Here is a 56378-nt window from a genome sequence, read left to right as displayed (position 1 = left end):
CAGCCGGAACAGCGCCACCTCGAAGGCGAACAGCCCGGCCTGCGTGAAGTCCGTACGGTCGAGGAGGGCGGCCTCCGGTGCACCAGGGCCGGCGGACAGCACCGTGTCCAGCGGTCGTTCGAGACGGCCGTCCAGGGCCCGGCACACCTCGGTGAAGGCCCCGTCGAACACCGGGAACGCGGCCCGCAACTCCGTGCCCATACCGGCACGTTGAGCGCCCTGACCGGTGAAGAGGAACGCCGTGCGGGCACCGGGCTCGGCGACGGTCCCCGTCCCGCCCCGGCCGTCGGCGAGCGACTCCAGCGCGGCCAGCATCCGGGTGCGGTCCCCGGAGGGCACCCTCACCCGGTGGGTGAGCGCCGACCTCGACACGGCGAGCGAGAAGCCGACGTCGGCCGCCGACAGGCCGGGCCGGGCCGACACATGGGCCGCCAGCCGACCGGCCTGCGCCCGCAGGGCGGCCTCGTCGGCACCGGACAGCAGCCAGGGCACGGGCAGTTCGGCGCCCACCGCCACCGTCTCGCCGGCCACCCCCTTCCCGTCGGCGGCCGTGAGTTCTCGGGTCCCGGATCCGGGCATGAGCCCCTCCGTACCGGTCCCGGGCAGCCGTGGCGGCTCCTCAAGGATCACGTGCGCGTTGGTCCCGCCGATCCCGAAGGCCGACACCCCGGCCCGGCGTGGCCGAGGCCCGTCCGAGGCCGGCCACGGGCGCGCCTCGGCCAGCAGCTCCACCCGGCCCGCGGACCAGTCGACGTGCGGACTGGGCGCCTCGGCGTACAACGTGCGCGGAAGTTCCCCGTGCCGCATGGCCTGCACCATCTTGATGACCCCGGCGACCCCGGCCGCGGCCTGGGCGTGCCCGAGGTTGGACTTGACCGAGCCCAGCCACAGCGGCGGCCGGTCCTCGGCGCGTCCCCGGCCGTAGGTCGCCAGCAGGGCCCCCGCCTCGACGGGGTCGCCGAGCGTGGTGCCCGTGCCGTGCGCCTCCACCACGTCCACGTCGTCCGCGCCCAGCCCGGCATCGGCCAACGCCCGGACGATCAGGCGCTGCTGGGCCTGGCCGTTGGGGGCCGTCAGACCGTTGGACGCGCCGTCGGAGTTGACGGCGGAGCCGCGCAGCACGGCCAGCACCGGATGGCCGTTGCGCCGGGCGTCGGACAGCCGCTCCAGCAGCACCAGGCCGGCGCCCTCGCCCCACGAGGTGCCGTCCGCCGAGGCGGAGAAGGACTTGCAGCGGCCGTCGGGCGAGAGGCCCCGCTGGCGGCTGAACGAGGTGAACGGCTTCGGCGACGCCATCACCGTGACCCCGCCCGCCAGGGCCAGGGAGCACTCGCCGGAGCGCAGCGCCTTCGCCGCCCAGTGCAGGGCCACCAGGGAGGAGGAGCACGCGGTGTCGATCGTGATCGACGGCCCGCGCAGGCCGTACACGTAGGAGAGGCGGCCGGAGGCCACGCTGCCCGCCGAGCCCAGGCCCAGGTGGGCCTCCAGTTCGTGCCGGTCGAAGCGGGCGGCGTAGTCGGCGTGCATCACGCCGACGAACACCCCCGTCTCGCTCTCGCGCAGCCCCGCCGGATCGATGCCCGCCCGCTCCCAGACCTCCCACGACGTCTCCAGGAGCAGCCGCTGCTGCGGATCCATCGACAGCGCCTCGCGCGGTGAGATCCCGAACATCCCGGCGTCGAACTCCGCCGCCCGGTGCAGGAATCCGCCCCTGCGGGTGTACGAGGTGCCGATCCGGTCCGGATCGGGGTCGTACAGGGCGGCCAGGTCCCAGCCCCGGTCGGTCGGGAAGTCCGAGACCACGTCCCGGCCGTCCGACACCAGGTGCCACAGGTCCTCGGGGGAGTGGACGTCACCGGGGTAGCGGCAGCCCATGGCGACGATCACCACCGGATCGTCCGGCGCCGGTTCCGTGCCGGAGTGCGGCGGCGCGGTGGTGTCCGGCGTGAGCCGGGTCGTGAACAGGGTGGAGTGCAGGTGCCGGGCCAGGGCGGCCGGGGTCGGATGGTCGAAGACCAGCGTCGAGGGGAGCGTCAGCCCGGTCGCCTCGCCGAGCCGGTCGATCAGTGTGACGGCGCCCACCGACGTCAGCCCGAGGTCGGTGAAGGGCCTGTCGGCGTCACCGGCCGGCCGTTCGCCCGGCCCGTCACCGCACACCGCGGCCGTCTCCGCGAGCACCACCTCCCGCAGCGCACGCTCCCGCGCCTCCGGCGGCAGACCCGACAGCCCCGCCGGATCGGGCGGCCCCGCCGCGTCCGGCAGTCGTCGGGGCACGGCGCCGTCGGCGGGCGGGGCGGAGGCGAGGGCCGGCCGGGCCAGGTCCGGCAGGACCGCGTGGCGGGCGATCTTGCCGGACGCCGTACGGGGGACGGCGGCGATCTCCAGGAGGTCGACGGGCACCTTGTACGCGGCCAGCCGGGCACGGCACACGGCCAGCACCCGGCGCGGGTCGAATCCTTCCGGTTCCGGGACGACGTAGGCCACCGGGACCTCGCCGAGGACGTCGTGCGGCCTGCCCACCACCACCGCGTCCCGCACGCCCGGACCGTACAGCAGGGCCTCCTCGATCTCCGTGGGGTGGATGTTCTCCCCTCCCCGGATGATCAGCTCGCTGACCCGGCCGGTGAGGGTGAGATGACCGTGCCCGACGCGCCGTCCGAGGTCACCGGTGCGGTACCAGCCGTCCCGCAGCGCGGCCCCGGTCGCCTCGGGCCGGTCGTGGTATCCGGTCATCAGGCTCGGGCCGCGCGCCCAGATCTCGCCCTCCTCACCGTCGTTGACATCGTTGCCGGATCCCGGGTCGACGAGCCGTACGTCCATCCCGGGGACCGGCGGCCCGCAGGAACCGTCCACCCAGGGTCCCTCCGGCCGGTTCACGGCGATCATTCCGCAGGTCTCGGTGCTGCCGTACGCGTCGAGCAGCGGCGCCCCGAGCAGCGCCTCCACCGCCCGGCGCAGCGGCGGCGCGCTCGGGGCGCCCGCGACGACACAGGTCCGCAGACCGGGCACGGGTGAGTCGTCCTCGGCGGACGCGACCAGTTGGTGGTAGACGGCGGGCACGCCGGCCAGGACGGTGTAGGGCCCGCCGAGGTCGCGGTGCGGGGTGCGCAACTCCCGCAACAGGCCTCCGGGCGGCAGGAGTTCGCCGGTGATGCGGGCGCTCGCTCCCACCGCGGTCACCCCCAGGATCGCCAGCGAGTGGCCGAAGCTGTGGAACAGCGGGAGGGGCCACAGCAGCCGGTCCCGCGGCGAGAGCCCGAAGATCGGGGCGTAACAGGCCGCCACCGACCACAGGGCGGCGCGCTGCGTGGACAGCACGCCCTTGGGGCGGTGGGTGGTGCCGGAGGTGTAGAGCATCCAGGCCGGCTCGTCGAGCCCGAGGTCGTCGCGGGGCGGCCCCGAGCCCTCGGTCTCGGCCGCCTCCGAGAAGAGGGCCGTCCCCTCCGGGGCGTCCGCCGGGACCGGCCCCGGGCCGGTGAGCAGGACACGGGCACGGCCACGGCCGTCCAGGAGGCCCGCGCGGTGCAGCCGGGTGAGGTGCGCGGGGTCGGTGACGACGACCGAGGCGCCGCTGTCCCGGAGGAAGTGGGTGAGTTCGGCTTCGGAGGAGCGGGGGTTGAGCGGCACGCCGACCGCCCCGGCGCGCACGGCCGCAAGGACGCTCTCCACCATCTCCACGCAGTTGCCCAGGCAGACGGCGACCCGGTCCCCGCGCCGCACCCCGGACCGGGCGAGATACGCGGCCAGCCGGCCGGTGCGCCGCTCCAACTCGACGTAGGTGACGGCCCGTACGTCGTCGGCGTAGGCCACCCGGGACGGTGACCGCTCGGCGTGTGCCTTCAGCAGCTCCGGCAGCGGCCGGACCAGTTCCTCGTGCGTCATGGACCCGCCCCTCCGGCGCGTGCCGGGGCACGGCCGTCGTCAATCTCCTCGCAGAGCAACGGTATTGAGCGTACGGGCCGGTCCGCCGGATGATCGAACGTTTCGACGGCCGGCGTTGCGCAGTGAGCGGACCCGCGCCGCCGGATGGTAGAAGCGGTTCATGACCAACTCGTACTCCGCCTCCCCCGCCCGCACGGCCGGCCCTCGATGACCGCCGGCGTCGACACCCCCGACCGCCGGGGCCGCACCGGGCTCGACCGCACCGGCCTGGACCTCACCGGCAACCCGCGGGTCAAGGTGCGGGACGTGACCCTCCTGTCCAGCCACTGGTACGTCGAGCGCACCACCGTCTTCGACCTCCAGCTCGCCGACGGCACCTGGAGCACCCAGGAGCGCGAGACCCACGACCGCGGCAACGGGGCCACCATGCTGCTGTACGACGCGGAGCGCGAAACCGTGCTGCTCACCCGCCAGTTCCGCTTCCCGGTGTACGTCAACGGCCACCCCGACGGCCTGCTGGTGGAGACCCCGGGCGGACTGCTCGACGACGAGGACGAGCACCCGGAGATCGCCGTACGCCGCGAGGTCGTCGAGGAGACCGGGCACACCATCGGCGAGGTCCAGCACGTCTTCGACGTCTACATGAGCCCCGGCTCGGTCACCGAACGCGTCAGTTTCTACGCCGCCGCCTACGGTCCCTCGACCCGCACCCACGAAGGGGGCGGCCTGGACGAGGAGGGCGAGGACATCGAGATCCTCGAACTGCCCTTCCGGCGGGCCCTGGAGATGATCCGCACCGGCGGGATCGCCGACGCGAAGACCATCATGCTGCTCCAGTGGGCGGCGCTGGAGGGCCCGTTCGCCCGCCGGGAACCGTAAGTCCGCTCCGGCGCCCTTGACTTGAAGTGCGCTCGAAGACGAAGACTCCCGTTCGTGCCCCGAAGGCGGGCGCGCGAACGGGAGGACCACCATGAAGTACCGCACCATCGGCACCACCCCGGACCACCGCCGCGAGGTGAGCGTCCTCGCCCTCGGGGCCATGCTGTTCGGTTCCCGCACCGACGAGGCGACGTCCTTCGCCGTGCTCGACCGCTATGTCGAGGCCGGCGGCAACTTCATCGACACGTCCGACAACTACGCGTTCTGGATCGACGGCGGTCAGGGCGGGCAGAGCGAGGAACTGCTCGGCCGCTGGCGGCGCAGCCGGGGTGTCGGCGACGAGATCGTCATCGCCACCAAGCTCGGCGCCCGTCCCCTCGCCCCCGGCACGAGCTATGTCGACAACGCCGAGGGACTGTCCGCCAAGGTGATCCGTGAGGCGGCCGAACGCAGCCGGGAGCGCCTCGGCGTCGAGAAGCTGGACCTGCTCTACGCGCACATCGAGGACCACGGGGTTCCGCTCCAGGAGACCGTCGAGGGGTTCGCCGAACTGGTCGCCGAGGGCACGGTCGGCCTGCTCGGTGTCAGCAACCACGCCGTGTGGCGGGTGGAGCGGGCCCGCGCCCTCGCGGCGGCGGCCGGCCTGCCCGGCTACGAGGTGCTCCAGTACGAGCACAGCTACCTCCGCTCCCGCACCGACCTGCCCGGCGACCTCTTCCCCGACGGCTCCCTGGGCGCCGTGGGACCGGAACTGCTCGGTTACCTGCGGGCCGACCCCACCCTGACCCTGGTCGCCTACTCACCCCTGCTGAAGGGCACGTACGCGCATCCCGAACGGCCCCTGCCGCCCGGCTACGACCACCCGGGCACCCCGGCCCGGCTCGCGGCCCTGCGTGCCGTCGCCCGGGAGACCGGCGCGACCGTCAACCAGGTCGTCCTGTCCTGGCAGATCGGCGGCGCGCTCCCGGTCGTGCCGCTCGCGGGAGCGTCGTCCCTCGCCCAGGTGGAGGAGAACCTGGCGGCGGTCGACCTGGAGCTGACGGCGGAACAGCGGGCCCGCCTGGACGAGGTCCACTGAGCGGGGCCGGGGATCAGGGTCTGACCAGCAGCTGGAAGTCGAACGCGTACCGGGAGGCGCGGTAGATGTGGGTCCCGAACTCGACCGGCCGGCCGGTGTCGTCGTACGCGGTGCGCTGCATGGTCAGTACGGCGGCGCCCTCCGGTTCGTCGAGGAGGGCGGCCTCCTGGGCGGTGGCGGAGCGGGCGCCGATGGTCTGGCGGGCGCTGTGCAGGGTGAGACCGGCGGAGCGCAGCATCCGGTAGAGGCCGGTCGACTCCAGGCGCGCGGTGTCGAGGTCGACGAGGCCGGTGGGCAGGTGGTTGCAGAGGAAGGCCACGGGCTGGCCGTGGGTGGAGCGCAGCCGCTCCAGGACCGTGACCTGGCTGCCCTCCGCGACCCCGAGGGCGGCCGCGACGTCCGCGGTCGCCGGGACGGCCTCGTTGCGCACGACCCGGGTGGCCGGTCCCTGCCCGGCCGTCTCCAGGTCGTCGTAGAGGCTGCTGAGTTCGAGCGGGCGCTTGACCTGGCTGTGCACCACCTGCGTGCCGACGCCTCGCCGCCGCACCAAAAGTCCCTTGTCGACGAGGGACTGGATGGCCTGGCGGACGGTGGGCCGGGACAGGCCGAGGCGGATGGACAGGTCGATCTCGTTGCCCAGCAGGTTGCCGGGGGCGAGCACGCCGTGCTCGATCGCGGCCTCCAGCTGCTGGGCGAGCTGGTAGTACAGCGGCACCGGACTGCCCCGGTCCAGGGCGAAGTCCAGGGAGCTGAGCGCGGGGGTGGTCGCGGCACGTGAGGGGCCGCCGGTCTTCGCCATGGAACGTGTACCTCCCTCGGAGGGTCGGAAGCGGGGGTCAGAGGTGGTGGCGGCGGGCGGCGACCTGACGGTCGTACTCCTCCCGTGCCCGTACGGCCGCCTCACGGGAGGCGACCTCCGCCACCGGTACGTCCCACCAGGCCTCGGCCGGGGGAGCGGTCGGCGTCGGGTCGGTCTCGACGTACACACAGGTGGGCCGGTCCGAGGCGCGGGCCGTGGCCAGTGCCTCCCGCAGCTCGCCCATGGTCCTGGCGCGCAGCACGTCCATGCCGAGGCTGGCCGCGTTGGCGGCGAGGTCGACGGGGAGCGGGGCGCCGGTGAAGGTGCCGTCGTCGGCCCGGAAGCGGTAAGGGGTGCCGAAGCGCTCCCCGCCGACCGACTCCGACAGACCGCCGATGGAGGCGTAGCCGTGGTTCTGCACCAGGACCAGGTTGACCGGCAGGCCCTCCTGGACGGCCGTGACGATCTCCGTCGGCATCATCAGATAGGTGCCGTCGCCGACCAGCGCCCACACGGGCGTGTCCGGGGTGGCGTGCTGGACGCCGATCGCGGCGGGGATCTCGTAGCCCATGCAGGAGTAGCCGTACTCCAGGTGGTACTGACGGGGGCTGCGGGCCCGCCACAGCTTGTGCAGGTCGCCGGGGAGCGAGCCGGCCGCGTTGATCACCACGTCCTCGTCGCCCACCACCGCGTCCAGCGCGCCGAGCAGCTGGGTCTGGGTCGGTACGGCGTTCTCGTCGTCGCAGCGGTAGGCGGCCTCGACGACCCGGTCCCAGCGGTCCCGGCCGGTGCGGTACTCGGTGACGTACGCCGGGTCCACGCGGTGCCCTTCGAGGGCGGCGGTGAGCGCCTCAAGCCCGGTCCTGGCGTCGCAGACCAGCGTCCGCGCGGCCAGCTTGTGGGCGTCGAACGCGGTGATGTTCAGGTTGAGGAACCGGGCGTCCGGGTTCTGGAAGAGGGTGCCGGAGGCGGTGGTGAAGTCGGAGTAGCGGGTGCCCACCCCGATGACCAGGTCCGCGGTGCGGGCGAGGTCGTCGCAGACCGCCGTGCCGGTGTGGCCGATGCCGCCGAGGTCGGCGGGGTGGTCGTGGCGCAGGGAGCCCTTGCCGGCCTGGGTCGAGGCGACCGGGATGCCGGTGGCGTCCACCAGCGCCCTGAGGGCCTCCTCGGCCTCGCTGTGGTGCACGCCGCCGCCGGCGACGATCAAGGGCCGGGAGGCGGCTCTGAGGGCGCGGACGGCCTCGGTCAGCTCGGCCGGGTCCGGCGCGGGACGCCGTACGGGCCACACCCGCTCGGCGAAGAACCCGGCCGGCCAGTCGTACGCCTCGGCCTGGACGTCCTGGGGCAGGGCGAGGGTGACGGCGCCGGTCTCGGCGGGGTCGGCCAGGACGCGCATGGCGTTCAGCGCGGCGGGGATCAGGGCTTCGGGGCGCAGCACACGGTCGAAGTACCTCGACACCGGGCGCAGGGTGTCGTTGACGGACACGTCGGCCTCGGTGGGGTGCTCCAGCTGCTGGAGCAGCGGGCCGGCGGCGCGGGTGGCGAAGTAGTCGCCGGGCAGCAGGAGGACGGGCAGCCGGTTGATCGTGGCGAGGGCCGCGCCGGTGACGAGGTTGGTGGCCCCCGGGCCGATCGACGTGGTGACGGCCTGCGCGGAGAGCCGGTTGAGCTGGCGGGCGTAGCCGACGGCCGCGTGCACCATGGCCTGCTCGTTGCGGCCCTGGTGGTACGGCATCGCGGACCCGACCTCGGTGCCCTCCTCCACGAGGGCCTGCCCGATGCCCGCCACGTTGCCGTGGCCGAAGATGCCCCAGGTTCCGGCGATCAGCCGGTGCCGTACCCCGTCGCGCTCGGTGTACTGGACGGACAGGAACCGCACCAGCGCCTGGGCGACGGTCAGACGGACGCTCGCGGGGTGACTCATCGGGATCCTCACTGGGCGGGGGTGGCTGTGGGGGGAAGGCGTCGTCCGCGGGAGTCAGCCGGCGGTCGTGGGCCCCGAACTCCCGTGGCCGGCGGTGGAGATAGACTCCCCAACCGCCTGTGTCAGGAGCACGTCCGACTGGACGGGGTGGAGATCCACTCGGATTCGGCCCATAGTGATCAGGTCGGTGAAAGTGGCAGGTCCGGCCATGGACGACCTCCTTGCGCTGCGCGGGGGGAGACGGGTCCCGAAAGATCCGTCGTACCCAGGTGTAGGGCGCGGAGGGCCTGACTGTCAATGGTTTGTACTTACATTCGGACCTGCTTGTGAAATGATGTCTTAACAAAGTATTGACAGTGGGCGGCCCAGAGGATTGGATCCCGTCCCAGCGCACCAGTCGCGTTTTTCGCGGCGTACGACCCGAATCTTCTTTCAAGGTCCCGGGTCCCCGACACCCCGTGATGGCCTTTCCCCCGTAGCACAGTGAGGTGCAGGAAAGATGGACCGCTCTTCTCGCTTCCGTTCCCGCCGAATCACCCCCGTGGTGGCCGTCGCCGCGGCCGCGGCCCTGACTCTCGCGGGCTGCTCCAGCAGTTCCGGAGGGAAGAAGTCCGAGGAGAGCGAGGCCGGTGCCTCTGCGGGCAAGGCCTCGACTCCCCGGATGACGGTCGCCCTGGTGACCCACCAGTCGCCGGGCGACACCTTCTGGGACATCGTCCGCAAGGGCGCGGAGGCCGCCGCCGCCAAGGACAACATCAAGCTCATCTACTCCGCCGACCCGAACGCGGGCAACCAGGCCAACCTGGTGCAGAACGCGATCGACCAGAAGGTCGACGGCATCGCCATCACCCTCGCCAAGCCGGACGCCCTCAAGGACGTCGTGAGCAAGGCGAAGGCCAAGAAGATCCCCGTGGTCGGCCTCAACTCCGGTGTCAGCGAGTGGCAGAAGCTCGGCCTGATGGAGTTCTTCGGCCAGGACGAGACCGTGGCCGGCGAGGCGCTCGGCAAGCGGCTGAACGAGGCCGGCGCCAAGAACGCCGTCTGTGTCATCCAGGAGCAGGGCAACATCGGCCTCACCCAGCGCTGCGCCGGTGTGGAGAAGACCTTCACCGGCAAGCTGCAGACGCTGAACGTCAACGGCACCGACATGCCGTCCGTGAAGTCGACGATCACCGCCAAGCTCAGCCAGGACAAGTCCATCGACTACGTCGTCACCCTCGGCGCCCCCTTCGCGCTGACCTCGGTGCAGGCGGTCGCCGACTCCGGCAGCAAGGCGAAGATCGCCACCTTCGACCTCAACAAGGACCTGACCGGCGCCATCGACAAGGGCACCATCGACTTCGCCGTCGACCAGCAGCCCTACCTCCAGGGCTACCTGGCGATCGACTCGCTGTGGCTCTACAAGAACAACGGCAACTACATGGGCGGCGGCGAGCAGCCCGTGCTGACCGGTCCCGCCTTCGTCGACAAGACCAACGTCGACACCGTCGCGGCCTTCGCCGCGAAGGGCACCAGGTGATGGGGATGACCCAGCATGCCGAGCCGGCGGTGACCACACCGCCGGCCCCCGGCCCGAAGGAAACCGACGGCCGGACCTCCCGACGGCCCCTGGCGCTCCGCCTGTTGGCCCGCCCCGAAGTGGGCGTCTTCCTCGGCGCCGTCGCGGTCTACGTGTTCTTCCTCGTCTCGGCGCCGCCGGTTCGCGACGGCAGCGCGATGGCCAACATCCTGTACCAGTCGTCGACCATCGGGATCATGGCCATTCCGGTGGCCCTGTTGATGATCGGCGGCGAGTTCGACCTCTCCGCCGGCGTCGCCGTGATCGCCTCCGCGCTCACCGCGGCCATGCTCAGCTACCAGTTGAGCATGAACGTCTGGGTGGGTGTGATCGTCGCGCTCCTGGTGTCGCTGGCGATCGGCTTCCTGAACGGCTGGCTGGTGGTCAAGACCGGCCTGCCCAGCTTCCTGATCACGCTGGGCACCTTCCTGATCCTCCAGGGCGTGAACCTGGCCGTCACCAAGCTGGTCACCGGCAACGTGGCCACCGACGACATCAGCGACATGGACGGATTCGACCAGGCCAAATCCCTGTTCGCGTCCTCCTTCGACGTCGGCGGCGTCCAGGTGAAGATCACGGTCGTGTACTGGCTGGTCTTCGCCGCCCTGGCCACCTGGCTGCTGCTGCGCACGAAGTACGGCAACTGGATCTTCGCCGTCGGCGGCAACAAGGAGTCCGCGCGGGCGGTCGGTGTGCCGGTGGCGTTCACGAAGATCTCCCTGTTCATGCTGGTCGGCCTGGGCGCCTGGTTCGTCGGCATGCACCAGCTGTTCTCCTTCAACACCGTGCAGTCCGGCGAGGGCGTCGGCCAGGAGCTGATCTACATCTCCGCGGCCGTGATCGGCGGCTGTCTGCTGACCGGCGGTGCCGGCTCCGCGATCGGCCCGGTCTTCGGCGCCTTCATGTTCGGCATGGTCCAGCAGGGCATCGTCTACGCCGGCTGGAACCCCGACTGGTTCAAGGCCTTCCTCGGCGTCATGCTCCTCGGCGCCGTCCTCATCAACTTGTGGGTCCAGCGCACCGCGACCCGGAGGTGACCCGAATGACGACCAACGAAGCCGGAACACACGGCGCCATCCTCCAGGACACCGCGCCCGAGAACGGCGACCATCCCCTCGTCGAACTGCGCAACGCGGGCAAGTCGTACGGCAACATCCGTGCCCTGCACGGTGTGGATCTCCAGGTCCACCCCGGCCAGGTCACCTGTGTGCTCGGCGACAACGGCGCCGGCAAGTCCACCCTCATCAAAATCATCTCCGGCCTGCACCACCACACCGAGGGCGAGTTCCTCGTCGACGGCACCCCGGTACGGTTCTCCACCCCGCGCGAAGCCCTCGACAAGGGCATCGCCACCGTCTACCAGGACCTCGCCACCGTCCCCCTGATGCCGGTGTGGCGGAACTTCTTCCTCGGCTCCGAGATGACCAAGGGCCCCTGGCCCGTGCGCCGTCTCGACATCGAGACGATGAAGAAGACCGCCGACCGGGAACTGCGCAACATGGGCATCGTCCTGGACAACCTCGAACAGCCCATCGGCACCCTCTCCGGCGGCCAGCGCCAGTGCGTGGCCATCGCCCGCGCCGTCTACTTCGGCGCCCGCGTCCTCATCCTCGACGAGCCCACCGCCGCCCTCGGCGTCAAACAGTCCGGCGTCGTACTCAAGTACATCGCCGCCGCCCGCGACCGCGGCCTCGGCGTCATCTTCATCACCCACAACCCCCACCACGCCTACATGGTCGGCGACCACTTCAGCGTGCTGCGCCTGGGCACCATGGAACTCTCCGCCGCCCGCAGCGACGTCAGCCTCGAAGAACTCACCAACCACATGGCCGGCGGCACCGAACTCGCCGCCCTCAAACACGAGTTGTCCCAGGTCCGAGGCGTCGACGTCGACAAACTCCCCGAAGCCGAAGACCTCACCGCACCCACCGCACCCGCCGGCGAAGGGAAGGCCTGACATGGCTGCCCCGCTCGACCGGATCCGGGTCGGTTCGGCCCCCGACTCCTGGGGCGTCTGGTTCCCCGACGACCCGGTCCAGGTGCCCTGGGAACGCTTCCTGGACGAGGTCGCCGAGGCCGGCTACCCGTGGATCGAGCTCGGCCCCTACGGCTATCTGCCCACCGACCCGGCCAAGTTGAGGGACGAGGTCGCCAGGCGCGACCTGAAGGTGTCGGCGGGCACGGTCTTCACCGGCATGCACCGGGGCCCCTCCGTCTGGGAGTCCACCTGGGAGCACGTCAGCCAGGTCGCCGCGCTCACCCAGGCCATGGGCGCCCGGCATCTCGTCGTCATCCCGTCCTTCTGGCGCGACGACAAGACCGCCGAGATCCTGGAGCCGCCGGAGCTGACCGGCGCCCAGTGGGCCCACCTGACCAAGGGCATGGAGCGGCTGGGCCACGAGGTCAAGGAGGCCTACGGCCTCGACATCGTCGTCCACCCGCACGCCGACACCCACCTCGACACCGAGGACCACGTCGAGCGGTTCCTCGACTCGACCGACTCCGAACTGGTCAACCTCTGCCTGGACACGGGGCACTACGCCTACTGCGGCGGGGACAGCGTCAAGCTCATCGAGACGTACGGCGAGCGCATCGGCTACCTCCACCTCAAGCAGGTCGACCCGGCGGTCCTCGCCGACGTGGTACGCGACGGGGTTCCCTTCGGGCCCGCCGTGCAGCGCGGGGTGATGTGCGAACCGCCCGCCGGAGTGCCGGAGTTGGAACCGGTTCTGGTGGCCGCGCAGAAACTCGGCGTCGAGCTGTTCGCGATCGTCGAGCAGGACATGTACCCCTGCGAGCCGGACAAGCCGCTGCCCATCGCGGTCCGCACCCGCAAGTTCCTGAGGTCCTGCGGCGCCTGAAGGGACGACCATGACCACCCCTCGTGGCACGACCGGCACGACCGGAGAGCTCCGGGTCGCCGTCATCGGCGCCGGCCGGATGGGCGCCGACCACGTCCGACGTCTCCGACAGGTCATCAGCGGAGCCCGGGTGACCGCCGTCGTGGACGTCGACGCGGAGCGCGCCAAGACGGTCGCGGGCCCCGTCGACGGCTGCACTGCCTACACCGATCCGGCCGCGGCGATGGCGGCGGCCGACGTCGACGCCGTCCTGGTCGCCTCCCCGGGCCCCGCCCACGAGGCCGCCCTGCTCACCGCCTTCGAGCACGGCCTGCCGGTGCTGTGCGAGAAGCCGCTCACCCCGGACGCGGCTTCCGCGCTGCGTGTGCTGGAGGCGGAGAGCGCACGGGGCCGACGGCTGGTCCAGGTCGGCTTCATGCGGCGCTACGACGCCGAGTACCTCAGACTCAAGGCCCTCCTGGGGACAGAGCAGTTGGGCCGCCCGCTGCTGCTGCACCACCGGCACCGCAACGTGGCCAGCCCGCCGGGCTTCACCAGCGCCATGCTCATCAGCGACTCGGTCGCGCACGAGAGCGACGTGACGCGCTGGCTGCTCGGCCACGAGATCACGGCCGTCACCGTGCTGCGCCCGACCCCGTCCGCGAGCGCGCCGGAGGACCTTCAGGACCCCCAGTTCGTCGTGTTCGAGACGGACGGGGGCGTGGTCAGTGACGTCGAGATCTTCGTCAACTGCGGCTTCGGCTACCAGGTCCAGGCCGAGGTGGTCGGCGAACGCGGCACCGCCCGCGTCGGCGACGGCCACGCCATGGTCACCCACATGGCGGGCCGCTGGGGCGGCACCGTCGACCAGGACTACACGGTCCGCTTCGCCGACGCCTACGACCGCGAGGTCCAGTCCTGGGCCGACGCCACCCGCCGCGGCGAGGTGACCGGCCCGAGCGTCTGGGACGGCTATGCCGCCGCGGCGGTCTGCGAGGCGGGAGTGCGGGCGCTGAACGACGGCGGCCGGGTCCCGGTGGAACTTGTGGAGAAGCCCGCGCTGTACGCGTGACCTCCCGCGAGCCCGACGTGGGACCCCGGCCGGACCGGCCGGGGCCCCACTGGCGTCAGCCGCCGATCGTGGTGCGCGGCCGGGGCTCGAACCCCGCCGCCCGATAGCTCGCGTCGATCAGCGTCATCGTCGCCAGCGCGTCGTCGGCGTCCACCGGGACGGACGCGCCGCCTCGCACCGCGTCCGCGAACGCCTCCAGCTGGTACGTGTACGAGGACCGCGTCCCGAGCCGTTCCGTCCGCTCGCCCTCCGCCGTCCGCACCACGATCCGGTCGTCCAGCTGCGGCAGCACGAAGTTCGGGGCACTCGCCTCGCCGAGGGAGCCGACGATCCGGCAGCTCATCTGAAGCCCGGCGTCGTACGCCATGTGGCAGCGGGCCGACGCGGTGGCGCCGCCCGGGTACTCCAGTTCGGCGTCCAGCCACTCGTCGACGCCCGGCGCGCCCGCGCGTTCCCCGCCTCGCGCGGACAGGAGCCGGGGCGCGCCGCCCGCCCAGGGGGCGAGCATCCGCACCGCGTGCAGGCTGTAGCAGCCCAGGTCCATCACGGCACCGCCGGCCAGCGGCAGCGACCAGCGCGGGTCGGCGGCGCCCGGTGCGGAGATGGCGACGAGCGTCTCCACTCGTCGCAGTTCGCCGAGTTCACCGCTGTCCAGGATCTCGTGCAGGCGCCGGGTCAGGGGGTGGAACAGGTAGTGGAAGCCCTCCATGAAGACGGTTCCCGCCTTCGCCGCCGCCTCCCGTACCGTCGCGGCCTCCTCGGCGTCGCTCGCCGACGGCTTCTCCGTCAGGACGTGCTTGCCCGCCGCGAGGGCGGCCAGGTTCCACGGCCCGTGCAGGCCGTTCGCCAGGGGGTTGTAGACGGCCTCGACCTCGGGGTCGGCGATCACGTCGGCGTAGGAGTCCGCCACCCGCTCCACGCCGTGCGCGGCCGCGAAGGCCTCGGCGCGGGAGCGGTCGCGGGCGGCCACCGCGACGAGGCGGTGGCCGGTCGCCCGGGCCGGTTCCACCAGGGAACGTTCGGTGATGTTCGCGGCGCCCAGTACTCCGATGCGCAGTGGTTCCCGGCCCGGTTCGCTCATGCCTGCCGTACCTCCTCGATCGTCACGGGGCGGTGCTCGCCCAGCGACAGTGTGCACGCGTCGGCGATCCAACCCGCCTCCAGGGCGTCCTCGATCGTGCACGGCGAGGTGCGGGTGCCCGCCACGACCTCGGTGAACGCGGTGAGTTCGGCACGGTAGGCCTCGGTGAAGCGGTCCATGAAGAAGTCGTGCGGGGTGCCGGCCGGGAAGGTCACGCCGGGCTCGACCGAGCGCAGCGGCAGCTTGTCCTCCAGGCCCACCGCGATGGAGTCCTCGAAGCCGTGGAGCTCCATGCGGACGTCGTAACCCCGGGCGTTGTGGCGGGAGTTGGAGACCACCGCGATCGTGCCGTCGTCCAGGGTGAGGATCGCGCCCGTGGTGTCGGCGTCGCCCGCCTCCTTGATGTAGTCGGCGCCCCGGTTGCCGCCGACCGCGTACACCTCGGTCACCTCACGGCCGGTCACCCAGCGGATGATGTCGAAGTCGTGCACCGAACAGTCCCGGAAGATGCCACCGGAGGCGGCGATGTACGCGGCCGGCGGCGGCGCCGGGTCCAGCGTGGTCGACCGCACGGTGTGCAGCTTGCCCAGCTCACCGCTTCGCACGGCGGCCCGCGCGGCGACGAACCCGGCGTCGAAGCGCCGGTTGTAGCCGATCTGGATGGGCACGCCACTGCCCTGGACGGCCTTGAGGACCTCGACGCCCTCCCGCATGGTGCGGGCCACGGGCTTCTCGCAGAACACGGGGACACCCGCCTCGACGGCGGCGCGGATCAGCGCGGGGTGGGCGTCGGTCGCCGCCGCGACGACGATGCCGTCCACCCCGGCGGCCAGCACGGCCTCGGGGGAGTCCGCGACCGTGGCACCGAACCGCTCGGCGGCGGCCTTGGCGGCCTCCGCGAACGGGTCGGCGACGACGAGCGAGGTGACCGTGTCGAGTCCGGAGAGGGTCTCGGCGTGGAAGGCGCCGATGCGGCCGAGGCCGAGGATTCCGATGCGCATGGGGGTGGTGCTCCTTGGGTGCGGGGTACTGCGAGCGGGTGGTGCGGGGTGATGAGGGTGGGACGGGGAAGGTCAGTCGAGGCCGCCGAGCACGTTCTGGTCCCAGTCGATCACCGATCCGGTGACCACGCCCGACCGGTCGGACAGGAGGAAGACCACGAAGTCGGCGATCTCGTCCGGCTGGCCGAGCTTGCCCATCGGCAGCCGGGCCGCGGCCTCCTCTCGCCAGTCGTCCCCGGCGCCGTGGAAGGCCTTCTGGGTGGCGTCCTCGCCCTCGGTCGCGGTCCAGCCGATATTCAGCCCGTTGATGCGGACCCGGTCGAAGCGGTGCGCGTGCGCCGCGTTGCGGGTGAGCCCGATCAGGCCGGCCTTCGCGGCGACGTAGGGGGCGAGGAAGGGCTGCCCGCCGTGTGCCGAGGACGTGATGATGTTGACGACCGTGCCGGGTGCCTGCCGGGCCACCATGTCCGCCACCGCCCCCTGCATGGCGAAGAAGGGCGCCTTGAGGTTGATCGCGATGTGCTGGTCGAACAGCTCGGGCGTGGTGTCGAGGAGCGTGCCCCGCGAGGTCAGCCCGGCCGAGTTCACCAGGCAGTCGACGCGGCCGTACGCCGCCACGACCTGCGCGACGGACGCCTTGGCCTGCTCGGCGTCGGCCAGATCGGCCCGGACGAACATCGCCTTGCCGCCGGCCGCGGTCAGCTCCGCCACCAGAGCGTCGCCGGGCTCCGCGCGCCGGCCGGTGACGGCCACCACCGCGCCCTCCCGGACGGCGGCCCGCGCGATGGCGGCGCCCACTCCCTGGCTGCCGCCGTTGACGAGGACGACCTTGTCGTCGAGAAGCCCCATAGGTGGTCAGGTCCTTTCAGCTCTCGCGCCGTACGGCGCCGGCCCGCAGCTCGTCCCGAAGAGCGCGCGGGGTCCACTCCTCGCGCAGCGCCCGACGTACGACGTCCGCCTGCGAGGGCGGGGCCGTGCCGTCGACCGGCGGATCGCTGTCGAGGTTGGTGGGGAACGGGTAGCCCTCGGCGCTCGCGGCGATCACGCGCTCCAGCCAGGCCTCGTCCGCGCCCTCGGCCCGGCGCCTGCGCAGCACGGGGAACACGGCGTTGGTGACCGCGTCCCGGTCCACCGTCTCCATGGCCCGCCCGAACGCCGAGGACACCTGGAGGAGATTGGCCACGCGCCGGGTGTCGAGGGTGCGGTTCGTCCCGGCCGCGTGGAAGACCGCCGGGTTGAAGAAGACGGCGTCGCCCTTCGCCAGCGGGAGCTGGACGTGGTGCGCCTCGAAGTACGCCTGGAACTCGGGCAGCCGCCAGGCGAGGTAGCCGGGCTCGAAGCGCTGCGAGTACGGCAGGTACATGGTCGGGCCGGACTCCACGGGCATGTCGCCGTGCGCGACCGCGCCCTGGAGCGTGAGCACGGGGGAGAGGCGGTGCACGTGCGCCGGGTAGCCGGCCGCCACCTCGCCCGAGAGGAACCCCAGGTGGTAGTCGCGGTGCGGGGTCTGGGCCGCGCCGCCCGCGTTGACCACGTTGACCTGCGAGGTCACCTGGTAGCCGGGGCCGAGCCAGGCGGTCGAGGCCAGCGCCAGGATGTCGTTGGCGTAGTAGTCGGCGAACGCCTCGGGGTCGTAGAGAGCCGCCTTCTCCAGCGCGTTCCACACCCGGTCGTTGGCGCCCGGCTTGGCGAAGTGGTCGCCCGCGTCCGTGCCCGCGGCGCGCTGCTCGCCGATCAGGGCGTCGAAGGCACCGGTCAGCCGGTCGACGACCGAAGGGTCGGGGAAGGCGCCCCGGAACACCACGACGCCGGGCCCGTCGGTGAACGCCCGGACCAGTTCGGCCCGCACCTCGCGGCCCGCACCGGCCGCCCGGAGCCGCTCGCTGTCGTAGACGAGGACGTTGCCCTCGACCGCCGAGGCGTGCGGATGGTCGGCGAGGTCGGTCGCGCGCTCGACCAACGAGCGGAAGACATCGAGATCACAGTCCTGCTCGGTCAGCCAGGCAGGGTGCTGAGCGGTGGTGACGGACATCGGCGTCCTTCTTTCGAGTCACGGGGAGCGACACGCAGCCGGTCACGGGGTGGCTCGGCTCTGTCATTCTTGTCAGTACAAACCCCTCGAACAACCGGCAGCGAGCCATCAAAAACCCCTCAAGGAGTCCCCGGTGGGTCACCCCTTCCCGATCCGGGAGATCGCACGTCAGGCGGGCCTGAGCGAGGCCACCGTCGACCGGGTCCTCAACGGCCGGGGAGGCGTGCGCGAGAGCACCGTCCGCGAGGTCCGGCAGGCCATCACCGACCTCGACCGGCAGCGCACCCAGGTCCGGCTGGTCGGCCGCACCTTCATGATCGACATCGTGATGCAGACCCCGGAGCGGTTCTCCACGGCCGTCCGGGCCGCCCTGGAGGCCGAACTGCCGTCCCTGCACCCGGCCGTCGTGCGCTCCCGCTTCCACTTCCGCGAGACCGGCCCGGTCCAGGAACTCACCCGGACCCTGGACCGGATCGCCCGGCGCGGCTCGCAGGGCGTGGTCGTCAAGGCCCCCGACGTCCCCGAGGTGACCGCGGCCGTCGCCCGCCTCGCCGACGCGGGCATCCCCGTCGTCACCCTGGTCACCGACCTGCCCGCAACCGCCCGCCTCGGCTATGTCGGCATCGACAACCGGGCGGCCGGCGCGACCGCCGCGTACCTCACCGGCCAGTGGCTCGGCGACCGCCCCGGCAATGTCCTCACCAGCCTCAGCAGCGGCTTCTTCCGCAACGAGGAGGAACGCGAGATGGGCTTCCGCAGCGCCATGCGCACCCTCCACCCGGACCGCACCCTGGTCGAGATCGCCGAAGGGCAGGGCCTGGACGCCACCCAGTACGACCTGGTCCGGGCCGCGCTGGAACGCGACCCGGACATCCGGGCGGTCTACTCGATCGGCGGCGGCAACATCGCCACCCTGCGCGCCTTCGAGGACCTGGGCCGGGAGTGCGCGGTGTTCGTCGCCCACGACCTCGACCACGACAACACCCGACTGCTGCGCGCCCACCGGCTGTCCGCGGTGCTCCACCACGACCTGCGCCAGGACCTGCGGGAGGCCTGCCGGCTCGTGATGCGCGCCCACGGCGCGCTGCCGCCCGCGGGACCCACCCTGCCGTCCGCGATCCAGGTCGTGACGCCCTACAACATGCCTACGCCACCTGCACGTTGACCCACGAGCGGCTCTCGGCCGACCGCGCCATCGCGTCCAGTACGGCGGCACTGCGCACGGCGTCCGCCAAGGTGGCCCCGTGCGGGGTGCCCTCGGCGATCGAGCGGAGGAAGCGGTACGCCTCGACGACCTTGAGGTCGTCGTAGCCCATGGAGTTCGCCGCGCCCGGCTGGAAGGCGCCGAACTCGCCGTCGCCGGGGCCCACGTACACCGTGCTGACCGGCTGGTCCTGGTAGGTCGTGCCGCGGCTGACACCCAGCTCGTTCATCCGCCGGAAGTCCCAGAACACCGCCCCCCGGGTGCCGTGCACCTCGAAGCCGTAGTTGTTCTGCTCGCCGACCGAGACCCGGCAGGCCTCCAGGACACCGCGGGCGCCGGAGGCGAAGCGCAGCAGACAGTTGACGTAGTCCTCGTTCTCGACCGGGCCCAGTTCGCCGCCCGAGGCGCGGCTGTGCCCGGCCGTCGCGCCGGTGGGGCGGGCCCGCTCCGGCACGAAAATCGCCGTGTCGGCGGTCACGGAGGCGATGTCGCCGAGCAGGTACCGGGCCAGGTCGGCGCCGTGCGAGGCCAGGTCGCCCAGCACTCCGCTGCCGCCGCGCTCCCGCTCGTACCGCCAGGTCAGGGCACCCTCGGGATGTGCCGCGTAGTCACTGAAGAGACGAATGCGGACATGGGTGACCGTGCCGATGTCACCGGCCGAGATCAGCTCGCGGGCCGCCTCCACGGCGGGCGCGTTGCGGTAGTTGAAGCCGACGGCGCTGTGCACGCCGGCCTCGGCCACGGCGTCCGCGACCGCCCGGGCGTCGGCCGCGCTCAGCCCCACCGGCTTCTCGATCCACAGGTGCTTGCCGGCCTCGGCCATCGCGACACCGATCTCACGGTGCAGGAAGTTCGGCGCGGTGACACTGACCGCCTTCACCCGCGGGTCGGCCGCCACCTCGCGCCAGTCGCGGGTCGTCGAGGCGAACCCGAACTGCGCGGCGGCCTCCTCGGCCCGGCCCGGCACCTCCTCGGCGACCATCACCAGCTCCGGCCGCAGGCCGAGCCGCGGGTAGTGGTGCGGGACGCGGGCGTACGCCTGGGTGTGCACCCGGCCCATCCAGCCGAACCCGACGACGGCGACCCCGAACGCATCCACCATGACAGCCCCTCTTTGGACCGGTCCATACTCTGTCCAGGCCACCCTGAGCGGGGTTCTGCCAGGTGTCAACCCTTTGACAGGGCGACCATCCACGTGGAACGGTCCACCCCATGGGACAGCCGACCATCCGGGACGTGGCCGAGCGGGCCGGCGTCTCCAAGTCGCTGGTCTCGCTGGTCCTGCGCGGTTCCGAGCAGGTGCGCCCCGAGAAGCGGGAGGCCGTACTGCGGGCCGTACGGGAGCTCGGCTACCGGCCGAACGCCGCCGCCCGCAGCCTCAGCGAGCAGCGCACCCGCACCGTCGGAGTCCTCCTCAACGACCTCCGCAACCCCTGGTTCGTCGACCTGCTCGACGGCCTCAACCCGCTCCTGCACGACCACGGCCTGCACATGCTGCTGGGCGACGCCCGCCTCAACCGCCGCACCGGCCAGGACCTCGCCCGGCCCTTCCTGGACCTCCAGGTCGACGGCCTGGTCGTGGTCGGCACCCTGCCCGACCCGGCCGCCGTCGCCGCCGCGCGGATGCCGGTCGTCGTCGCGGGCGCCCGCGAACCCGTCCCGCCCGGCGTCGACGTGGTCGCGGGCGACGACGAGCGGGGCGCGCGACTGGTCACCGAGCACCTCATCGGCCTCGGCCACCGCCGCATCGCGCACATCTCGGGCCACGGAGCCGTCGGCGACCTGCGCCGCACCAGCTTCGAGGCGGTGACGCGCGCCCACGGCCTCGCCGACCAGGCGCTCGTCGAGCCGGGCGACCTGACGGAGGAGGGCGGCTTCCGGGCCGCCGTCCGGCTGCTCGGCCGGCCCGGGCGGCCCACCGCCGTGGTCGCCGTCAACGACATCACCGCCGTCGGCGTGCTCTCGGCGGCAGAGGAGCTCGGCCTGCGCGTCCCGCACGACCTGTCCGTCACCGGCTACGACGACACCAGCCTCTCCCGGCTGCGCCACCTCTGGCTCACCACCGTCGACAACGCCGGCCACGAGGTCGGCCGGCACGCCGCCCGCTGTCTCCTCGACCGCTTCGAGGGAGCCGCGGGAGCCGGACGCCTCCACCTGGCCACCCCCACCCTGGAGATCCGCGGCACCACCGCGGCCCCGCCGGGCGCCATGTGAAGGCGTTCCGCCGCGCCCGGCATCGGGACGACTGGCGGAGCCGCCGGGCCCGGGTGATCGTGGGGGCATGGCGGACACCACGGCGGCCGTCCCCGCGCCGCACCGGCACGACATGCGCGAGGCCGTCCTGTTCGGCGGTGTCTACGGCTCCGTCCTGGCGTGCTCCATGGTCGCCGCCCTCACCCAGTACGGCCACACCTCCCGGGGCAGCCGCCGCTACGACGCCGCCTGGCTCCTGGTGACCGCGCTGGCCTCCGCCCTCGCCCACGGCTACGCGCACTTCATCGCCGACCGCGCGCCGCACCGCCGCTGGGACGCCGTGCGCGCCCTCGTGGACGAGTGGCCCCTGGTCGCGGCCGTGCTGCCGACCGTGGTCGTCCTCGCGGGCGCGGGCTGGGGGTGGTGGCCGGCCGACGGGGTGGAGTACGCGGCGTTCGCCCTGAACATCGTGCTGCTGTTCACGCTGGGTCTGGTCACCGCCCGGTTCTCGCACCGCTCGTGGGCCGTGGCGCTGTTCATCGGGGTGGTGGACGCGCTGCTGGGCGTGGTCGTGGTCGTGGCCAACACGGTGATCAAGTAGCGGGTGCGAGACACAAGTCGGCCGCCCCCCGTCGTCCGGGTGGCGGCCGTCTCGGTTCTCGTGGGTGCGGTCAGACCTTGGCCGCGGTGACGTCCGTGGTCCTCTCCGGTCCGTCGGTGGCGGGTGCGGTCCGCGCGGTGCGGGGCTTGGGGATGAAGGTGGCGATCAGGAAGGCGAGGAGGGCTGCTCCGGCGCCGAGGGCCATGACGACCTTGAAGCCGTTCTCCGAGGGCAGTGCGGAGCCGCCGAAGTCGGTGGTCATCTGGGCGAGGATGACGCCGGCGATGGCGCTGGCGAAGCTGGTGCCCAGGGAACGCATCAGGGTGTTGAGGCTGTTGGCGGCGCCGGTCTGGGTGGGGTCGACGGCGCCCATGATCAGGGCGGGCAGGGCGCCGTAGGTGAAGCCGATGCCGCCGCCGATGACGCAGGAGACCAGGACGAGGTGCCAGACCTCCGACATGAGCACGATGTTCAGGCCGTATCCGGCCGCCACGATCAGTGCGCCGATCATGAGGGTCAGCTTCGGGCCCTTGGCCTTGGTGATGGCGGCGGACACCGCGGACATGGCCATCATGACCAGGCCCTGCGGGGCCAGCACCAGGCCGACGGTGAGCATGGACCGGCCGAGGCCGTAGCCGGTCTGCTCGGGCAGCTGGAGCAGCTGCGGCAGGACCAGGGACATCGCGAACATCGAGAAGCCGAGCGCGATGGACGCGAGGTTGGTGAACAGCACCGTGGGACGGGCGGTGGTGCGCAGGTCGACCAGGGGCTGGCCGCTGCGCAGCTCGTACCGGCCCCAGGCGAGCAGGATCACGACCGAGGCGATGCCGAGGCCCAGGGTGGTGGCGCTGGTCCAGCCCCAGTCGCCGCCCTTGGAGACGGCCAGCAGCAGGGTCACCAGTCCGGCCGACAGGCCCAGCGAGCCGACCAGGTCGAAGCGGCCACCGGCCCGTACCGCGGACTCGGGCACGATCAGCAGCACGAGCAGGAAGGAGACGGCGCCGAGGGCGGCGGAGGTCCAGAAGAGGAGGTGCCAGTCCCAGTTGTCGGCGATGAAGGCGGCGGAGGGCAGGCCGAGGGCACCGCCCACCCCGAGCGAGGCGCTCATCATGGCGGTCGAACCGGCGAGCCGTTCGGCGGGCAGTACGTCGCGCATGATGCTGATGCCGAGCGGGATGACACCGGCGGCCAGGCCCTGCAGGGCGCGTCCGGCGATCATCGGGATCACGGAGTCGCTGAGCGCGCAGACGACCGAGCCGGAGATCAGCAGGACGATGCTCACCAGGAGCATGCGGCGCTTGCCGTACATGTCGCCGAGGCGGCCGACCACCGGGGTGGCGACGGCGGCGGCGAGCAGGGTGGCGGTGACCGCCCAGGCGGTGTTCGACGCGGAGGCGTCGAGAAGCTTCGGCAGCTCGGGGACGATCGGGATGACGAGCGTCTGCATCAGCGCGACGACGATTCCGGCGAAGGCCAGTACCGCCACGACGGCGTTCGACCTCGGCGGCGCGGATGTCCCCGCTACGGCGGGTCGGGCAAGGGCGTCGGACATGGCAGGGGCCTCCGTCGAAGGAAAAAAGGGGGGTGGGGCGGGTTCGGGCGGGTTAGGTACACGCCGTATTGCTTGACTTACTCAAGCTAATCTCAATTGATTGACTTAAGCAAGTGGAATCGGCGTGTGGCGAGCGCCACGCACGGGCGGGGGTGCCTCGCGGGGTGCCTCGGCGATGCCTCACGGGGGTGTGGGCCCCGATCGACCGGTCCACCGCGACGGCCGCTCCGTCGAGAAGCCGGTCTCCCGGCTGCGGTGCGCGGTGGACCAGGAGGGCCCCGCCCTCATCCGTACCCGCCGCGGTCCCGGCCGCGCCACCCGCCGACGGCCTTCCGTGGTGCCGGTCGGGCATCCTTGGGGGAAATCCGTGCCTGCAATGCAGCGGACAAAATTGTTGACAATCTTGTTTGGCTGGTTTTAGGTTCGACAGGCACTCACTCAGGGAGGGCAACGATGCCGAAGGAAGCCCGTCCGAGCACCGGAGAGCAGGCCAAACAGCATGCGTTCACGCAGCTGCGGCAGGCGATCCTGCACGGCGAGATGGCACCGGCGCAGCGGCTGGTGGAGAACGAGCTCGCCGAGCAGTTCGGTGTGACACGGGCCAGCATCCGTGCGGCGCTGATCGATCTGGAGTCCCAGGGACTCGTCGAGCGGATCCGCAACCGCGGCTCGCGGGTGCGGGTGGTGGGCGCGGACGAGGCGGTCGCCATCACCGAGTGCCGCATGGCCCTCGAAGGGCTGTGCGCGGCGAAGGCGGCGGTCGCGGCCAGCGACGAACAGCTGGCTGAACTGACGGACCTGGGCACGGCGATGACCAAGGCCGTGGCCGACGGCGAGCCGGTGACCTACTCCGACCTCAACCACGAACTGCACACCAGGATCCGGGAGTTCTCCGGCCAGCAGACGGCCCTGGAACTCCTGGAGCGGCTCAACGCCCAACTGGTGCGCCACCGGTTCCAGTTGGCGCTGCGGCCGGGACGCCCGCAGCAGTCCCTGGGCGAGCATCTGGCGATGATCGAGGCGATCAGGGCCAGGGACCCGCAGGCGGCCGAGACGGCCGTCCGCGCCCACCTCACCAGCGTGATCGAGGCGCTGCGCGACTGATCCGCACGAGGCGGGCGCACATCTGTCACCCCCAAGGAGATCCGAGCAATGACGCACCCAGGCGCCGCGCCCGCCACCCCACGATCGACCCTCGTCGTCACGGCCCACGCCGGGGACTTCGTGTGGCGGGCGGGCGGAGCCATCGCCCTGTCCGCCGCCCGCGGGGAGAAGGTCACCATCGCCTGCCTGACCTTCGGGGAGCGGGGCGAGTCCGCCAAGGCCTGGCGCGAGGGCCGCACGCTCGACGAGATCAAGGCGATCCGCCGGGACGAGGCCGAGCGCGCCGCCGCCACCCTCGGCGCCGAGGTCCTCTTCTTCGACGCCGGCGACTACCCGCTGCTCGTCACCCCCGAACTCACCGACCGGCTCGTCGAGCTCTACCGCGACACCCAGCCCGACGTCGTGCTCACCCACCCCGCCGAGGACCCGTACAACGGCGACCACCCCGCCGCCCACCGGATGGCCCTGGAGGCCCGGATCCTCGCCCAGGCCATCGGCTACCCGGGCGAGGGCGAGATCATCGGCGCTCCGCCGGTCTTCTGCTTCGAGCCGCACCAGCCCGAGATGAGCGGCTTCAAGCCCGAGGTCCTGCTCGACATCACCGAGGTCTGGGACACCAAGCGCCAGGCCATGGAGTGCCTCGGCGCCCAGCAGCACCTCTGGGACTACTACAGCGACCTCGCCGTCCGCCGGGGCGTCCAGCTGAAGCGGAACGCCGGCCCGAACCTGGGCCTGCCCCACCGGACCATGGCCGAGGCGTACATGCGTCCGTACCCGCAGATCGCGAAGGAGCTGGCATGAGCGGCGTCATCGTCACCAACCCGCCGAAGGCCGACGCGAAGGACGTCGACGACCTCGCGGGGTACGGCGTGGCCACCGTCAGCGAGGCCATGGGCCGCACCGGTCTGCTCGGGCCGGGGATCCGCCCGGTCCAGCAGGGCGTACGGGTCGCCGGCACCGCGGTCACCGTGCTGGGCTGGCCCGGTGACAACCTCATGATCCACGCCGCCGTCGAGCAGTGCGGCGAGGGCGACATCCTGGTCGTCACCACCACCTCGCCGTGCACGGACGGCCTGTTCGGCGAGCTGTTCGCGACCGCCCTTCAGACGCGTGGCGTGCGCGGCGTCATCATGAACACGGGCATCCGCGACACCCAGGAGCTGCGGGACATGGGCTTCGCCGCCTGGTCCCGGGCCGTCTCCTCGCAGGGCACGGTCAAGGCCACCGGCGGTTCGGTCAACGTCCCCGTGGCGATCGACGGTCAGGTGATCCGCCCCGGCGACGTGATCCTCGCCGACGACGACGGCGTCGTGGTCGTACCCCGGGAGCGCGCCCGCGAGACGGTGGAGAGGTCCAGGGCCCGCGAGGCCAAGGAGGCCGCCACCCGCGCCGCCTTCATCGAGGGCCAACTCGGCCTGGACCGCTACGGGTTGAGGGAGACGCTCACCCGGCTCGACGTCCGGTACCAGACGTACGAGGAGTACACGGGGGAGCGGTCGTGACCTCCGGGCCCGAGGAGGTGCCCTGTCTGCTGATGCGGGGCGGCACCTCCAAGGGCGCCTACTTCCTCGCCGCCGACCTGCCCGCCGAACCGGCCCTGCGCGACGCGCTGTTGCTGCGGATCATGGGCAGTCCGGACGAGCGCCAGATCGACGGCCTGGGCGGCGGGCACCCGCTCACCAGCAAGGTGGCCGTGGTCTCGCCCTCCGCGGATCCGCGGGCCGACGTCGACTATCTGTTCCTCCAGGTCGGCGTCGACCGGCCCGAGGTGAGCGACCGTCAGAACTGCGGGAACATCCTCGCCGGCATCGGACCGTTCGCCGTGGAGCGCGGGCTGGTCCCGGCGGGGGAGCGGGAGACCTCGGTCCGGATCCGCATGGTCAACACCGGCGACCACGCGACGGCGACCTTCCCCACTCCCGGCGGCCGGGTCGACTACACCGGGGACGCCGAGATCTCGGGCGTACCGGGGACGGCCGCGCCCGTGGTGATCGAGTTCCCGCCGGGCACGAACCCGCTGCTGCCCACCGGCAGGGTCCGGGACGAGATCGACGGCGTACCGGTGACCTGTGTGGACAACGGCATGCCGACGGTCCTCGTCGAGGCCGCCTCCCTCAAGGTCACCGGCTACGAGTCGCCCGAGGGCCTGGAGGCGGACGCGGCACTCGCCGACCGGCTCTGCGCGATCCGTCTGGAGGCGGGCCGGTTGATGGGCCTGGGTGATGTCTCGAACACCACCGTGCCCAAGCTGACGCTGCTGGCCCCGCCCAGGGACGGCGGCGCGGTCACCACCCGCACCTTCATCCCCGTGCGCTGCCACACCTCGATCGGTGTGCTGGGCGCGGCCAGTGTGGCCGCCGGTCTGCGCATCGAAGGCGGCGTGGGCGCGGACCTCGCGGACCTCGCCGCCGAGGGCGACCGGGTGCGCATAGAACACCCCACCGGGTTCCTCGACATCGAGAGCGGCATCGCCGCCGCCTTCGACGGCCCGCCCGTCGCCCGCCGCACCGCCGTGGTCCGCACGGCCCGCAAGATCTTCGACGGGACCGTCTTCCCCCGGCCCGCCGGGACGGCGCCCATTCCCCCGCAGACCCGAGGAGGTCAACGATGACTCCGCCGCTCGGCGACATCGCCCACATCGGCCACACCCAGCTGTTCACGCCGGACCTGGACGCCAGCGTCGCCTTCTTCACCGACTACCTCGGACTCACCCTCAACGGGCAGGACGGCGACACGGTCTACCTGAGGACCTACGACGACTACGAGCACCACAGCCTGGTCCTCACCGCCCGCGAGCGGCCCGGCCTCGGCCGGCTCGCCCTGCGCACCTCCAGTGAGGAGGCCCTGCGTCGCCGGATCGACGCGGTCGAGGAGGCGGGCGGCACCGGCAGGTGGGTCGAGGACGAACCCGGTCTCGGCAAGCTGTACGTCACCACCGACCCGGACGGCCACGAACACGCCCTGTACTGGGAGAGCGAGTACTACCGGGCGCCCGACGAGCTGAAGCCGGCGCTGAAGAACCAGCCGCAGGCCAAGCCCAACCGGGGCGTGGGGGTGCGGCGCCTGGACCACGTCAACTTCCTCGCCGCCGACGTGCTCGCCAACGCCGAGTTCCAGCAGAACGTCCTCGGCGCCCGGCCCACCGAGCAGATCCGGCTCGACACGGGGAAGATCGCGGCGCGCTGGCTGACGTACACGAACAAGTCGTACGACGTCGTCTACACCTCGGACTGGACCGGCAGCGAAGGGCGGCTGCACCACATCGCCTTCGCGACCGACACCCGTGAGGACATCCTGCGCGCGGCCGATCTCGCCATCGACAGCGGGGTGTTCATCGAGACCGGTCCCCACAAGCACGCCATCCAGCAGACGTTCTTCCTCTATGTCTACGAGCCCGGTGGGAACCGGATCGAGCTGTGCAACCCGCTCACCCGACTGGTGCTGGCACCGGACTGGCCGCTGATCACGTGGACCGAGGAGGAGCGGAAGAAGGGGCAGGCCTGGGGCCTGAAGACCATCGAGTCCTTCCACACGCACGGGACTCCACCGGTCGCGTAGGGGCCGCTTCCGCCCCGGCGCATTCATTGTCGATGAGATTGTTGACAAAAACGTTGACGAGAATCGTCGCGGGTATCTAGCGTCGGGGCACCCCGCCCGCACGAGAGGAAAACAAGGATGTCCTCCTCCCCCTCCCTCCTGCCCGCCCGCGGCAGCGGACTGGCCCTGCTGGTCGTCGGTCTGTGTTGGCTGGCCGTGCTCTTCGACGGCCTCGACATGTTCATCTACGGCTCCGTGCTGCCGCACCTGCTGGAGACGAAGACCTTCGGCCTCACCCCGGACACCGCCGGCGACCTGGGCAGTTACGCCACCTTCGGGATGCTGGTCGGCGCCCTGACGGCCGGTACGGTCGCCGACCGGATCGGCCGCAAGAAGCTGATGGTCTCCTGCGTGACCCTCTTCTCGCTGGCCTCCGGCGTGTGCGCCATGGCCGACGGCGTCGCGGTCTTCGGCCTCGGCCGGACCCTGGCCGGCGTCGGCCTCGGCGGCCTGCTGCCCACCGCGATCAGCATGGTGTCCGACTACGCCCCGCGCGGGCGCGGCGCCCTCGTCATCGGCCTGCTGATGACCGCGCACCACGCGGGCGGCATCCTCTCCGCCTACGTGGCCAAGTGGCTCATCGACCCGGTCGGCTGGCGTGCCGCGTTCTGGGTCTGCGTGCTGCCCCTGCTCTTCGCCCCGGTGCTCGCCAGGTTCCTGCCGGAGTCGCTGAGCTTCCTGGTCGCCAAGGGGCGCGCGGAGGAGGCCCGCGAACTCGCCGCCCGCTACGACGTCGAGCTGCCCGCCGCCAGGTCCGGCAAGCCCGGCCCCGCCGACCGCTGGACCAACCTGGCCCACCTCTTCCGCGGCGGCGAGTGGACCCAGACCGTGCTGTACTGGCTCGCCTCCTTCGGCGGACTCCTCCTCGTCTACGGCGTCGCCACCTGGCTGCCCACCCTGATGCGCGCCGAGGGCTACGAACTGGGCTCCGCACTCTCCTTCGTCGTCGTCTTCAACCTCGGCGGCATCGTGGGCATGCTGGTCGCCGGCCGGGCCGCGGACCGCTTCGGCGCCCCGCGCATCTCGGCGATCTGGTTCGCGCTGACCGCCGCCGGTGTCTTCCTGCTCAGCGTCCACATGCCGATGGGCGTGACGATGATCGTCGTCTTCCTCACCGGTGTCTTCCTCAACAGCGCCCAGACGATGATCTACGCGACGGTCTCCCTCCGCTCCCACCCGGACAACCGGGCCACCGCCGTCGGCTGGACCTCCGGCATGGGCCGCTTCGGAGCCGTCTTCGGCCCGTGGCTCGGCGGCCAGCTCCTCGCCGCGGGCAACGGCGAGTGGGGCTTCACCGCCTTCGCGCTCGCCGGCCTCTCCTCCATGGTCTTCATCGGCATCGCCGCGGTACGCGGCGCCCGGCAGACGCCGAGGAGCGGCGCCGACCAGGAGCTGATCGGCGCCCGCTGAGCGGGCCGCCCCAGGGGGTCAGGACGGGCGCCGGTCACCGTGACGGACACGGGACCGGCGGCCGGTCCCTGCCCATCCGGTCCTCGTCCCAGAGGTGCGCCACCGTCTTTCCGGTCTCGGCGCACGTCCGGGCACGGCCTTCGGCGGTACGGAGGCGTTCTCCGAAGGGTGTCGAGGTCCCCTGTATCGGCTGTATCGGCAGGTTCGGATATTCGAGGGTGCGGAATAGAGCCAGGCACCGGGTGGCGGGCTCCCGCAGTTGGCGGTCGAGGTCAGGCCGCTTTGTCGTGCGCGGGGATCGGCGGGGCATGACGGACGGCCGGACTGACGGTGGCGATGACCGCGGTAACAAGCATCACCGTGGCCAGCACGAACACGGAGCCGATGGGTCCGATGGTGGTGAGCAGGTATCCGGCACCGAGTGAGGCCAGCGGCATGACCCCCCAGGACAGGGTCATGGCCGCGCTGGTGACACGCCCCAGTAGCTCGTTGGGAACCAGGACGGTTATGTAGGTGATGATCACGACATTCCACAGCGGTCCGATGAACGCGGTGGCTGCACCGATGGCGCCGATCAGCAGAGGGCTCGACGTGAGTGCGAACAGAGGCAGAAGCGCGGCCCAGATCCAATTGACGCCGACGATGACGGTCTTGGGCTTGAAGTGACGATGGAGCCTGCTCGCCGCGAGTGCGCCGATCAGACCACCACCGCTGTAGATGCCGAGCATCATCCCGATGGTGATGGATGTGGCGCCTTGGCGCTGGGCGAGGACGACCAGGATCAGTACGAGGGCCTGGAAGACCAGGTTGCTGACGGCGATCAACAGGATCGCTGCGCGGATGAGGGGGTGGCGCCAGACCCAGCGCAAACCTGCGGTGGTCGCCTGCCACAGAGGCTCCGATGGAGGCTTTGTCTGGTTCTGCAGGTCGCTTCGGATGAACAGCAGCCCGATGGAGGCAACGACGTAGGAGACCGCGTCGGCCAGGAACGGCATGGCGCGGTCGATGCCGAAGAGCATGCCGCCCAGGGGAGGACCGGCCAGAGCCGCACCGCGGCTCCTGGCCTCGTTGTGGGCCACTGCGGTGGACAGAAGTGCGACTGGGACGATCTTCGGGAGTGCGGCGCGCTCAGCCAGGCCGAAGAAGACGAAGCACAGGCCCTGCACGAAGGCGGTCACGGCGAGGTGTGTGACCGTGAGTTTGCCCCACCACAGGGCAATCGGGACGGTGGAGAGTGCCAGTCCCGCGACGAGTTCGCTGATCAGCAGGATCCTGCGCCGGTTCCACCGGTCCACCAGCGCGCCGGCAGGCAGGTGAGCGATGAGGAAGGGGAGCGTGCCGGCGGCTCCGACGATCCCGGCGTCGGAGGGTGATCCAGTGGTCGCAAGCACAAGCAGCGGCATCGCCGTCCCGCTGATCTGCGCGCCCAGGGTCGAGACGACCTGACCGCTCCACAGAGCGACGAACTCGCGGTTGCGCCATAACGAGGGTCGTTCGGTGGTTTCTTCGGCGGTCGGGGCGGTCACGATGCGTCCCCGCTGTCCGGGGTGGGGAAGGCATGGAACACCACGGAGATGTGCCGACTGCCGGGGGGCGCCTGACTGGGATCCCGGTCCCAGCGCTTGAGGAAGGCGATGTACTCCTCGCCGAACTCGGCCAGTTCCCCAGCGGTGAGCACGGTGCTGCCGAAGGAGTGCATGGCGCTCGCCGCAAACTCGCCAAACGTTTCTCTGTGGGACAGGTAGGCGGTCAGGTCGCGATCAGCACGGTCCATCCATTGCCGGTGGATTTCCTCGGCGGCGAGAGCAACCTCGGGTTCCGTCGGGCGGCGCGGCAGCCGCACGTCCTGGGGGATGGCTCGCCAGTACTTGCGACGCCCGGATGAGCGGTCCGTGTCCTCTTCGATGAACCCGAACCGGGCCAGTTGCCGCAGGTGATAGCTGGTCGCGCCGCGGTCCTCACCGAACTCGGCGGCCAGGTCGGCGGAGGTAGCCGGACCATGGCGCTGAAGCCAGGTCACCAGTTGTTGGCGCAGCGGGTGGGCGAGGGCCTTGAGCGCGTCGATGTCAGACAGCAGGCGTGGTCGCGATTCAGGCATGACGAGAAGATATCTATGCAAAGACTTCTTCTCAATGCTCTTCACATGGCTTCTCAGGATCGGCGGGCCGCCTCGGCCGCGTAGGCGGTCCTGACGGCCCCGGCGGCCCACCGTTCGGCGGCTGACGGGCTGATGCCGAGAAGGCGTTGGAGGACGGCCGGTGGCATCTGTGTGCAGAGATCGAGCAGGGCTGCGCATCGTCCGGCTTCGGCAGGGAGTCCGATCTTGCGGAGGCGGCGGCTGAGTTGCTTGCTGCCCAGTGGCTTGCCGGGCCGCAGAGTCGTGAAGAGCCAGGGTGCGTTGAGGCCGTTCGACATCACGGTGCGTTGATGATCGTTTGCGATGTCGACGAGCTGGAGGGCTAGGCCGTCAAGGGGCGGTGGCAGCCTCAGCGGCGTTTTTGTCGAGGCGGAGTGCGACGCCGTTCTCGTCCTGGATGACGTGCGCGGTGGTCAGCCGACAGGCCGTTGCAGGGAACTGGCCATAGAGCAGGACCATCAGCCCCGCGACGCGGTCTTTGGTCTCGAAGGAGTCGTCGTGGAGTAGCCCGCGGGCAATGGCCCAGCGCTCCTTGGCGTCGAGCGGGCGGTGGAAGATCCGCCGCGGTTCGGTGGGGATGCTGACTCCGCAGGCGCGCTCCCCGGCGCCCGCGGCTGACCTGCGCGCAGCCGGGCGGACCGCCCGGATGGGGTAGGGTTGACCCGCGCGCTCACACGAGCAACCGTGCGAGCGCACCGGGACGTGGCGCAGCTTGGTAGCGCACTTGACTGGGGGTCAAGGGGTCGCAGGTTCAAATCCTGTCGTCCCGACGGTGTGAAGGGTCTTCACCGGCGAGAGCCGGTGGGGGCCCTTCTTCGCGTGGTGAGGGCCCCGCCCCGCGTCCTTCGGGCCGTCGCGTGGCCGAGAAAAACGCTTGGACCCGGCGGTCGCCGTCGCGGGACACTTCGGTTTCCCGCCCGCCCGTTCGCGGACCTCGGCGCGCGAGGCGCGGGACACCGTCGCGCACCGCGGTAGGCGGCGGGCTGCCTGACCACGACACCGCACGACGACACCACGGGGTGGGGGATGGGATCGCCGGAATCGCGTGAGGTGCCCCGGACCAAGGGTTCCGTGCGGCTCGCGCTGCGCTACTACGGACGGGAACTGGCCCGCCTCCGGTGGCTCACGATGCCCGCGATGCTCCTCACCACCCTGGGCAACATCGGCCTCAACTACATCGCGCCGCTGGTCGTCGCGAAACTCGTCGGCCGCATCGCCGACGACGCCGATATCGCCGTCGGCACGACACTGCCCTATCTCCTCGGCTTCGCCGGCGTCCTGCTGCTCTCGGAAGCACTGTGGCGCGTCAGCCTGCACTGCCTGAACCGGCTGGACGCCCTGGGCATCGAGCACCTGTACGTGATCGGCATGGACGAGCTGTTCGCCAAGGACGCCGCGTTCTTCCACGACAACTTCGCCGGATCGCTGACCAAGCGGGTCCTCAGCTTCGCCTCCCGCTTCGAGGAGTTCGTCGACACCCTGACCTTCCAGGTCGTGGGCTCCTTCGTGCCGTTGCTGTTCGGCTCGGTGGTGCTGTGGCGCTACGAACCGCTCCTGGTGGTCGGACTCCTGGCGATGATCGCGCTCACGGCACTGTGCGTCGTGCCCCTGATCCGCCGCCGGCAGGCCCTCGTCGACGAGCGCGAGGAGGCCATCGCCCGGGTGTCGGGCCATGTCGCCGACAGCCTGATGAACATGGACACGGTCCGGGCGTTCGCCGCCGAGGAACGCGAGGCCGCCGAGCACCGGTCCCGCGTCGCGCTCTCCCGGCGGCTCACCCTGAAGTCCTGGGACTACGGCAACCTGCGCATCGACACCCTGGTCGCACCGATGTCCGTCCTGACCAACGCGCTGGGCCTGTTCCTCGCGGTCACCATCGGCGGCGGTGAGCACGGCGTCGAGGCGGTCGTCGTCGCGTTCACCTACTACAGCAACGCCACCCGGATCATGTTCGAGTTCAACCAGATCTACCGCCGTCTGGAGAGCTCGATGACGGAGGCCGCGCAGTTCACCGAACTGCTGCTGGCGCCGCCCACCGTCCTCGACCCGGACTCGCCCGAACCGCTGCTGCCGGGCGCCGCCGAGGTCCGCTTCGAACGGGTCGACTTCGCCCACGCCGGTGCGGAACCGCTCTTCGAGGGCCTCGACCTGGCCGTGCCCGGCGGCGCGAAGATCGGCCTCGTCGGCCGGTCCGGCGGGGGCAAGACCACGCTCAGCCGACTGCTGCTGCGGATGACCGACATCGACGGGGGCCGGATCCTGATCGGGGGGCAGGACATCAGCAGGATGCGCCAGGCCGACCTGCGCGGCCTGATCGCCTACGTGCCGCAGGACCCGGCGATGTTCCACCGCACCCTGCGCGACAACATCGCGTTCGCCCGGCCGGACGCCACCCCCGCGGAGATCCGCCGCGCTGCCGAGGCGGCGCACGTCACGGAGTTCGCCGACGCCCTGCCCGACGGCTTCGACACCATGGTGGGCGAGCGCGGCATCAAACTCTCCGGCGGGCAGCGCCAACGGGTCGCCCTCGCCCGCGCGATCCTGCGCGACGCACCGATCCTGCTGCTCGACGAGGCCACCAGCGCCCTCGACTCCGAGAGCGAGCTCCTCGTCCAGGAGGCGCTGTGGCGGCTCATGGAGGGGCGGACGGCACTGGTGGTGGCGCACCGGCTGAGCACGGTCGCCGGCATGGACCGGCTCGTCGTCCTGGACCGCGGACGGATCGTCGAGCAGGGCACACACCAGGAACTGCTCGCCTCGGAAGGCGCCTACGCGAAGCTCTGGCAGCACCAGTCGGGCGGGTTCCTCGACGACGGCCCGGTGGAGGACGACACAGCGGGGGAGCGGCCGGTGGAGGACCGGGCCGACCTGCGCTGACCACGGGCCTCCTCGGGCCCGGGCCGCCGGAGTGGCGACGGCCGGGAGAGCGGAGGGTGAGGGGCGGACGTGGTCGCGCGCACACGTTCCGTGCCCACAGCATGGACACCCTCTTGACGCCGCCCGGAGCGCGTCCGACACTCCATAAGGGAATCCTAGTGAACAGGTAGGGAAACATGGGGCGCCTTGGGCCGGTCACCAGCCGCGTGAGCCGTACGTCCGAGCCGTCCACCCCTCTCGCCTCCCCTCTTCTCACCTCCCGCCGGCACATCGATCTGCTGCGCGTCTGCAGCGCGATCGGCCCACTGGGCTGAACCCGGCCGCGCCCCGCCCGGTTGTCGGCTCCGCTCGGGCCGGGGCCCCTCCCGACGTCGCTTCCGCCGCGCGTACGTCCACGCACTCACCCCGGGGAGAACCATGTCCGTCACGCCGCTCGCCCCTGTCCCCTCCACCCAGGCCCCGGCGTTCCGGGGAAGGATCGGCCGCGACGCGCGCAGTGGGCACTACGCCGTGCCCCGCCGCTACCGCCTCCACCTGTCGCCCACCTGTCCCGACGGTCTTCGGATCGCGGTGGCCCACCGTCTGCTCGGGCTCGACGACATCTGCCCCGTCACGTTCCTGGACGTCGTTCCGGACTGTCCCGACGGAGGGCACTCCGCGCTGCGTCCGCTCTACGAGGCGAGCGTGCACCGGTACCGCGGCGCCGCCCTCGGCCCGGTGCTCAGCGACGACTGGTCGGGGCGGATCGTGAGCACCCACGCCCCCGACATCACCCGCGACCTGGCCCGGCACTTCGGCGGCGGCCGTGCGGCGCTGTATCCGTGCGGGGCCGAGTCGGAGATCGAGGCCGTCGAGCGGCTGTGCGCACAAGGCATCGAGCAGGCCGCCCAGCGGGCGGGCGCCGCGGGCACCGAGCCGGCCGAGCGCGAGGCGGCGCTCGGCAAGCTGCTGGAGACCCTGGGCGCTCTGGAGCGCTGGCTCGTCGGGCAGGAGTATCTGATCCGGGATCAGATCACCGCCGGTGACGTCGAGTTGTGGGTCACCCTGGTGCAGCTCGACACCGTGCACCGGCACCACCTGGACGCCGCCGCGGTGCACCGCATCGCCGACCACCCCGTCGTCTGGGCCTACGCCCGCCGCCTGGCCGCCCACCCGGCCTTCGGCGCGCACCTCGACCTCGACGGCATCGCCCGCCGCCACCACGCCCACTGCCGGGGCCTGGAGGCCGCCGGGGCCGCCGTGCAGATTCTCGACTGGGCCGCGCACGCCGCCCAGGGCGCGTAGCCGGTTCCCACTGGGTGGACCGGCGTTGACAGGCGCCCCGGCGTTTGTCTTGAATGACGGCCAGAACGGTCATGAGTGTCAGCGACAGGCCCTGGCTTGCTGACCGGCAACCCTCGCACGCGGTGGGGTGCCCCAGGTGACGACCGGACCGGATGACAATTTCGGTAAGCGCGAGGGCCCTTCGGGCCGGAAGAGCAGGGTGACGGACATGTACGCAGCTCCCAGGACGGCCATCCGCCGCCCTCAGGGCTGCGTACCGCCGTGCGCGAGCCCGCTCGTCGCCGACCGGGCCGTCGACCTGCTCCGCGTGAGCAGCGCACTGTGTACCGCACCGGGCCGTGCCCGCTGTCGGGGCTGACGTCTCTCCCCAGCCCCCGCGTTCCTGACGAACACCGCCCGCGCGGTGTGCCGTTCTCCGCCCAGCTCCCGGTTCCCGTGCGTTGCCCGCAGCCGCCCCGTCCCGCCGTCCGGCGGCCGTCGTGGCGGCGGCGTGTCCGCCGTGTCCGGGGGATCCGACCCTGCCGGAGCCCACCATGAGTGAACCCCCAGGCACCGCCGTGTCCCTCGCCGAGGCGCCCCCGCCCGTCGACGCACCGTCAAAACAGCTCGCCGCCCAGCGAGTTCTGCCCCTGCGGCGCCCCGGCCGCTGGATCGCCACCGCCGCCGTGCTGGTCCTGGCGGCCCAGTTCGTCCACGGACTGGTGACCAACCCCTTCTACCAGTGGGACCGCTTCGGCTACTGGTTCCTGCGCCCCACCATCCTCGACGGACTGCTCATCACCCTCGAAGTCACTGCCTACAGCGCGGTGTTGGGCCTCCTCGGCGGCATCTTGCTGGCCCTCGCCCGGCTCTCCCGCAGCCCGGTGCTGCGCGCGGTCAGCTGGACCTACGTCTGGGCACTGCGCTCCATCCCGCTGATCGTCGTCCTACTGTTCCTCTACAACTTCAGCGCCCTCTACAAGACGCTCAGCGTGGGCGTCCCCTTCGGGCCGGCCTTCTTCACCTTCGACGAGTCCCGGCTCGCCACCGACATGGCCGTCGCCGTCATCGGTCTCAGCCTCAACGAGGCGGCCTACGCGGCCGAAGTCGTCCGCGGCGGCATCCTCTCCGTCGACCAGGGCCAGCACGAGGCGGCCTCCGCACTCGGCCTGCCGAAGAACTACCAGTTCCGGAAGATCGTCTTCCCGCAGGCGCTGCGCTCCATCACCCCGAACTACGTCAACCAGCTCATCGGCCTCGTCAAGAGCACCTCGCTGGTCTTCTACGTGTCCCTGCTCGACCTGTTCGGCACCGCGCAGGCCATGGGGTCGACGTACCCGGGCGACATCGTGCCGCTGCTCCTGGTCGTCACCGTCTGGTACCTGATCCTCACCAGCGTCGTGTCCGTCATCCAGTTCTACGTCGAGCGGCACTACGCCCGGGGCGCCACCCGCAACCTGCCGCCGACCCCGTTGCAGAAACTGCGGACCGGTCTCACCGATCTGCGCGCCCGCATCCGCAGGGAGACCGCCGTATGACCGCCGAAACGATCACGACCGAGATCGGGGCCACGACCGAGGCCGCCGCCGTCGAGGTGCACGACGTGCACAAGTGGTACGGCACCCACCGCGTCCTGGACGGCGTCGACCTGACGGTGCGGCCCGGCGAGGTCACGGTGATCCTCGGCCCGTCAGGCTCCGGCAAGTCCACCCTGCTGCGGGTCGTCAACCACCTGGAGAAGCCGGAGATCGGCTACGTCAGCGTCAACGGCGAGCTGATCGGCGTACGCCGGCAGGGCGACCGGCTGAAGGAGCTGAGCGAGCGGGCCATCCTGACCCAGCGCAGCCGTATCGGCTTCGTCTTCCAGAACTTCAACCTCTTCCCGCACCTCACCGTGCTCGACAACGTGGCCGCCGCCCCGGTGGCGACCGGCAGACTCGTCAAGCCCGAGGCGCGGGAACTGGCCCGCGAACTCCTCGACCGGGTCGGCCTGGCCGACAGGACCCACGCCTACCCACGGCAGTTGTCGGGCGGCCAGCAGCAACGCGTGGCCATCGCCCGCGCTTTGGCGCTGCGCCCCGGAGTCATCCTCTTCGACGAACCGACCTCCGCCCTCGACCCCGAACTCGTCGGCGAGGTCCTCGCCGTCATCAAGAACCTGGCGACGAGCGGCACCACCCTCGTGATCGTCACCCACGAGGTGGGGTTCGCCCGCGAGATCGCCGACCAGGTCGTCTTCATCGACGAGGGCCGCATCGTCGAACAGGGCCCGCCCTCCGAGGTCCTCGACCGGCCCCGGCACGAGCGCACCAGGGACTTCCTGAGCAAGGTGCTCTGACCTTCCCGTGCCCCCGACCCCCGGCTCCCCGACCCCGCTTCCCGACCCACTCCGTCCGCGCCGTACCCCGACCCCGAGGACAGCCATGCCCAGCCTCAGCCTTCGCAGCAGCCTTCTCCGAGGTCTCACCGCGAGCACCGCCGTCGTCGCCCTCGCCGCCGGGCTCGCCGCCTGCGGGGGAGACAGCGACGCGGCCACCACCACCGACCGTGCCGCGGCCGGGACGGTGATCGTGGGCCAACTGTCCAACGGTGCCGCGAAGGAGACCACCCTCAAGGTCTCCGAGGTGAAGTCCATCAGCGCCCTCCTGCCCGCCGCCGTCCGCAAGAGAGGCACCCTGAACATCGGCGTCGGCGCCCTCCCCGCCGGCTTCGCGCCGCTGGCCTACGTGGGCAGCGACCAGAAGACCCTCACCGGCGCCGAACCCGACCTCGGACGCCTGGTCGCCGCGGTCCTCGGTCTCAGGCCCGAGGTCAAGAACTCGACCTGGGACAACCTCTTCGTCGGCATCGACAGCGGCAAGACCGACGTCGGCTTCTCGAACATCACCGACACCGAGGAACGCAAGCAGAAGTACGAGTTCGCGTCCTACCGGCAGGACAACCTCGGCTTCGAGGTGCCGAAGGACAGCAAGTGGAACTTCGACGGCGACTACGAGAACCTCGCCGGCAAGACCGTCTCCGTCGGCAACGGCACCAACCAGGAGAAGATCCTCCTGGAGTGGAAGAAGAAGCTGGAGAGCGAGGGCAAGAAGCTCACCGTCAAGTACTTCCAGGACCGCAACGGCACCTACCTGGCCCTGAACAGCGGCAAGATCGACACCTTCTTCGGCCCCAACCCCGGCATCGCCTACAACGTCGCCAAGACCGCGGGCACGCCCAACGCCACCCGCAGCGCGGGCACGTTCTCCGGCGCCGGAGAGACCCTCCAGGGCCTGATCGCCGCGACCGCCAAGAAGGACAGCGGCCTCGCCGAGCCGGTCGCCGCCGCGATCAACCACCTCATCGAGAGCGGCCAGTACGCCAAGTGGCTGAGGGCCTGGAACCTCGCCAACGAGGCCGTCGCCAAGTCCGAGATCAACCCGCCCGGCCTGCCCCTCGACAACTCCTGACCCACCGTCATCACACCTTCCCCACCTGCCGGTTGGGGGAAGAGGAAAGAAGGGGAGCCGCCTCCGTGGCCCATCAGACCGAGCTCCGCGGCGGCGGAGCGGCACCCACGGTCGCGCCCGTACGCGCCAGGACCGGGGTTCCGCCCGCAGGCGACACGGCCACGGTCCCCTCCCCATCCGACAGGTCCGCACTCCCGTCCGCCTCCGACACCGCCGTTCTGGACAACGCCGTCTGGGCCGCCCTCGACGGCCCGCACGCCCACCTCGCCGAGCGGGTCGGCCGAGCCGCCCGCTACCCGGCCGACGTCTACGCCTTCGCCGCCCTGGCCGATCCGCTGGACCCGGCCGCCTGGGCCGACCTGCACACGCTCGTCGGCCCGGGGACCGTCGTACGGATCAAGCCGGTCGTCAAGGTCCCCGACGGCTGGGAGGCGGTCGGCGGCGGGGTGGGTGTCCAACTCGTCGACACCGGGCTGCGGGCCGAACCCGCACCCGAGGCCGTCCGGCTCGGGCCCGACGACGTCCCCGAGATCCTGGACCTGGTCGCCCGCACCCGGCCGGGGCCCTTCCTGAAGCGGACCGTCGAACTCGGCACCTACCTGGGCATCCGGGAACGGGGGCGGCTGATCGCCCTGGCCGGCGAGCGGATCCGGCCGCCCGGCTGGACCGAGATCAGCGCGGTGTGCACCGACCCGGAGCACCGCGGCCGGGGCCTGGCCACCCGGCTGGTGCGCGCGGTCGCCGCGGGAGTCCGCGCCCGCGGCGACACCCCGTTCCTGCACGCCGCCGCGGACAACACCGCCGCGATCCGGCTGTACGAGTCGATCGGCTTCACCGCGCGACGGCGCTCCACGATCCAGCTGGTGCGTACGCCATGAAGGGGAACATCCCGCGAGACCAGGGCGTTGTGGCTCACGACGAGATCCGTGCGGCGCCGCCCGTCGCGCCCGGAGACCAGGAGGTGACGGACGCGTGATCCGCCCACTCCACGCCGTCCACCTCCACACCCGGCCCCACATCGATCTCCAGCGCGTGGCCGGCGCGCTCTGTTGCTCCTGACCCCGTTGTCCAGCCGCTGGGCCCCTCGACTCGTGCGCGGCCGGCGATCTCCCACGGACCTCCAGGAAGGCACCCACCCGTGTCCCCTTCTGCACCTTCTTCCGCACTGCATCTCGCCGTCGCCCTGGACGGCACCGGCTGGCATCCCGCCTCCTGGCATGAGCCGGTGGCCCGCCCCCGCGAACTCCTCACCGCCGGATACTGGGCCGACCAGGTCGCCGAGGCGGAACGCGGCCTGCTCGACTTCGTGACCATCGAGGACGGCCTCGGCCCGCAGTCCTCCCACTTCCTCGACCCGGACGAGCGCACCGACCAGGTCCGCGGGCGCCTGGACGCCGTCCTGATCGCGGCACGCATCGCCCCGCTGTCCCGGCACATCGGCCTGGTCCCGACGGCGGTCGTCACCCACACGGAGCCGTTCCACCTCTCCAAGGCCATCGCCACCCTCGACTACGTCAGCACCGGCCGGGCGGGCCTACGGGTCCAGATCACCGCCCGCCCGAACGAGGCCGCGCACTTCGGCCGCCGCACCCTTGCGCGCATCGAGGCCTACGACAGCCCCGACACCCGCGACCTGGTCGCCGACCTCTTCGAGGAGACCGCCGACTACGTGGAGGTCGTGCGCCGCCTCTGGGACAGCTGGGAGGACGACGCGGAGATCCGGGACGTGGCCACGGGCCGCTTCGTCGACCGGGACAAGCTCCACTACATCGACTTCGAGGGCCGGCACTTCAGCGTCAAGGGCCCCTCCGTCACACCCCGCCCGCCCCAGGGCCAGCCGCTGGTCAGCGCCCTCGCCCACGACACCGTGCCGTACCGGCTGGTGGCCCGCGCGACCGACGTCGGCTACGTCACCCCGCACGACACCGGCCAGGCCCGCGCGATCGTCGCGGAGATCCGCGCCGAGCAGGAGCGGGCCGGCCGCGCCGACGAACCCCTGCACATCTTCGGCGACCTGGTCGTCTTCCTCGACGACGACCCGGCCGAGGCGGCGGCCCGCCGGGAGCGCCTCGACGCCCTCGCGGGGGAGCCGTACACCAGCGACGCCCGGATCTTCACCGGCAGCCCCGGCCAACTGGCCGACCTGCTTGAGGAGTTGCGGACGGCCGGGCTGACCGGCTTCCGGCTGCGCCCCGCCGTCGCCGGACACGACCTCCCGGCGATCACCCGCGGCCTGGTCCCCGAACTCCAGCGCCGGGACGCCTTCCGCCGCGCCTACGAGGCCGACACCCTGCGCGGACTGCTGGGCCTGCCCCGCCCCGCCAACCGCTACGCCCACGCCTGAGCCGGAGGGACCGCAGACCCATGAGCAAGCCACTGAAGCAGATCCATCTGGCCGCCCACTTCCCGGGCGTCAACAACACCACCGTGTGGAGCGACCCCGCGGCCGGCAGCCACATCGAGTTCAGCTCCTTCGCCCACTTCGCGCAGACCGCCGAACGCGCCAAGTTCGACTTCCTGTTCCTCGCCGAAGGACTCCGGCTGCGCGAACAGGGCGGGCATATCTACGACTTGGACGTCGTCGGGCGCCCCGACACCTTCACCGTCCTCGCCGCGCTCGCCGCCGTCACCGAACACCTCGGCCTGGCCGGCACCATCAACTCCACGTTCAACGAGCCCTACGAGGTGGCCCGCCAGTTCGCCAGCCTCGACCACCTCTCCGGCGGCCGGGCCGCCTGGAACGTCGTCACCTCCTGGGACGCCTTCACCGGCGAGAACTTCCGCCGCGGCGGCTTCCTCCCCCAGGAGGAGCGCTACTCCCGCGCCCAGGAGTTCCTCGCCACGACGACCGAACTCCTCGACTCCTGGCAGGGCGACGAGATCCTCGCCGACCCGGTGACCGGCACCTTCCTGCGGGACGCGAAGGCCGGCTCCTTCGTCCACACCGGCCGGCACTTCGACATCCACGGCCGGTTCAACGTGCCGCGCTCCCCGCAGGGCCGCCCGGTCATCTTCCAGGCGGGCGACTCCGACGAGGGCCGCGAGTTCGCCGCCGCGGGCGCCGACGCGATCTTCAGCCGGTACGCCACGCTCGACGCCGGGCAGGCCTTCTACACGGACGTCAAGAACCGCCTCGCCAAGTACGGCCGCCGCCACGACCAGCTCAAGATCCTGCCCGCCGCGAGCTTCGTGCTGGGCGACACCGACGCCGAGGCCGAGGAGATCGCCAAGGAGGTACGCCGGCAGCAGGTCAGCGGGGCCACCGCGATCAAGCACCTGGAGTTCGTCTGGAACCGGGACCTGTCGGCCTACGACCCGGAGGGCCCGCTCCCCGACATCGACCCGGACCTCGGCGAGCAGCACATCGCCCGCGGACGCGCCCAGGTGCGCATGTACCGCGACCCGCTGGCCACCGCCCGCGAATGGCGCGAACTCGCCGCCGCCCACCACTGGTCGATCCGCGACCTGGTCATCGAGACCGGCAACCGGCAGAACTTCGTCGGCTCGCCCGCCACCGTCGCGAAGACCATCAACGACTACGTGCAGGCCGACGTGAGCGACGGCTTCATCCTCGTCCCGCACATCACCCCGACCGGCCTCGACGTCTTCGCCGATCAGGTCGTCCCCCTGCTCCAGGAACAGGGCGTGTTCCGCACCGCGTACGAGGGCCCGACCCTGCGCGACCACCTCGGTCTCGCCCACCCCGACGCCCCCGGCGCGCGGGCGGCGTCGTGAAGTTCCTGGCGATCACCCTGATCGTGCACCGCCCGGACCCGCTCACCGGTGTGCTCACCCCCACCCACGACCGGTTCCGCGAGGTGCTCGACAACGCGCTGCTCGCCGAGGAGCTGGGCTTCGACGGCTTCGGCGTGGGGGAGCGGCACGAACGGCCGTTCCTCTCCTCCTCGCCGACCGTCGTGCTCAGCCACATCGCCGCCCTGACCCGGCGCATCCGCCTCTTCACCGCGGTGACCACCCTGAGCCTCCTGGACCCCGTGCGCGCCTACGAGGACTACGCCACCCTCGACCACCTCTCGGGCGGCCGGCTCGACCTGATCATCGGCAAGGGCAACGGGGCCGCCCAGCGCGACCTGTTCCACGTCACGCCCGAGGACCAGTGGGACCGCAACGCCGAGAGCTACGAGGTGTTCCGGCAGCTCTGGCGGCAGGACAAGGTCACCGCGGCGACCCGCTTCCGCCCTCCGCTCCAGGACGCCGAGGTGTGGCCGAGGCCGTACCAGCAGCCGGTCCGGGTCTGGCACGGCAGCGCCACCAGCCGGGAATCGGTCGACCTGGCCGCCCGCTACGGCGACCCGCTGTTCTCCGCCAACGTCACCCATCCGATAGAGCCGTACGCCGAGTTGATCCGGCACTACCGCGAGCGCTGGGAGCACTACGGCCACGACCCGACCGGCCTCGCCGTCGGCGCCGGCACGGCCGGGCTCCTGGTGACCCGCACCTCCCAGGAGGCGCTCAGGCTCTACCGGCCGGTCTTCGAGGCGAACCTGGCCTTCCAGAAGCAGGCCGGCCTGCCGGTGGTCTTCGAGACCCTGGAGGACTTCGTCGACCGCAGCTCCGCCCTGATCGGCAGCCCGCGGCAGATCATCGAGAAAGTGCACCGCTACCACGACCGGTTCGGGCACACCGTGCTCCATCTGCAGGCCGACGCAAATGGACTGACGGACCCTCAGCACCGTTCCTCCCTCGCCCTGTTTCAGTCCGAGGTCGCCCCCGTGCTGCGCCGCGAGATCCCCGACCCGCCCTTCGCCTGGGCACCCGTACTGCCCAAGTCACCGGTCTCGCCGGTCCCCGAGGAGTCCGCCCATGTCTGACATCCCCCTCGGCGTCCTCGACCTGGTCCCGATCCCGTCCGGCGCCACCGCGGCCGACGCCCTGCGCAACTCCATCGACCTCGCGCGAGAGGCGGAACGCTTCGGATACGCCCGCCACTGGTTCGCCGAGCACCACCTGAACCCGGGCGTCGCGGGCACGTCCCCCGCGGTCCTCCTCGCGCTCACCGCCTCCGCCACCTCCAGGATCCGGCTCGGCTCCGGAGCCGTACAGCTCGGCCACCGCACCGCGCTCTCCACGGTGGAGGAGTTCGGCCTGCTCGACGCCCTGCATCCCGGCCGGTTCGACCTCGGCCTCGGCCGCTCGGGAGGGAAACCGCCGGGACAGCCCTCGACCCCCCTGGCGACCGCCACCCCGGTCGTCGACGGCCGTGCCCCGAACGGCCTGCGCGTCCCGCCCCGCTTCTCCTTCGCCTACCTGCTCGGCTCGCCCCGGATCGCACTGCAGCGCAGGCTGCTCCTGCTGCCGGGCGCCGAGTCGCAGGACTACGCCCAGCAGATCGACGACCTCCTCGCCCTGCTCGCCGGCACCTACCGCTCCCCGGAGGGCATCGAGGCGCACGTCGTGCCGGGGGAGGGCGCCGAGGTGGAGATGTGGATCCTCGGCAGCAGCGGCGGCGAGAGCGCGGAGGCGGCGGGCGCCCGCGGGCTGCGGTTCGCGGCCAACTACCACGTCAGTCCGGGCACGGTCCTGGAGGCCGCCGAGGGCTACCGCGCCGCCTTCCGGCCCTCCGACATCCTCGACAAGCCGTACGTCAGCGTCTCCGCCGACGTCGTCGTCGCCGAGGACGACGACACCGCCCGCGAACTCGCCACCGGATACGGCCCCTGGGTCCGCAGCATCCGCACCGCGGAAGGCGCCATCCCGTACCCGACCCCCGAAGAGGCCCGCGCCCACGTCTGGACCGACGAGGACCAAGACCTCGTCCAGGACCGCCTCGACACCCGGTTCGTCGGCTCCCCGAGCCGGGTCGCCGACCAGCTCGAACAACTCCAAGAAGCCACACAGGCCGACGAGTTGCTCATCACGACGATCACCCACGACCACCGGGCCAGGGTCCGCTCCTACCAACTCCTCGCGCAGGAGTGGCGCGGGCGAGGTCACTCCTCCCAGTCGAGCTGATGCCCGGGAGTACCCACCGACCTGCCGTACGCGACCGCCGCGGCGCGGCCCGCCGCCTCGCCGCGTCGGTAGCGGAAGACCTTCCCCGCGAAGACGACCACCCGCTCGTCCCCGGCGGTGAAGTCGGCGTACCAGCCGTTCGCCGGTTCCAGTGCGTCGGCGAGAGCGGTCGCCAACCCGGCGACGTCGTGGTCGTCGTCGGCCTCCCACTCGACGAGTGTCCACAGCGGGGGCTGCGTGCCGGTCGCGCTCGCACCGACGTCGATCCGGGCGACCCTGCGCAGCCGCACTCCGGGCGGGGCGAACTCGGCGCCGGGACGGAGGCTCTCGCCGAGGACGTATCCGGTGATCACGTGCTGTCTCCCTGAGGCTGAGGCTGAGGCTGAGGAGCGGGGCGTGCCTGTGGGAGACGCTACGACGGTATGGCTGACATCCTGTGTCAGCCATCCGGTTCGGGTCCCGCGACGAGGAGGCGATCGCCCGATGAGAGCGGACCGACTGCTGTCGCTGCTGCTCCGCCTGCAGTCACGCAGACAGATGACGGCCCGTCAACTCGCCGACGAACTGGAGGTGTCGGTCCGCACCGTCTACCGGGACCTGGAGGCGCTCGGCGCGGCCGGGGTCCCGGTGGTGGCCAGTGGCGGCCCCGGCGGCGGCTGCCGGCTGCTGGAGGGCTGGCGCAGTCCGCTGCTCGGTATCAGCGCCGAGGAGGCGACGGCCCTGCTGGCGGTGTCCGCGGGCGGCCCGCTGGAGCGGATCGCGCTGGGTGACGCGCTCACGCAGGCCAGGCTGAAGCTGCTGGCGTCGTTGCCGGCGGCCGGCCGGGAGCACGCCCACACCGCGGCGAGCCGCTTCCACCTCGACACCCGGGCATGGTTCAAGCCGCCCGAGCCGGTCCCGCACCTCGCCGTGCTCGTCGATGCCGTACGGCGGGACAGACGTCTGCGCCTGACGCACGCGAGCCGGCCCGCCGCGAGCGAGGTGGACCCGCTGGGGCTCGTCGCGAAGGCGGGCGTGTGGTACCTGGTCGTACGGTCGGACCGAGGCATCCGCACCCACCGGGCGTCACGGATCACGCGGGCGGAGCTGCTGCCCTGCTCCTTCACCCGGCCCGCCGACTTCGACCTGGCGGAGCACTGGGCCCGCTGGACGGCCGAGTTCGAGGCGAGCCTCGACCAACTGCCCGTCACCGTACGCCTCACCACGGCCGCCCTCGCCGCCCTCCCCGAGGTGCTCGGCGACACCACGTCCGCGGCGCGGGCGACCCCCGACCCGGAGGACGGCTGGCACCGTCTCGTCCTCCGCTTCGACTCCCCGCGGGCCGCCTGCCGCCGCCTCCTCGGCTTCGGCCCCGACGCCGAGGTCCTCGAACCGGCCTCGGTGCGAAGGGAGTTGGCGGAGAGGGCCCACCGCACGGCAGCCCGCTACGGGTAGTCGGCCGGCTCCGTGCCATGAGCGATGCCATGGCTTTCCGTGTCGTCCCCGCCGCACCGCCGGCCTCCACCAGCCGCTGGTGGACCAGCCCGCCAACCCGCTTCTGTCGCCAGGGTGTCGGCACGGCATGGGTCAGGGGACGCCTCCCTCCCCCGAAGGTGACGTCCCCTGACCGCTCCCCCGGCGCCGGACTGTGGTCCGAGCCCCGCCCGTGTGCGGCCTGCCTGCGCTGTCACCAGCACATGACGGCTGTTTCCCCCGAACCCCAGCCGGAGTACAGGCGCACACGGACGAAGTAGCGGCGGCCCTTGACGAGACGGGCCTTGATCGTGGCGTTGTGGGCGGTGCCCCCGTCGTCCTCGCCGGTGAGATAGCGGGGTTCGCCGTCCCGCTCCTCGAAGAGCACCACCAGGGCGTCGCTGTCACCGAAGGTGCCCACCGTGTACTCGCGGGTCTCCGACGGCTCGACGACGAAGTCGGCCTGCTCGCCCGGGCCCAGACCGAGCGGCACCGAACGGAAGGGCACCAGCCCGGGCGCCCGCCCCGGGGCGGCCGGCGGATACCAGCGCAGGACGTACTCCTTGTCGGCGGCGGAGAGCGTGCCGGGCGGGTTCAGACCCGCGCGGTACTGCTCGGGCTCCAGGATCAGCCCCGCCTCGAAGGGATACTCCATGATCGACTGCGGGTCCCAGACGGAGCCGTTCACCTCGCGCCGGTCCAGCTTGCGCAGGATGTTGAAGAACGTCCGGTCCCGGCTCCAGAAGTTCGGCGAGCCCGCCAGATCGGCGTAGACGGCCTCGTCGTCCCAGTGGATACCGGCGAACGGGCTCTGGTGCTCGTGCAGCATGCCGAGCCCGTGCCCGATCTCGTGCAGGGCCGTCCCGTGCTCCCCGGGCACGGTCAGGTCCCAGCCGAAGTTCATGGTCCGTTCGTTCAGCCCGATCAGGAGCGCGTCCTTGCCCACCGTCGACCACGAGCCGTCGCCGAGCTGGAACCCGATCCGCAGTTCGGCCTCCGAGCGGTCGCCGACCTCGGTGAACGACACCCCGATACCCAGGTCCTGCCACTCCCGGAAGGCCTCGCGTACGACGTCCCGCTGTTCCTTCGCGCCGACCCACGACACCCGCCTGGTCGCGCCGGAACCCGGGACGGCGATGACCGAGCCGTCGGAGTCGTCGTCGAAGAAGTAGTAGTGCAGCACGGTGTGGTTGGCCCACATCCGGCGGCCGGCGATGAGCGCACTGTGCCGCTCGGCGGCCAGTCCCGGCGCGAAGGCGGGGGCCGGCTGCTGCGCGAGCGAGCAGTAGCGTGCGGTCATGGCGAACAGCCTGCCGTGGGCCGGCCCAGGGCGCCTGAGTCGGGGGCTACTCAAGTCCGCCTGTATCAGAGGTGAGTATGGCGACTCATCCTGTCGTGACGACTTACGAACGGGACGCGAAGACCCTGGAACCGCTCTGGCCGTTCACCGGCCGGGAGGACGAACTCGCGCTGGTCCGCGGGGCGCTGACCGCGGCCCGCCACGGCATCGTGGTGACCGGCCCGGTCGGCAGCGGCAAGAGCCGCCTCGCCGCCGAGGCCGTTCGCGGCACCGACTGCGCCAGGGTCGCGGGCACCCCCGAGACCCGGCAGCTCCCCTTCGCCGCGTTCGCACACCTGCTCCCCGAGTCCGTCTCCCTGTACCGGGCGGTCCAACTCCTCTCCGGAATCCGGCTGTTGCTGGTCGACGACGCCCATCTGCTCGACGACTCCTCGGCCGCCCTCGTGCACCAGCTGGCCGTCCACGGACGGACCCGCCTCCTGGTCGTCGCCGCCGACAGCGCCCCGGTGCCCGGCGCGATCTCCCGCCTGTGGACCGGCGAACTCCTGCCCCGCCTCGCCCTGGAACCGCTGCCCCGGGAGGAGACCGCCCACCTGCTCGGCGCGGGCACCGACGACGGCCCCGAGCCGCTCACCGTGAACCGTCTGTACCGCCTGTGCCGGGGCGATCTGCGTCTGCTGCGCGACCTGTTCGGCGCGGTCCGCGACCGGAGCACCTCCGTCCCGGGCGCCTCGGGCACCTGGGCCTGGCGCGGCCCCGTCCCGCTCACGGCGACCGTCAGGGACCGCACCGCGCACCTCCTCGACCGCACCGGCCCCGACGGGACCCTCGAACGGCTGGCCTTCGCCGAACCCCTCCCGCTCGACCTCGACGACCTCGATCTGCACACCCTCGAACACCTGGAGGCCGACGGCCTGGTCCACGTCGACGACCACGGAGCCGTCCGCCTCGCCCACCCCCTGCACGGGCCCGTCCTGCGCGCCGCCGCCGGACGGCTGCGGGCCCGCCGGCTGGCCCGCGCGCCGGAGAGCTGCGCCGCCGCCCTGGCCGCCGAGTCCGCCGCGCTGACCAGGGGCATCGAGCGGGCGGACGTACGGGCGATCCCGGCACCGGTGGGGGAGTGGCTGCTGGACGAGGGCGCTGCGGTGCCCGCCGGGCACGCGGCCGTACGGGCGCGGTTCTCGCGGTTGCGGGGAGAGCTGCGCGAGGCGGCGGCCTGGGCGAAGGAGGGGCTGCGGGACGCCCCGGACGACCGGTCCTGCCGGGCCGAACTCGCCCTGGCGGCCGTCCAGTCGGGCGAGCTGCCCGAAGGCACCGTGGTGGCCGCCGCGACGGCCTGGCAGGCGGCGGCCCGCGGCGACCTCGACGCGGCGCTGACCGCGGCCGCCGACGACCCGTACGACGCCGTCCGCCTCGGTGCGCCCGACGCGGCCGTCGGCCGGCTGACCGGCGTCTTCGCCGCCCACGCCGACGCGCTCGCCCGCGCCGACGGCCCGGCCCTGGACCGGGCGGCCCTGCGCCTGGAGGAGCGCGGCTTCCTGCTGTTCGCCGCCGAGGCACACGCCCAGGCCGTCCACGCCCACCGCGACCCGCGCGCCGCCCGCACCGCACGCACCCGTGCCGTCACCCTCGCCCGGCGCAGCCAGGGTGCCCGCACACCGGCCCTGTCCGGGCTGGTCCTCGGCGAACTCACCGCCCGCCAGCGGCAGATCGTCACGCTCGCCGCGGCCGGCCTGAGCAACCGGCAGATCGCGGAGAAGCTCACCCTGTCCATCCGCACGGTCGGCAACCACCTCTACGGCGCGTACGCCCGCCTCGGCGCCAGCGACCGCGGCGCGCTGCCCTGGCTCGTCGAACTGCCCGAGGCGCAGCCGGCCTGAACCACCCACCGGACCGGCGGTCTGACCCTTGTGATCGGGGGAGGGGTCAGGCCGCCCCGAACGCCGAGAACGCCCACCCCGTCGCCTGATGGGTCGCGTCGCCCGGCAGCGCGGCGCGGGCGTCCCGCAGCGCCTCCGCCAGGGACAGGCCCGCGCCGATCCCCTTGTGCAGCGCGAGCATCAGGGGCACCACCGCGGCGTCGTTGACGGGCGCGCTGCACGCCACCACCCCGGCCGTGCCCAGCGGCAGCAGCGCGGTGACCAGGCCGAGCAGCTCGTCGGCGCCGACGGACGCGAACCGGGCGGTGTCGCAGCAGGACAGGATGATCCGGTACGGGCTGCGGGCCAGGCGCTCGAAGTCGTGGACGATCAGCGGGCCGTCGGCCATCCGCAGCGACGAGAACAGCGGGCTGTCCGCGCGGAACGTGCCGTGCGCGGCGATATGGGCCAGCGCCGAGCCGTCCAGCTGCTCCAACACCTGCGGAACGCGCGCCTCTTCGTGCTCCAGCACGGTCGATCCGCCGTACCGGTCGGCCAGTTCGGGCACCTCGGCGCCACCGGTCGCCAGCCCCGGCCCCCGCACCAGCACATGACGCCCACCGGACGGCGGAGCCGTCTCCCGGGCGCGCAGCCAGCTGCTCGCCGACGGCGACACACTGAACACCCGCTCCCGCAGCGACGGCAGCAACGCCCACGGCACCCGGTGCAGCCGGCCCGGCGGCACCACCACGACCGGACCGGAACCCAGGTGCGCCACCGCCGGACCGAGCAGCAGCTCCTCCAGACGGCGCCCGGCCGCCTCCACCACGGGCAGCCGCGCGTCCGCCCCCGGATGGGCCAGCCGCCGCAACCCGGCCTGCACATGCTCGGCCTCGGTCTCCGCCTCCGCCAGCAGCCCCGCCTCGAACCGCCGCACCCGCCCCCGTCCGCACAGCAGCACGTGCACCCGCCCGTCGAGCACGGCCAGTTCCACCAGCCGTACGTCGTCACCCAGGCGCTCCAGCAGCCGGGCGGGATCGAACCGGGCACCGTCACCGTGTGCGTCGCCACGGATGTGCAGGGTCCGGGACCGGATCTCGCGTTCCAGACGCCGCCGGTCGCGCTCCAGCGCCGGCACGGGACGGCCCTCCATACGGGCGGACTCCGCGCGCGCGGCGATCTCCCGGAACGCCGTCAGACCACGCTGCAGAGCGGGGTCGGCCGGGGGCCGGGTCGGCGGCGCCGACAGCACCGTCGCCCGCCACCGCTCGCTCCACACCAGGAGCCGCCGCGGACCGCCCGAGTCGAGACTGGCCCGCTGGGCCATCGCGGCGAGTTCCGCACCCTGCGCGGTCGCCCGGGCCCGGAGCTCCGAGGCCCCGAGGGTCATCCGGTGATCGTCCAGCACGTCGAGGCCGTGCCGGCAGGCCTCCAGGACCCCCCGGCCGGAACCGGCGGCCCGCGCCCGCAGCGCCTGCGCCGCCCAGCCCGTCATCCGCGCCAGCGGCGGACCGCTGTGCCGGCTGCGGGCGGCGACCGTCAGATGCCGTTCGGCGTCGGCCGTCCAGCCGAGCCCCAGCGCGATCCGCCCGGCCAGCAGCGAGGCCTCCGGCGCCGCCGGCGCCCCGAACGACGCCAGCTTCTCGGCGACCGCGGCGGCGTCCGCGACCAGCCGCCCCGAGCCGCGCCCGGCGGCGACCCGGGCCTCGATCAGCACCAGCCGGGCATGCGTCTCCCACCAGGTGCGCCGCTGCCCGGCGAACAGCCGTACGGCCATGTCGGCGCGCGCGATGGCCGTGTGCGGGTCGCCCGCCAGACGGGCCGCGCGCGCGGCGGCCAGCAGCAGTTCGGCCTTGCGGGTGGACTGCCCGCCGATGCCGTCGAGGACGGCGATCGCCGAGTCCGCCTCGCCGAGCGCCTCGGGGGCGAGCCCGGCGGCCATCAGGACCTCGCAGCGGCGGATGTTGAGCATGAAGGTCGGGGTGCCGAGCTTGGCGTACCGCTCCTCCGCCTCGTCGAGCAGCCGCAGCGCGGCGGGGATGTCGCCCGACCGGTACGCGGCGAGCCCGCGGCTCTCCACCGCGTCCGCCTTGTCGTGCTCCTGGCCGGTGGTGTCCCACAGCGCCTCGGCCGCGCCGAAGTCGGCCTCCGCGCGGTCCACCGCCCCGAGCGCGAGATGCACGGTCGCGCGCAGGGTCAGCGCGCGCGCCGTCCAGATGACGTCGTCCGCCTGCCGCAGCACGGGGATCGACCGGCGCACGTCCTCCAGCGCCGGCCGGTGATGTCCGAGCACCCAGGACGCGTAGGCCCGCCGGAACAGGACCTTCGCGCGCATGTGCCCGCTGCTGACCGCGACACCCCGCTCCAGTTCCTTCAGGCCCTCCCGGGTGCGGCCCGCGTGCACGAGCGCCACCCCGAGGGCGGCCAGGACGTCCGCCTCCCGCTCGGCCGACTCCGCGCGGACCGCCAGGTCGCGGGCGCGGCGCAGATGGTGCAGCGCGATCCGCAGGTCCCCCCAGTCCCGCTGCCAGATGCCGATCACCTGGTGGGCCACGGAGGCGTGCCACGACGACGGATCGGAGTCGAGGACGACCTGTGCCTGTGCGCGTGCCTCGTTCGGTGCGGCGAACACCATCGGCAGCAGTTCGAGAACCGAGTCGCTTCCTGCTGTCACTCCATGGATGGTAGTGGCCGCGGTTGTACGTCACACCGGTTTGGCGCTGTATCAATCGGCGCTCCCGCTGCTCTGACTGACGAACCACCGTCCCTAGGGGAGGACATGCCATGGCACCACAGCGTTTCCACGAGCAGTTCGACCAGATCCAGCGCTCCATGCCCGACGTCCCCCTGGCCCTGGGGCCGGACGACGCGGCGGAGTTCATCTACGAGAAGGGCGTCGTGCTCGCCCGCGACGAGGAGGCCCAGCGCGTCGAGGACAGCGTGCGCAGCCACTTCACCGCGGCGCCCGACCTGAGCGCCGACCACGTGCGCCGGGTGAGCCCGCAGACCAACCGCTCCGGGATCAGCCGGATCCAGGTCGGCGACCCGGGCCAGGGCGACCGGCACGCCGACCTGGCCGTCGCGAGCGCCCTGCGGGCCCTGCGCGAGCCCGAGGGACGCGCCGGACGCCGGCTGGTCAGCCGCAACCACGTGGTGTCGATCGCCGTCAACTCCTGCCCCGGCGACGAGCCTGTGCCCGCCCCGCGCGCGCAGGGCACCAACCCGGCGCCGGCCGACACCGGCCACGACCCGGACACCGCGATCGACGTCCTCGTCATCGACAACGGCCTCACCCACGACTACACGGCGGCGGGCGCCCTGCTCGCCCACGTCCAGGGCGACCAGCACGGCACCGAGACCGACGGCCAGGGCAACCTCCTGCAGTACATCGGGCACGGCACCTTCGTCGCGGGTCTCGTCGCGGCCGTCGCGCCCAACACGGACATCACCGTGCTCAGCACCCTCACCGACGCCGGCGCCATCCTGGAGTCGGAGTTCGGCGACCGGCTCTTCGACGCCGTCGAGACGCACGGCTGGCCGGACATCATCAGCCTCTCCGCCGGCACCTCCAACGGCCGCCTCGACGGCCTGCTCGGCCTGGATGCCTTCATGGAGGAACTGAGCGGCCGGCGCACCCTGTTGGTCGCGGCGGCCGGAAACAACGCCAGCGCCACACCCTTCTGGCCCGCCGCCTACGCGGCGCTGCCCGCCTACCAGAACGCCGTCCTGTCGGTCGGCGCGCTGCGCCACGACGGCGAGTACGGCGCCTGCTTCAGCAACCACGGCTCCTGGGTGAGCGCCTACGCCCCCGGCGAGCGCCTCACCAGTGTCCTCACCGGCTTCGACACACCCGTCCCGTACGTGTACCAGCACTCCACCTACCAGGCCTGCCGCTACGGCTTCGGGTATGCCTGCACCTGCCAGTCCCCGCAGCACACCGGTGTGTTGAGCGAGCCGGGCGACGACGGCACACCCGACCAGGTGGAGTTCGCCGGGTTCGCGCAGTGGAGCGGCACCTCCTTCGCTACCCCCGTCGTCGCCGGCCTGATCGCCGCCTACATGACGGCGAACAAGGAGACCGGCCCGCGCGTCGCCGGGCAGCAACTGCTCGCCGCGAACACCGAGTTCGCGGAGGTGCGCGGGGCGGAGGTACCGGCGCTGCGGCCGGGCACCTGGCGGCCGTTCCCGGACGTACCGCCTCCGGCGGGCGCATGACGGCCGGAACGGCCCACTCCACGGCGTACGATGACTTGCCGTACACGAGGGGTGGGACCGTGGACCGTGCAGATGTCGGCGCGCTCGTCCAGTCCGCCGTCGACGGCGACGCGGCGGCCTGGAAAGCTCTGGTGGAGGGCCTGAGCCCACTGGTGTGGTCGGTGGTGCGAGCACACCGGATGTCCGACGCCGACGCACACGAGGTGTACCAGACCGTCTGGTTCCGCTTCGCCCAGAACCTGGGCCGGATCCGCGAACCGCAGAAGGCGGGATCCTGGCTGGCCAGCACCGCGCGGCACGAGTGCCTGAAGGTGATCAAGAGCCTGCGGCGACTGATGCCGACGGACGACCCGCAGGTCCTGGACCGGATCAGTGAGGACCGGACGCCCGAGCAGTCCTTCCTCGACTCGGAGGAGGCCGCCGCCGAGACCGAGCGGATCCGGCGGGTGTGGCAGGAGTTCGAGGAACTCGGCGAACGGTGCAGGCAGTTGCTGCGCGTACTGATGGCCTCGCCGCCGCCGACCTACCAGGAGGTGTCCGCCGCCCTGGGTATCGCGGTGGGCAGCATCGGGCCGCTGCGCCAGCGCTGTCTGCGCCGCCTTCGGGCCCGACTCGACGCACGGGGAGCGTTGTGAGCGACATGAACGGCATGAACGGCATGAACGACCTGAGTGATGTGAACGGCGACTCCTGGGCCGAAGAAGGCATCGACGCCGAGGAGTTCGACGACGGAACCGGCGCGGAGGCGGACGACGGACTCCTGGAGGACCTGCGGCTGGCCGCGGGCATCCTGGACCCGGCGCCGGCCGCACTGCGGCAGCTCGCCGTGGAGGCCTTCGCGCTGCACGACCTCGACGCCCGGCTCGCCGAGCTGACCTTCGACTCGCTGGTCGACGCGATTCCGGTCAGAGGGGCGACGGACCCGCCGCGGATGCTGACCTTCCGCTCCGGCGACGTGACCGTGGACGTCGAGGTGACCGCACAGGGCCTGATGGGGCAGGTGCTGCCACCGCAGCCGGCCGGCATCGAGGTGCTCAACGGCCCTCGGACCGGCGTCGCCCTGGTGGCCGACGCCATGGGCCGCTTCACCTCCGACGTGCCCCCCGCCGGGCCCTTCGCACTGCGTCTGCGGGCCGGTGGCGAGGTAGTGGTCACGGAGTGGCTGCGCGCCTGAGCCGGTCATGGAACGCCGGCGCGGCCTGACACCGCGCCGGTCGTCCGTCACCGGACCCCGTCCGTCACCGGACCCCGCTCGTCACCAGGTGACGGGCAGCGTCCGCGGGCCGCGGATCATGGTCTTTTGGCGCCAGACGACCTGGTCGGCGGGGACCGCCAGGCGCAGGCCGGGCAGCCGGTCGAGCAGGGTCGCGACCAGGAGGTCGGTCTGGAGGCGGGCGAGTACGGCGCCGGTGCAGTAGTGGGCGCCGTTGCCGAAGGCCAGGTGCGGGTTGGGGTCCCGGACCGGGTCGATCCGGTCCGGGTCGGGGAAGACGGCGGGGTCGCGGTTGGCGGCCAGGTAGGAGACGTACACGGCGTCGCCCGCGCTGATCCGCAGCCCGTGCAGCTCGACGTCCTCCAGGGCGATCCGGGCCAGGCCCACCGAGGTGCGGTGCGGGATGTGGCGGAGCAGTTCGTCGATCGCGGTGTCCCGGGCCTCGGGCCGCTCACGCAGGTGCCGCATCAGCTCGGGCCGGGTCAGCAGCAGGTAGAGCATCTGGCCGCAGTTGTGGGTGACGGCCTCGCCGCCGATCTGCAGCGGACCGGCGAGGCCGACCGCCTCGCTCTCGCCGACGTCGCCCCGGGCCACGGCCGCACCGAGCAGGGAGTACACGTCGTCGCCGGTGCCGTGGGCGCGGGCCCGTACGGTGTCCGTGATCCAGCCGTACAGGCCGTTCTTCGCCTGCTCGGCGGCCTCGGCCCCACCGGAGGTGGAGATGATCCGCCGGGTCCAGGCGTGCACCTGGGCGCGGTCGGCGGCGGGCACCCCCATGACCTCGCTGACCAGGGCGATCGGGAACGGTTCCAGGACCCGTTCGACCAGGTCCG

The 56378-nt window shown here is 72.1% G+C and carries 49 protein-coding genes, 1 tRNA gene and 1 riboswitch (2 of these 51 cut by a window edge); of the genes, 34 read left to right on the top strand and 16 right to left on the bottom strand.

The features are described 5' to 3' along the window. On the bottom strand, window positions 1-3882 hold the start of the coding sequence (locus ACZ5VD_RS07365) for a type I polyketide synthase (RefSeq protein ID WP_468681317.1). The gene continues 4410 nt to the left of window position 1, outside the view; 3882 of the gene's 8292 nt are visible here — the first part of the coding sequence; the start codon lies at window positions 3880-3882; its stop codon lies off the left edge, out of view. A 207-nt stretch (window positions 3883-4089) separates the two neighbouring features. Between ACZ5VD_RS07365 and ACZ5VD_RS07360 the strand changes: the two genes are divergently transcribed. After that, on the top strand, window positions 4090-4761 hold the full coding sequence (locus ACZ5VD_RS07360) for an NUDIX domain-containing protein (RefSeq protein ID WP_468681315.1): 672 nt from the start codon (window positions 4090-4092) through the stop codon (window positions 4759-4761). A 91-nt stretch (window positions 4762-4852) separates the two neighbouring features. Further along, entirely contained in the window at window positions 4853-5839 is a 987-nt protein-coding gene (locus tag ACZ5VD_RS07355) for an aldo/keto reductase (protein ID WP_468681313.1), read from the top strand. 13 nt (window positions 5840-5852) lie between these two features. Here the strand turns inward: ACZ5VD_RS07355 and ACZ5VD_RS07350 are convergent, their stop codons facing one another. Then, window positions 5853-6638 (bottom strand): GntR family transcriptional regulator, encoded by a 786-nt coding sequence (locus tag ACZ5VD_RS07350; RefSeq protein WP_468548364.1) that lies wholly within the window; start codon window positions 6636-6638, stop codon window positions 5853-5855. Between the two features lie 37 nt (window positions 6639-6675). After that, a complete protein-coding gene (iolD, locus tag ACZ5VD_RS07345) occupies window positions 6676-8562 on the bottom strand; it encodes a 3D-(3,5/4)-trihydroxycyclohexane-1,2-dione acylhydrolase (decyclizing) (RefSeq protein ID WP_468681311.1) in 1887 nt (628 codons plus the stop codon). A gap of 499 nt (window positions 8563-9061) precedes the next feature. On the opposite strand from iolD, the gene ACZ5VD_RS07340 reads away from it, so the two are divergent. The 5 genes from ACZ5VD_RS07340 to ACZ5VD_RS07320 are packed head-to-tail and all read left to right on the top strand — an operon-like array spanning window position 9062 to window position 14032. Further along, window positions 9062-10081, top strand: a complete 1020-nt coding sequence (locus ACZ5VD_RS07340; RefSeq protein ID WP_468548366.1) for a sugar ABC transporter substrate-binding protein — start codon at window positions 9062-9064, stop codon at window positions 10079-10081. After that, entirely contained in the window at window positions 10081-11157 is a 1077-nt protein-coding gene (locus ACZ5VD_RS07335; RefSeq protein WP_468548367.1) for an ABC transporter permease, read from the top strand. The genes ACZ5VD_RS07340 and ACZ5VD_RS07335 overlap by 1 nt, the downstream gene beginning before the upstream one ends. A 5-nt stretch (window positions 11158-11162) precedes the next feature. After that, a complete protein-coding gene (locus ACZ5VD_RS07330; RefSeq protein ID WP_468548368.1) occupies window positions 11163-12077 on the top strand; it encodes an ATP-binding cassette domain-containing protein in 915 nt (304 codons plus the stop codon). Window position 12078: 1 nt separating this feature from the next. Then, window positions 12079-12981, top strand: a complete 903-nt coding sequence (locus ACZ5VD_RS07325) for a sugar phosphate isomerase/epimerase family protein (protein WP_468548369.1) — start codon at window positions 12079-12081, stop codon at window positions 12979-12981. Window positions 12982-12991: 10 nt separating this feature from the next. Beyond that, entirely contained in the window at window positions 12992-14032 is a 1041-nt protein-coding gene (locus ACZ5VD_RS07320) for a Gfo/Idh/MocA family protein (protein ID WP_468681308.1), read from the top strand. A gap of 55 nt (window positions 14033-14087) precedes the next feature. Here the strand turns inward: ACZ5VD_RS07320 and ACZ5VD_RS07315 are convergent, their stop codons facing one another. The 4 genes from ACZ5VD_RS07315 to ACZ5VD_RS07300 all read right to left on the bottom strand — a co-directional run bounded on the left by ACZ5VD_RS07315 (window position 14088) and on the right by ACZ5VD_RS07300 (window position 18146). After that, a complete protein-coding gene (locus ACZ5VD_RS07315) occupies window positions 14088-15113 on the bottom strand; it encodes a Gfo/Idh/MocA family protein (RefSeq protein ID WP_468548371.1) in 1026 nt (341 codons plus the stop codon). Next, window positions 15110-16114, bottom strand: coding sequence for a Gfo/Idh/MocA family protein (locus ACZ5VD_RS07310; protein WP_468548372.1), 1005 nt, complete (start codon window positions 16112-16114; stop codon window positions 15110-15112). Before ACZ5VD_RS07310 ends, ACZ5VD_RS07315 begins: the two co-directional genes overlap by 4 nt. Before the next feature lie 72 nt (window positions 16115-16186). Then, complete coding sequence (locus tag ACZ5VD_RS07305) at window positions 16187-16963, bottom strand: SDR family oxidoreductase (RefSeq protein WP_468681306.1); 777 nt, start codon at window positions 16961-16963, stop codon at window positions 16187-16189. Window positions 16964-16979: 16 nt separating this feature from the next. Continuing rightward, entirely contained in the window at window positions 16980-18146 is a 1167-nt protein-coding gene (locus ACZ5VD_RS07300; RefSeq protein WP_468681304.1) for a phytanoyl-CoA dioxygenase family protein, read from the bottom strand. Between the two features lie 133 nt (window positions 18147-18279). Here ACZ5VD_RS07300 and ACZ5VD_RS07295 point away from each other — a divergent pair, with 133 nt between their 5' ends. Further along, the gene (locus tag ACZ5VD_RS07295; protein WP_468681302.1) at window positions 18280-19311 is read left to right on the top strand and encodes a LacI family DNA-binding transcriptional regulator; all 1032 of its coding nucleotides are present in this window, start codon (window positions 18280-18282) and stop codon (window positions 19309-19311) included. On the opposite strand, the gene ACZ5VD_RS07290 is transcribed toward ACZ5VD_RS07295, so the two are convergent. Next, window positions 19292-20452, bottom strand: a complete 1161-nt coding sequence (locus ACZ5VD_RS07290) for a Gfo/Idh/MocA family protein (protein WP_468548376.1) — start codon at window positions 20450-20452, stop codon at window positions 19292-19294. The genes ACZ5VD_RS07295 and ACZ5VD_RS07290 overlap by 20 nt on opposite strands. A gap of 110 nt (window positions 20453-20562) precedes the next feature. On the opposite strand from ACZ5VD_RS07290, the gene ACZ5VD_RS07285 reads away from it, so the two are divergent. Together ACZ5VD_RS07285 and ACZ5VD_RS07280 are read left to right on the top strand one after the other, a co-directional pair. Then, entirely contained in the window at window positions 20563-21564 is a 1002-nt protein-coding gene (locus ACZ5VD_RS07285; RefSeq protein ID WP_468681300.1) for a LacI family DNA-binding transcriptional regulator, read from the top strand. A gap of 67 nt (window positions 21565-21631) precedes the next feature. Beyond that, the gene (locus ACZ5VD_RS07280; protein ID WP_468681299.1) at window positions 21632-22144 is read left to right on the top strand and encodes a hypothetical protein; all 513 of its coding nucleotides are present in this window, start codon (window positions 21632-21634) and stop codon (window positions 22142-22144) included. 70 nt (window positions 22145-22214) lie between these two features. Here ACZ5VD_RS07280 and ACZ5VD_RS07275 read toward each other — a convergent pair whose 3' ends face one another. After that, window positions 22215-23696 carry an MFS transporter gene (locus tag ACZ5VD_RS07275; RefSeq protein ID WP_468548379.1) on the bottom strand — a complete coding sequence of 494 codons (1482 nt, stop codon included), beginning with the start codon at window positions 23694-23696 and terminating at the stop codon, window positions 22215-22217. Window positions 23697-24149: 453 nt separating this feature from the next. Between ACZ5VD_RS07275 and ACZ5VD_RS07270 the strand changes: the two genes are divergently transcribed. The 6 genes from ACZ5VD_RS07270 to ACZ5VD_RS07245 all read left to right on the top strand — a co-directional run bounded on the left by ACZ5VD_RS07270 (window position 24150) and on the right by ACZ5VD_RS07245 (window position 29807). Then, window positions 24150-24800 carry a GntR family transcriptional regulator gene (locus ACZ5VD_RS07270; protein ID WP_468681297.1) on the top strand — a complete coding sequence of 217 codons (651 nt, stop codon included), beginning with the start codon at window positions 24150-24152 and terminating at the stop codon, window positions 24798-24800. A 48-nt stretch (window positions 24801-24848) separates the two neighbouring features. After that, complete coding sequence (locus ACZ5VD_RS07265) at window positions 24849-25601, top strand: PIG-L deacetylase family protein (protein WP_468548381.1); 753 nt, start codon at window positions 24849-24851, stop codon at window positions 25599-25601. After that, on the top strand, window positions 25598-26302 hold the full coding sequence (locus tag ACZ5VD_RS07260; RefSeq protein WP_468681294.1) for a 4-carboxy-4-hydroxy-2-oxoadipate aldolase/oxaloacetate decarboxylase: 705 nt from the start codon (window positions 25598-25600) through the stop codon (window positions 26300-26302). The genes ACZ5VD_RS07265 and ACZ5VD_RS07260 overlap by 4 nt, the downstream gene beginning before the upstream one ends. Next, complete coding sequence (locus ACZ5VD_RS07255) at window positions 26299-27411, top strand: 4-oxalomesaconate tautomerase (RefSeq protein ID WP_468681293.1); 1113 nt, start codon at window positions 26299-26301, stop codon at window positions 27409-27411. Before ACZ5VD_RS07260 ends, ACZ5VD_RS07255 begins: the two co-directional genes overlap by 4 nt. After that, window positions 27408-28358, top strand: a complete 951-nt coding sequence (locus ACZ5VD_RS07250; RefSeq protein ID WP_468548384.1) for a catechol 2,3-dioxygenase — start codon at window positions 27408-27410, stop codon at window positions 28356-28358. Before ACZ5VD_RS07255 ends, ACZ5VD_RS07250 begins: the two co-directional genes overlap by 4 nt. Before the next feature lie 117 nt (window positions 28359-28475). Next, window positions 28476-29807, top strand: coding sequence for an MFS transporter (locus ACZ5VD_RS07245; RefSeq protein ID WP_468681291.1), 1332 nt, complete (start codon window positions 28476-28478; stop codon window positions 29805-29807). Between the two features lie 272 nt (window positions 29808-30079). Here the strand turns inward: ACZ5VD_RS07245 and ACZ5VD_RS07240 are convergent, their stop codons facing one another. The 3 genes from ACZ5VD_RS07240 to ACZ5VD_RS07230 form a co-directional block, all read right to left on the bottom strand. After that, entirely contained in the window at window positions 30080-31333 is a 1254-nt protein-coding gene (locus tag ACZ5VD_RS07240; protein ID WP_468681289.1) for an MFS transporter, read from the bottom strand. Further along, window positions 31330-31950: an ArsR/SmtB family transcription factor gene (locus tag ACZ5VD_RS07235; protein WP_468681287.1), complete on the bottom strand. Its 621-nt coding sequence runs from the start codon at window positions 31948-31950 to the stop codon at window positions 31330-31332. The genes ACZ5VD_RS07240 and ACZ5VD_RS07235 overlap by 4 nt, the downstream gene beginning before the upstream one ends. A gap of 324 nt (window positions 31951-32274) precedes the next feature. Continuing rightward, on the bottom strand, window positions 32275-32640 hold the full coding sequence (locus ACZ5VD_RS07230; RefSeq protein WP_468681285.1) for a hypothetical protein: 366 nt from the start codon (window positions 32638-32640) through the stop codon (window positions 32275-32277). Here ACZ5VD_RS07230 and ACZ5VD_RS07225 point away from each other — a divergent pair. The 13 genes from ACZ5VD_RS07225 (at window position 32641) to ACZ5VD_RS07165 (ending at window position 45506) form a co-directional block, all read left to right on the top strand. After that, window positions 32641-32714, top strand: a tRNA-Pro gene (locus tag ACZ5VD_RS07225). A gap of 256 nt (window positions 32715-32970) precedes the next feature. After that, window positions 32971-34821, top strand: a complete 1851-nt coding sequence (locus ACZ5VD_RS07220; RefSeq protein WP_468681283.1) for an ABC transporter ATP-binding protein — start codon at window positions 32971-32973, stop codon at window positions 34819-34821. 176 nt (window positions 34822-34997) lie between these two features. Further along, a complete protein-coding gene (locus ACZ5VD_RS07215) occupies window positions 34998-35135 on the top strand; it encodes a putative leader peptide (protein WP_468548390.1) in 138 nt (45 codons plus the stop codon). A gap of 103 nt (window positions 35136-35238) precedes the next feature. Next, window positions 35239-36105 carry a glutathione S-transferase C-terminal domain-containing protein gene (locus tag ACZ5VD_RS07210; protein WP_468681281.1) on the top strand — a complete coding sequence of 289 codons (867 nt, stop codon included), beginning with the start codon at window positions 35239-35241 and terminating at the stop codon, window positions 36103-36105. A 67-nt stretch (window positions 36106-36172) separates the two neighbouring features. Further along, a riboswitch (SAM riboswitch) is annotated at window positions 36173-36282 on the top strand. A gap of 356 nt (window positions 36283-36638) precedes the next feature. Then, complete coding sequence (locus ACZ5VD_RS07205) at window positions 36639-37622, top strand: amino acid ABC transporter permease (RefSeq protein ID WP_468548392.1); 984 nt, start codon at window positions 36639-36641, stop codon at window positions 37620-37622. After that, on the top strand, window positions 37619-38422 hold the full coding sequence (locus ACZ5VD_RS07200; protein ID WP_468548393.1) for an amino acid ABC transporter ATP-binding protein: 804 nt from the start codon (window positions 37619-37621) through the stop codon (window positions 38420-38422). Before ACZ5VD_RS07205 ends, ACZ5VD_RS07200 begins: the two co-directional genes overlap by 4 nt. Window positions 38423-38507: 85 nt before the next feature. After that, window positions 38508-39533, top strand: coding sequence for an ABC transporter substrate-binding protein (locus tag ACZ5VD_RS07195; protein ID WP_468681279.1), 1026 nt, complete (start codon window positions 38508-38510; stop codon window positions 39531-39533). Window positions 39534-39598: 65 nt separating this feature from the next. Beyond that, window positions 39599-40411 carry a GNAT family N-acetyltransferase gene (locus tag ACZ5VD_RS07190; RefSeq protein ID WP_468681278.1) on the top strand — a complete coding sequence of 271 codons (813 nt, stop codon included), beginning with the start codon at window positions 39599-39601 and terminating at the stop codon, window positions 40409-40411. 94 nt (window positions 40412-40505) lie between these two features. After that, window positions 40506-40592 (top strand): putative leader peptide, encoded by an 87-nt coding sequence (locus ACZ5VD_RS07185; protein WP_468548763.1) that lies wholly within the window; start codon window positions 40506-40508, stop codon window positions 40590-40592. A gap of 79 nt (window positions 40593-40671) precedes the next feature. After that, on the top strand, window positions 40672-41877 hold the full coding sequence (locus ACZ5VD_RS07180) for an LLM class flavin-dependent oxidoreductase (protein WP_468681276.1): 1206 nt from the start codon (window positions 40672-40674) through the stop codon (window positions 41875-41877). A 20-nt stretch (window positions 41878-41897) separates the two neighbouring features. Next, window positions 41898-43268, top strand: a complete 1371-nt coding sequence (locus ACZ5VD_RS07175; RefSeq protein ID WP_468681274.1) for an NtaA/DmoA family FMN-dependent monooxygenase — start codon at window positions 41898-41900, stop codon at window positions 43266-43268. Continuing rightward, window positions 43265-44365 carry an LLM class flavin-dependent oxidoreductase gene (locus ACZ5VD_RS07170; RefSeq protein WP_468681272.1) on the top strand — a complete coding sequence of 367 codons (1101 nt, stop codon included), beginning with the start codon at window positions 43265-43267 and terminating at the stop codon, window positions 44363-44365. The genes ACZ5VD_RS07175 and ACZ5VD_RS07170 overlap by 4 nt, the downstream gene beginning before the upstream one ends. Further along, entirely contained in the window at window positions 44358-45506 is a 1149-nt protein-coding gene (locus ACZ5VD_RS07165; RefSeq protein ID WP_468548399.1) for an LLM class flavin-dependent oxidoreductase, read from the top strand. Before ACZ5VD_RS07170 ends, ACZ5VD_RS07165 begins: the two co-directional genes overlap by 8 nt. Here ACZ5VD_RS07165 and ACZ5VD_RS07160 read toward each other — a convergent pair. After that, window positions 45485-45859 (bottom strand): hypothetical protein, encoded by a 375-nt coding sequence (locus ACZ5VD_RS07160; protein ID WP_468681270.1) that lies wholly within the window; start codon window positions 45857-45859, stop codon window positions 45485-45487. The two genes, ACZ5VD_RS07165 and ACZ5VD_RS07160, sit on opposite strands and share 22 nt — an antisense overlap. 130 nt (window positions 45860-45989) lie before the next feature. Between ACZ5VD_RS07160 and ACZ5VD_RS07155 the strand changes: the two genes are divergently transcribed. Next, window positions 45990-46940: a helix-turn-helix transcriptional regulator gene (locus ACZ5VD_RS07155; protein WP_468681267.1), complete on the top strand. Its 951-nt coding sequence runs from the start codon at window positions 45990-45992 to the stop codon at window positions 46938-46940. A gap of 232 nt (window positions 46941-47172) precedes the next feature. Here ACZ5VD_RS07155 and absR1 read toward each other — a convergent pair whose 3' ends face one another. Further along, entirely contained in the window at window positions 47173-48258 is a 1086-nt protein-coding gene (gene absR1, locus ACZ5VD_RS07150) for a beta-glucuronidase AbsR1 (RefSeq protein WP_468681266.1), read from the bottom strand. Between the two features lie 77 nt (window positions 48259-48335). Here absR1 and ACZ5VD_RS07145 point away from each other — a divergent pair, with 77 nt between their 5' ends. Next, entirely contained in the window at window positions 48336-50138 is a 1803-nt protein-coding gene (locus ACZ5VD_RS07145) for a LuxR family transcriptional regulator AbsR2 (protein WP_468681264.1), read from the top strand. Window positions 50139-50184: 46 nt separating this feature from the next. Here the strand turns inward: ACZ5VD_RS07145 and ACZ5VD_RS07140 are convergent, their stop codons facing one another. Then, on the bottom strand, window positions 50185-52752 hold the full coding sequence (locus tag ACZ5VD_RS07140) for a CHAT domain-containing protein (protein ID WP_468681664.1): 2568 nt from the start codon (window positions 52750-52752) through the stop codon (window positions 50185-50187). A 149-nt stretch (window positions 52753-52901) separates the two neighbouring features. Here ACZ5VD_RS07140 and ACZ5VD_RS07135 point away from each other — a divergent pair, with 149 nt between their 5' ends. From ACZ5VD_RS07135 to ACZ5VD_RS07125, 3 genes are read left to right on the top strand one after another with little or no spacing between them, the layout of a single operon-like run. Further along, window positions 52902-54332, top strand: a complete 1431-nt coding sequence (locus ACZ5VD_RS07135) for a S8/S53 family peptidase (RefSeq protein ID WP_468681263.1) — start codon at window positions 52902-52904, stop codon at window positions 54330-54332. After that, on the top strand, window positions 54329-54967 hold the full coding sequence (locus tag ACZ5VD_RS07130; RefSeq protein ID WP_468681261.1) for an RNA polymerase sigma factor: 639 nt from the start codon (window positions 54329-54331) through the stop codon (window positions 54965-54967). Before ACZ5VD_RS07135 ends, ACZ5VD_RS07130 begins: the two co-directional genes overlap by 4 nt. 5 nt (window positions 54968-54972) lie before the next feature. Beyond that, the gene (locus tag ACZ5VD_RS07125) at window positions 54973-55506 is read left to right on the top strand and encodes a hypothetical protein (protein ID WP_468548765.1); all 534 of its coding nucleotides are present in this window, start codon (window positions 54973-54975) and stop codon (window positions 55504-55506) included. Window positions 55507-55587: 81 nt separating this feature from the next. On the opposite strand, the gene ACZ5VD_RS07120 is transcribed toward ACZ5VD_RS07125, so the two are convergent. Further along, a protein-coding gene (locus tag ACZ5VD_RS07120) for a cytochrome P450 (protein WP_468681258.1) crosses the window boundary here: on the bottom strand, window positions 55588-56378 show its 3' portion. The gene runs 430 nt beyond the window's last position; 791 of the gene's 1221 nt are visible here — the last part of the coding sequence; its start codon lies beyond the right edge, outside the window; the stop codon is at window positions 55588-55590.

This window comes from Streptomyces sp. NPDC032822 (assembly GCF_055578825.1).
Note: the sequence above shows the minus strand (reverse complement) of the source record. Positions and strands in the feature narration are given on the sequence as shown.

Excerpts from the sequence above, each read along its gene's own strand:
- ACZ5VD_RS07330 (WP_468548368.1), top strand. The coding sequence starts at position 11,163 with ATGACGACCAACGAAGCCGGAACACACGGCGCCATCCTCCAGGACACC.
- ACZ5VD_RS07325 (WP_468548369.1), top strand. The coding sequence starts at position 12,079 with ATGGCTGCCCCGCTCGACCGGATCCGGGTCGGTTCGGCCCCCGACTCC.
- ACZ5VD_RS07245 (WP_468681291.1), top strand. The coding sequence starts at position 28,476 with ATGTCCTCCTCCCCCTCCCTCCTGCCCGCCCGCGGCAGCGGACTGGCC.
- ACZ5VD_RS07260 (WP_468681294.1), top strand. The coding sequence starts at position 25,598 with ATGAGCGGCGTCATCGTCACCAACCCGCCGAAGGCCGACGCGAAGGAC.
- ACZ5VD_RS07205 (WP_468548392.1), top strand. The coding sequence starts at position 36,639 with ATGAGTGAACCCCCAGGCACCGCCGTGTCCCTCGCCGAGGCGCCCCCG.
- ACZ5VD_RS07200 (WP_468548393.1), top strand. The coding sequence starts at position 37,619 with ATGACCGCCGAAACGATCACGACCGAGATCGGGGCCACGACCGAGGCC.
- ACZ5VD_RS07215 (WP_468548390.1), top strand. The coding sequence starts at position 34,998 with ATGGGGCGCCTTGGGCCGGTCACCAGCCGCGTGAGCCGTACGTCCGAG.
- ACZ5VD_RS07315 (WP_468548371.1), bottom strand. The coding sequence starts at position 15,113 with ATGAGCGAACCGGGCCGGGAACCACTGCGCATCGGAGTACTGGGCGCC.
- ACZ5VD_RS07250 (WP_468548384.1), top strand. The coding sequence starts at position 27,408 with ATGACTCCGCCGCTCGGCGACATCGCCCACATCGGCCACACCCAGCTG.
- ACZ5VD_RS07145 (WP_468681264.1), top strand. The coding sequence starts at position 48,336 with ATGGCGACTCATCCTGTCGTGACGACTTACGAACGGGACGCGAAGACC.
- iolD (WP_468681311.1), bottom strand. The coding sequence starts at position 8,562 with ATGAGTCACCCCGCGAGCGTCCGTCTGACCGTCGCCCAGGCGCTGGTG.
- ACZ5VD_RS07175 (WP_468681274.1), top strand. The coding sequence starts at position 41,898 with ATGAGCAAGCCACTGAAGCAGATCCATCTGGCCGCCCACTTCCCGGGC.
- absR1 (WP_468681266.1), bottom strand. The coding sequence starts at position 48,258 with ATGACCGCACGCTACTGCTCGCTCGCGCAGCAGCCGGCCCCCGCCTTC.
- ACZ5VD_RS07155 (WP_468681267.1), top strand. The coding sequence starts at position 45,990 with ATGAGAGCGGACCGACTGCTGTCGCTGCTGCTCCGCCTGCAGTCACGC.
- ACZ5VD_RS07310 (WP_468548372.1), bottom strand. The coding sequence starts at position 16,114 with ATGCGCATCGGAATCCTCGGCCTCGGCCGCATCGGCGCCTTCCACGCC.
- ACZ5VD_RS07270 (WP_468681297.1), top strand. The coding sequence starts at position 24,150 with ATGCCGAAGGAAGCCCGTCCGAGCACCGGAGAGCAGGCCAAACAGCAT.
- ACZ5VD_RS07335 (WP_468548367.1), top strand. The coding sequence starts at position 10,081 with ATGGGGATGACCCAGCATGCCGAGCCGGCGGTGACCACACCGCCGGCC.
- ACZ5VD_RS07355 (WP_468681313.1), top strand. The coding sequence starts at position 4,853 with ATGAAGTACCGCACCATCGGCACCACCCCGGACCACCGCCGCGAGGTG.
- ACZ5VD_RS07135 (WP_468681263.1), top strand. The coding sequence starts at position 52,902 with ATGGCACCACAGCGTTTCCACGAGCAGTTCGACCAGATCCAGCGCTCC.
- ACZ5VD_RS07320 (WP_468681308.1), top strand. The coding sequence starts at position 12,992 with ATGACCACCCCTCGTGGCACGACCGGCACGACCGGAGAGCTCCGGGTC.
- ACZ5VD_RS07275 (WP_468548379.1), bottom strand. The coding sequence starts at position 23,696 with ATGTCCGACGCCCTTGCCCGACCCGCCGTAGCGGGGACATCCGCGCCG.
- ACZ5VD_RS07285 (WP_468681300.1), top strand. The coding sequence starts at position 20,563 with ATGGGACAGCCGACCATCCGGGACGTGGCCGAGCGGGCCGGCGTCTCC.
- ACZ5VD_RS07220 (WP_468681283.1), top strand. The coding sequence starts at position 32,971 with ATGGGATCGCCGGAATCGCGTGAGGTGCCCCGGACCAAGGGTTCCGTG.
- ACZ5VD_RS07340 (WP_468548366.1), top strand. The coding sequence starts at position 9,062 with ATGGACCGCTCTTCTCGCTTCCGTTCCCGCCGAATCACCCCCGTGGTG.
- ACZ5VD_RS07130 (WP_468681261.1), top strand. The coding sequence starts at position 54,329 with ATGACGGCCGGAACGGCCCACTCCACGGCGTACGATGACTTGCCGTAC.
- ACZ5VD_RS07195 (WP_468681279.1), top strand. The coding sequence starts at position 38,508 with ATGCCCAGCCTCAGCCTTCGCAGCAGCCTTCTCCGAGGTCTCACCGCG.
- ACZ5VD_RS07165 (WP_468548399.1), top strand. The coding sequence starts at position 44,358 with ATGTCTGACATCCCCCTCGGCGTCCTCGACCTGGTCCCGATCCCGTCC.
- ACZ5VD_RS07140 (WP_468681664.1), bottom strand. The coding sequence starts at position 52,752 with ATGGTGTTCGCCGCACCGAACGAGGCACGCGCACAGGCACAGGTCGTC.
- ACZ5VD_RS07125 (WP_468548765.1), top strand. The coding sequence starts at position 54,973 with ATGAACGGCATGAACGGCATGAACGACCTGAGTGATGTGAACGGCGAC.
- ACZ5VD_RS07350 (WP_468548364.1), bottom strand. The coding sequence starts at position 6,638 with ATGGCGAAGACCGGCGGCCCCTCACGTGCCGCGACCACCCCCGCGCTC.
- ACZ5VD_RS07280 (WP_468681299.1), top strand. The coding sequence starts at position 21,632 with ATGGCGGACACCACGGCGGCCGTCCCCGCGCCGCACCGGCACGACATG.
- ACZ5VD_RS07360 (WP_468681315.1), top strand. The coding sequence starts at position 4,090 with ATGACCGCCGGCGTCGACACCCCCGACCGCCGGGGCCGCACCGGGCTC.
- ACZ5VD_RS07210 (WP_468681281.1), top strand. The coding sequence starts at position 35,239 with ATGTCCGTCACGCCGCTCGCCCCTGTCCCCTCCACCCAGGCCCCGGCG.
- ACZ5VD_RS07265 (WP_468548381.1), top strand. The coding sequence starts at position 24,849 with ATGACGCACCCAGGCGCCGCGCCCGCCACCCCACGATCGACCCTCGTC.
- ACZ5VD_RS07290 (WP_468548376.1), bottom strand. The coding sequence starts at position 20,452 with ATGGTGGATGCGTTCGGGGTCGCCGTCGTCGGGTTCGGCTGGATGGGC.
- ACZ5VD_RS07300 (WP_468681304.1), bottom strand. The coding sequence starts at position 18,146 with ATGTCCGTCACCACCGCTCAGCACCCTGCCTGGCTGACCGAGCAGGAC.
- ACZ5VD_RS07305 (WP_468681306.1), bottom strand. The coding sequence starts at position 16,963 with ATGGGGCTTCTCGACGACAAGGTCGTCCTCGTCAACGGCGGCAGCCAG.